Origin of the sequence: Patulibacter defluvii, from assembly GCF_034096925.1 — a bacterium.
In the GTDB taxonomy this organism is placed as follows: Bacteria; Actinomycetota; Thermoleophilia; order Solirubrobacterales; family Solirubrobacteraceae; genus Patulibacter; species Patulibacter defluvii.
In genome coordinates this window covers 1-53,014 of record NZ_JAWZSQ010000019.1, presented here as the reverse complement: position 1 = coordinate 53,014, position 53,014 = coordinate 1, and the positions used below count along the sequence as shown (strand labels likewise).

General features: G+C 74.8%; 66 protein-coding genes and 1 riboswitch (1 of these 67 cut by a window edge). Of the genes, 31 read left to right on the top strand and 35 right to left on the bottom strand.

Annotated elements, in window-relative coordinates; all coding sequences use genetic code 11:
• The 5 genes from SH587_RS17820 to SH587_RS17800 all read left to right on the top strand — a co-directional run.
• A protein-coding gene (locus SH587_RS17820) for an acyl-CoA dehydrogenase family protein (protein WP_320671996.1) crosses the window boundary here: on the top strand, positions 1-127 show its end. 1,535 nt of this gene lie to the left of the window's left edge; only the last 127 of its 1,662 coding nucleotides appear in the window; its start codon lies off the left edge, out of view; the stop codon is at positions 125-127.
• Between the two features lie 82 nt (positions 128-209).
• Positions 210-1,118 carry a crotonase/enoyl-CoA hydratase family protein gene (locus SH587_RS17815; protein ID WP_320671995.1) on the top strand — a complete coding sequence of 303 codons (909 nt, stop codon included), beginning with the start codon at positions 210-212 and terminating at the stop codon, positions 1,116-1,118.
• 3 nt (positions 1,119-1,121) lie between these two features.
• Positions 1,122-1,754, top strand: coding sequence for a TetR/AcrR family transcriptional regulator (locus tag SH587_RS17810; protein WP_320671994.1), 633 nt, complete (start codon positions 1,122-1,124; stop codon positions 1,752-1,754).
• Positions 1,751-2,524, top strand: a complete 774-nt coding sequence (locus SH587_RS17805) for a crotonase/enoyl-CoA hydratase family protein (RefSeq protein ID WP_320671993.1) — start codon at positions 1,751-1,753, stop codon at positions 2,522-2,524. Before SH587_RS17810 ends, SH587_RS17805 begins: the two co-directional genes overlap by 4 nt.
• A 7-nt stretch (positions 2,525-2,531) precedes the next feature.
• Entirely contained in the window at positions 2,532-3,272 is a 741-nt protein-coding gene (locus SH587_RS17800) for a matrixin family metalloprotease (RefSeq protein ID WP_320671992.1), read from the top strand.
• 8 nt (positions 3,273-3,280) lie between these two features.
• Here the strand turns inward: SH587_RS17800 and SH587_RS17795 are convergent, their stop codons facing one another.
• The gene (locus SH587_RS17795; protein WP_320671991.1) at positions 3,281-3,760 is read right to left on the bottom strand and encodes a DUF6174 domain-containing protein; all 480 of its coding nucleotides are present in this window, start codon (positions 3,758-3,760) and stop codon (positions 3,281-3,283) included.
• Positions 3,761-3,851: 91 nt separating this feature from the next.
• Between SH587_RS17795 and SH587_RS17790 the strand changes: the two genes are divergently transcribed.
• From SH587_RS17790 to SH587_RS17765, 6 genes are all read left to right on the top strand, one after another.
• Positions 3,852-5,429: an adenylate/guanylate cyclase domain-containing protein gene (locus SH587_RS17790; protein WP_320671990.1), complete on the top strand. Its 1,578-nt coding sequence runs from the start codon at positions 3,852-3,854 to the stop codon at positions 5,427-5,429.
• An 87-nt stretch (positions 5,430-5,516) separates the two neighbouring features.
• Positions 5,517-6,539 (top strand): TIGR03617 family F420-dependent LLM class oxidoreductase, encoded by a 1,023-nt coding sequence (locus SH587_RS17785; RefSeq protein WP_320671989.1) that lies wholly within the window; start codon positions 5,517-5,519, stop codon positions 6,537-6,539.
• A 30-nt stretch (positions 6,540-6,569) separates the two neighbouring features.
• A complete protein-coding gene (locus SH587_RS17780) occupies positions 6,570-7,178 on the top strand; it encodes a cadmium resistance transporter (RefSeq protein ID WP_320671988.1) in 609 nt (202 codons plus the stop codon).
• 60 nt (positions 7,179-7,238) lie between these two features.
• A complete protein-coding gene (locus SH587_RS17775) occupies positions 7,239-7,991 on the top strand; it encodes a FadR/GntR family transcriptional regulator (RefSeq protein WP_320671987.1) in 753 nt (250 codons plus the stop codon).
• Between the two features lie 34 nt (positions 7,992-8,025).
• Positions 8,026-8,778, top strand: a complete 753-nt coding sequence (locus SH587_RS17770; protein ID WP_320671986.1) for a cache domain-containing protein — start codon at positions 8,026-8,028, stop codon at positions 8,776-8,778.
• The gene (locus tag SH587_RS17765) at positions 8,775-9,827 is read left to right on the top strand and encodes a DUF6670 family protein (RefSeq protein ID WP_320671985.1); all 1,053 of its coding nucleotides are present in this window, start codon (positions 8,775-8,777) and stop codon (positions 9,825-9,827) included. The genes SH587_RS17770 and SH587_RS17765 overlap by 4 nt, the downstream gene beginning before the upstream one ends.
• A gap of 8 nt (positions 9,828-9,835) precedes the next feature.
• On the opposite strand, the gene SH587_RS17760 is transcribed toward SH587_RS17765, so the two are convergent.
• On the bottom strand, positions 9,836-10,444 hold the full coding sequence (locus SH587_RS17760; protein ID WP_320671984.1) for a TetR/AcrR family transcriptional regulator: 609 nt from the start codon (positions 10,442-10,444) through the stop codon (positions 9,836-9,838).
• A 57-nt stretch (positions 10,445-10,501) separates the two neighbouring features.
• Between SH587_RS17760 and SH587_RS17755 the strand changes: the two genes are divergently transcribed.
• On the top strand, positions 10,502-11,197 hold the full coding sequence (locus SH587_RS17755; protein ID WP_320671983.1) for an enoyl-CoA hydratase-related protein: 696 nt from the start codon (positions 10,502-10,504) through the stop codon (positions 11,195-11,197).
• Between the two features lie 55 nt (positions 11,198-11,252).
• Here SH587_RS17755 and SH587_RS17750 read toward each other — a convergent pair whose 3' ends face one another.
• The 4 genes from SH587_RS17750 to SH587_RS17735 all read right to left on the bottom strand — a co-directional run bounded on the left by SH587_RS17750 (position 11,253) and on the right by SH587_RS17735 (position 15,339).
• Complete coding sequence (locus tag SH587_RS17750; protein ID WP_320671982.1) at positions 11,253-12,113, bottom strand: VldE C-terminal domain-containing protein; 861 nt, start codon at positions 12,111-12,113, stop codon at positions 11,253-11,255.
• A gap of 103 nt (positions 12,114-12,216) precedes the next feature.
• Entirely contained in the window at positions 12,217-13,506 is a 1,290-nt protein-coding gene (glyA, locus tag SH587_RS17745) for a serine hydroxymethyltransferase (RefSeq protein ID WP_320671981.1), read from the bottom strand.
• Complete coding sequence (locus SH587_RS17740) at positions 13,503-14,042, bottom strand: hypothetical protein (RefSeq protein ID WP_320671980.1); 540 nt, start codon at positions 14,040-14,042, stop codon at positions 13,503-13,505. The genes glyA and SH587_RS17740 overlap by 4 nt, the downstream gene beginning before the upstream one ends.
• The gene (locus tag SH587_RS17735) at positions 14,026-15,339 is read right to left on the bottom strand and encodes an L-serine ammonia-lyase (protein WP_320671979.1); all 1,314 of its coding nucleotides are present in this window, start codon (positions 15,337-15,339) and stop codon (positions 14,026-14,028) included. Before SH587_RS17735 ends, SH587_RS17740 begins: the two co-directional genes overlap by 17 nt.
• 61 nt (positions 15,340-15,400) lie before the next feature.
• Here SH587_RS17735 and SH587_RS17730 point away from each other — a divergent pair, with 61 nt between their 5' ends.
• Positions 15,401-16,105, top strand: coding sequence for a FadR/GntR family transcriptional regulator (locus SH587_RS17730; RefSeq protein ID WP_320671978.1), 705 nt, complete (start codon positions 15,401-15,403; stop codon positions 16,103-16,105).
• 18 nt (positions 16,106-16,123) lie between these two features.
• Here SH587_RS17730 and SH587_RS17725 read toward each other — a convergent pair whose 3' ends face one another.
• Entirely contained in the window at positions 16,124-17,029 is a 906-nt protein-coding gene (locus tag SH587_RS17725; protein WP_320671977.1) for an alpha/beta fold hydrolase, read from the bottom strand.
• 70 nt (positions 17,030-17,099) lie between these two features.
• A complete protein-coding gene (locus SH587_RS17720) occupies positions 17,100-18,323 on the bottom strand; it encodes an SGNH/GDSL hydrolase family protein (protein ID WP_320671976.1) in 1,224 nt (407 codons plus the stop codon).
• A gap of 86 nt (positions 18,324-18,409) precedes the next feature.
• Between SH587_RS17720 and SH587_RS17715 the strand changes: the two genes are divergently transcribed.
• From SH587_RS17715 to SH587_RS17705, 3 genes are read left to right on the top strand one after another with little or no spacing between them, the layout of a single operon-like run.
• Positions 18,410-19,045 carry a TetR/AcrR family transcriptional regulator gene (locus tag SH587_RS17715; RefSeq protein ID WP_320671975.1) on the top strand — a complete coding sequence of 212 codons (636 nt, stop codon included), beginning with the start codon at positions 18,410-18,412 and terminating at the stop codon, positions 19,043-19,045.
• A 47-nt stretch (positions 19,046-19,092) separates the two neighbouring features.
• The gene (locus tag SH587_RS17710) at positions 19,093-19,536 is read left to right on the top strand and encodes a helix-turn-helix transcriptional regulator (protein WP_320671974.1); all 444 of its coding nucleotides are present in this window, start codon (positions 19,093-19,095) and stop codon (positions 19,534-19,536) included.
• Positions 19,537-19,545: 9 nt separating this feature from the next.
• Positions 19,546-19,956 (top strand): VOC family protein, encoded by a 411-nt coding sequence (locus SH587_RS17705; RefSeq protein ID WP_320671973.1) that lies wholly within the window; start codon positions 19,546-19,548, stop codon positions 19,954-19,956.
• Positions 19,957-19,962: 6 nt separating this feature from the next.
• Here the strand turns inward: SH587_RS17705 and SH587_RS17700 are convergent, their stop codons facing one another.
• The 4 genes from SH587_RS17700 to SH587_RS17685 are packed head-to-tail and all read right to left on the bottom strand — an operon-like array spanning position 19,963 to position 22,193.
• Entirely contained in the window at positions 19,963-20,622 is a 660-nt protein-coding gene (locus tag SH587_RS17700) for an alpha-ketoglutarate-dependent dioxygenase AlkB family protein (protein WP_320671972.1), read from the bottom strand.
• A 14-nt stretch (positions 20,623-20,636) separates the two neighbouring features.
• Positions 20,637-20,894, bottom strand: coding sequence for an Ada metal-binding domain-containing protein (locus SH587_RS17695; protein ID WP_320671971.1), 258 nt, complete (start codon positions 20,892-20,894; stop codon positions 20,637-20,639).
• Complete coding sequence (locus SH587_RS17690) at positions 20,894-21,448, bottom strand: methylated-DNA--[protein]-cysteine S-methyltransferase (RefSeq protein WP_320671970.1); 555 nt, start codon at positions 21,446-21,448, stop codon at positions 20,894-20,896. The genes SH587_RS17695 and SH587_RS17690 overlap by 1 nt, the downstream gene beginning before the upstream one ends.
• A gap of 13 nt (positions 21,449-21,461) precedes the next feature.
• A complete protein-coding gene (locus SH587_RS17685; RefSeq protein WP_320671969.1) occupies positions 21,462-22,193 on the bottom strand; it encodes a 2OG-Fe(II) oxygenase in 732 nt (243 codons plus the stop codon).
• 87 nt (positions 22,194-22,280) lie between these two features.
• Here SH587_RS17685 and SH587_RS17680 point away from each other — a divergent pair, with 87 nt between their 5' ends.
• Positions 22,281-22,967 (top strand): DNA alkylation repair protein, encoded by a 687-nt coding sequence (locus SH587_RS17680; RefSeq protein WP_320671968.1) that lies wholly within the window; start codon positions 22,281-22,283, stop codon positions 22,965-22,967.
• A gap of 8 nt (positions 22,968-22,975) precedes the next feature.
• On the opposite strand, the gene SH587_RS17675 is transcribed toward SH587_RS17680, so the two are convergent.
• Together SH587_RS17675 and SH587_RS17670 are read right to left on the bottom strand one after the other, a co-directional pair.
• Entirely contained in the window at positions 22,976-23,233 is a 258-nt protein-coding gene (locus SH587_RS17675) for a hypothetical protein (RefSeq protein ID WP_320671967.1), read from the bottom strand.
• A 13-nt stretch (positions 23,234-23,246) separates the two neighbouring features.
• Positions 23,247-23,492: a hypothetical protein gene (locus tag SH587_RS17670; protein ID WP_320671966.1), complete on the bottom strand. Its 246-nt coding sequence runs from the start codon at positions 23,490-23,492 to the stop codon at positions 23,247-23,249.
• 237 nt (positions 23,493-23,729) lie between these two features.
• On the opposite strand from SH587_RS17670, the gene SH587_RS17665 reads away from it, so the two are divergent.
• Positions 23,730-24,971, top strand: a complete 1,242-nt coding sequence (locus tag SH587_RS17665; RefSeq protein WP_320671965.1) for a S1 family peptidase — start codon at positions 23,730-23,732, stop codon at positions 24,969-24,971.
• A 23-nt stretch (positions 24,972-24,994) separates the two neighbouring features.
• On the opposite strand, the gene SH587_RS17660 is transcribed toward SH587_RS17665, so the two are convergent.
• The 6 genes from SH587_RS17660 to SH587_RS17635 all read right to left on the bottom strand — a co-directional run bounded on the left by SH587_RS17660 (position 24,995) and on the right by SH587_RS17635 (position 30,398).
• The gene (locus tag SH587_RS17660; RefSeq protein ID WP_320671964.1) at positions 24,995-25,756 is read right to left on the bottom strand and encodes a hypothetical protein; all 762 of its coding nucleotides are present in this window, start codon (positions 25,754-25,756) and stop codon (positions 24,995-24,997) included.
• Positions 25,756-26,385, bottom strand: coding sequence for an RNA polymerase sigma factor (locus SH587_RS17655; protein WP_320671963.1), 630 nt, complete (start codon positions 26,383-26,385; stop codon positions 25,756-25,758). The genes SH587_RS17660 and SH587_RS17655 overlap by 1 nt, the downstream gene beginning before the upstream one ends.
• A 129-nt stretch (positions 26,386-26,514) precedes the next feature.
• Positions 26,515-27,090 carry a matrixin family metalloprotease gene (locus SH587_RS17650; protein ID WP_320671962.1) on the bottom strand — a complete coding sequence of 192 codons (576 nt, stop codon included), beginning with the start codon at positions 27,088-27,090 and terminating at the stop codon, positions 26,515-26,517.
• Positions 27,087-27,884, bottom strand: coding sequence for a hypothetical protein (locus SH587_RS17645; protein WP_320671961.1), 798 nt, complete (start codon positions 27,882-27,884; stop codon positions 27,087-27,089). The genes SH587_RS17650 and SH587_RS17645 overlap by 4 nt, the downstream gene beginning before the upstream one ends.
• Before the next feature lie 147 nt (positions 27,885-28,031).
• A complete protein-coding gene (locus SH587_RS17640; RefSeq protein ID WP_320671960.1) occupies positions 28,032-29,210 on the bottom strand; it encodes a BaiN/RdsA family NAD(P)/FAD-dependent oxidoreductase in 1,179 nt (392 codons plus the stop codon).
• A gap of 24 nt (positions 29,211-29,234) precedes the next feature.
• A complete protein-coding gene (locus tag SH587_RS17635; RefSeq protein ID WP_320671959.1) occupies positions 29,235-30,398 on the bottom strand; it encodes a PucR family transcriptional regulator in 1,164 nt (387 codons plus the stop codon).
• A gap of 115 nt (positions 30,399-30,513) precedes the next feature.
• Here SH587_RS17635 and SH587_RS17630 point away from each other — a divergent pair, with 115 nt between their 5' ends.
• Positions 30,514-31,266: an HD domain-containing protein gene (locus SH587_RS17630; protein WP_320671958.1), complete on the top strand. Its 753-nt coding sequence runs from the start codon at positions 30,514-30,516 to the stop codon at positions 31,264-31,266.
• Positions 31,263-32,648: a flavin monoamine oxidase family protein gene (locus tag SH587_RS17625; protein ID WP_320671957.1), complete on the top strand. Its 1,386-nt coding sequence runs from the start codon at positions 31,263-31,265 to the stop codon at positions 32,646-32,648. The genes SH587_RS17630 and SH587_RS17625 overlap by 4 nt, the downstream gene beginning before the upstream one ends.
• Here the strand turns inward: SH587_RS17625 and SH587_RS17620 are convergent.
• Positions 32,623-33,219: a hypothetical protein gene (locus SH587_RS17620; RefSeq protein WP_320671956.1), complete on the bottom strand. Its 597-nt coding sequence runs from the start codon at positions 33,217-33,219 to the stop codon at positions 32,623-32,625. The genes SH587_RS17625 and SH587_RS17620 overlap by 26 nt on opposite strands.
• A gap of 230 nt (positions 33,220-33,449) precedes the next feature.
• On the opposite strand from SH587_RS17620, the gene SH587_RS17615 reads away from it, so the two are divergent.
• Positions 33,450-34,043 carry a hypothetical protein gene (locus SH587_RS17615; protein ID WP_320671955.1) on the top strand — a complete coding sequence of 198 codons (594 nt, stop codon included), beginning with the start codon at positions 33,450-33,452 and terminating at the stop codon, positions 34,041-34,043.
• Here SH587_RS17615 and SH587_RS17610 read toward each other — a convergent pair.
• The 6 genes from SH587_RS17610 to SH587_RS17585 form a co-directional block, all read right to left on the bottom strand.
• Positions 34,024-34,815, bottom strand: coding sequence for a hypothetical protein (locus tag SH587_RS17610; RefSeq protein ID WP_320671954.1), 792 nt, complete (start codon positions 34,813-34,815; stop codon positions 34,024-34,026). The genes SH587_RS17615 and SH587_RS17610 overlap by 20 nt on opposite strands.
• Before the next feature lie 60 nt (positions 34,816-34,875).
• Positions 34,876-35,313: a 6,7-dimethyl-8-ribityllumazine synthase gene (locus SH587_RS17605; protein WP_320671953.1), complete on the bottom strand. Its 438-nt coding sequence runs from the start codon at positions 35,311-35,313 to the stop codon at positions 34,876-34,878.
• Positions 35,314-35,366: 53 nt separating this feature from the next.
• A riboswitch (FMN riboswitch) is annotated at positions 35,367-35,535 on the bottom strand.
• Between the two features lie 39 nt (positions 35,536-35,574).
• Positions 35,575-36,354 carry a sulfite exporter TauE/SafE family protein gene (locus SH587_RS17600; RefSeq protein WP_320671952.1) on the bottom strand — a complete coding sequence of 260 codons (780 nt, stop codon included), beginning with the start codon at positions 36,352-36,354 and terminating at the stop codon, positions 35,575-35,577.
• A gap of 118 nt (positions 36,355-36,472) precedes the next feature.
• Positions 36,473-36,916, bottom strand: a complete 444-nt coding sequence (locus SH587_RS17595) for an SRPBCC family protein (RefSeq protein WP_320671951.1) — start codon at positions 36,914-36,916, stop codon at positions 36,473-36,475.
• The gene (locus SH587_RS17590; RefSeq protein ID WP_320671950.1) at positions 36,909-37,280 is read right to left on the bottom strand and encodes an ArsR/SmtB family transcription factor; all 372 of its coding nucleotides are present in this window, start codon (positions 37,278-37,280) and stop codon (positions 36,909-36,911) included. Before SH587_RS17590 ends, SH587_RS17595 begins: the two co-directional genes overlap by 8 nt.
• A complete protein-coding gene (locus tag SH587_RS17585) occupies positions 37,277-37,741 on the bottom strand; it encodes an SRPBCC domain-containing protein (protein ID WP_320671949.1) in 465 nt (154 codons plus the stop codon). Before SH587_RS17585 ends, SH587_RS17590 begins: the two co-directional genes overlap by 4 nt.
• A gap of 148 nt (positions 37,742-37,889) precedes the next feature.
• Here SH587_RS17585 and SH587_RS17580 point away from each other — a divergent pair, with 148 nt between their 5' ends.
• Together SH587_RS17580 and SH587_RS17575 are read left to right on the top strand one after the other, a co-directional pair.
• Complete coding sequence (locus tag SH587_RS17580; RefSeq protein ID WP_320671948.1) at positions 37,890-38,345, top strand: pyridoxamine 5'-phosphate oxidase family protein; 456 nt, start codon at positions 37,890-37,892, stop codon at positions 38,343-38,345.
• Between the two features lie 44 nt (positions 38,346-38,389).
• Complete coding sequence (locus SH587_RS17575; RefSeq protein WP_320671947.1) at positions 38,390-40,765, top strand: ATP-binding cassette domain-containing protein; 2,376 nt, start codon at positions 38,390-38,392, stop codon at positions 40,763-40,765.
• On the opposite strand, the gene SH587_RS17570 is transcribed toward SH587_RS17575, so the two are convergent.
• Complete coding sequence (locus tag SH587_RS17570) at positions 40,750-41,373, bottom strand: class I SAM-dependent methyltransferase (RefSeq protein ID WP_320671946.1); 624 nt, start codon at positions 41,371-41,373, stop codon at positions 40,750-40,752. The genes SH587_RS17575 and SH587_RS17570 overlap by 16 nt on opposite strands.
• A 34-nt stretch (positions 41,374-41,407) precedes the next feature.
• Between SH587_RS17570 and SH587_RS17565 the strand changes: the two genes are divergently transcribed.
• Together SH587_RS17565 and SH587_RS17560 are read left to right on the top strand one after the other, a co-directional pair.
• Positions 41,408-41,746, top strand: a complete 339-nt coding sequence (locus SH587_RS17565) for an ArsR/SmtB family transcription factor (RefSeq protein WP_320671945.1) — start codon at positions 41,408-41,410, stop codon at positions 41,744-41,746.
• A complete protein-coding gene (locus tag SH587_RS17560; RefSeq protein WP_320671944.1) occupies positions 41,743-42,498 on the top strand; it encodes a cation diffusion facilitator family transporter in 756 nt (251 codons plus the stop codon). Before SH587_RS17565 ends, SH587_RS17560 begins: the two co-directional genes overlap by 4 nt.
• 49 nt (positions 42,499-42,547) lie before the next feature.
• Here the strand turns inward: SH587_RS17560 and SH587_RS17555 are convergent, their stop codons facing one another.
• Positions 42,548-42,877: a YnfA family protein gene (locus SH587_RS17555; protein WP_320671943.1), complete on the bottom strand. Its 330-nt coding sequence runs from the start codon at positions 42,875-42,877 to the stop codon at positions 42,548-42,550.
• A gap of 13 nt (positions 42,878-42,890) precedes the next feature.
• Between SH587_RS17555 and SH587_RS17550 the strand changes: the two genes are divergently transcribed.
• A complete protein-coding gene (locus tag SH587_RS17550; protein WP_320671942.1) occupies positions 42,891-43,262 on the top strand; it encodes a VOC family protein in 372 nt (123 codons plus the stop codon).
• Between the two features lie 126 nt (positions 43,263-43,388).
• On the opposite strand, the gene SH587_RS17545 is transcribed toward SH587_RS17550, so the two are convergent.
• A complete protein-coding gene (locus SH587_RS17545; RefSeq protein WP_320671941.1) occupies positions 43,389-43,964 on the bottom strand; it encodes a dihydrofolate reductase family protein in 576 nt (191 codons plus the stop codon).
• 59 nt (positions 43,965-44,023) lie between these two features.
• Positions 44,024-45,328 carry an MFS transporter gene (locus tag SH587_RS17540; protein WP_320671940.1) on the bottom strand — a complete coding sequence of 435 codons (1,305 nt, stop codon included), beginning with the start codon at positions 45,326-45,328 and terminating at the stop codon, positions 44,024-44,026.
• A gap of 95 nt (positions 45,329-45,423) precedes the next feature.
• Between SH587_RS17540 and SH587_RS17535 the strand changes: the two genes are divergently transcribed.
• Complete coding sequence (locus SH587_RS17535) at positions 45,424-46,350, top strand: LysR family transcriptional regulator (RefSeq protein ID WP_320671939.1); 927 nt, start codon at positions 45,424-45,426, stop codon at positions 46,348-46,350.
• Between the two features lie 9 nt (positions 46,351-46,359).
• Here SH587_RS17535 and SH587_RS17530 read toward each other — a convergent pair whose 3' ends face one another.
• Positions 46,360-46,833, bottom strand: coding sequence for a GNAT family N-acetyltransferase (locus SH587_RS17530; protein WP_320671938.1), 474 nt, complete (start codon positions 46,831-46,833; stop codon positions 46,360-46,362).
• A complete protein-coding gene (locus SH587_RS17525; protein ID WP_320671937.1) occupies positions 46,830-47,855 on the bottom strand; it encodes a 1-aminocyclopropane-1-carboxylate deaminase/D-cysteine desulfhydrase in 1,026 nt (341 codons plus the stop codon). The genes SH587_RS17530 and SH587_RS17525 overlap by 4 nt, the downstream gene beginning before the upstream one ends.
• 102 nt (positions 47,856-47,957) lie before the next feature.
• On the opposite strand from SH587_RS17525, the gene SH587_RS17520 reads away from it, so the two are divergent.
• Entirely contained in the window at positions 47,958-48,434 is a 477-nt protein-coding gene (locus SH587_RS17520; RefSeq protein WP_320671936.1) for an SRPBCC family protein, read from the top strand.
• Here SH587_RS17520 and SH587_RS17515 read toward each other — a convergent pair.
• Positions 48,419-49,318 carry a LysR family transcriptional regulator gene (locus tag SH587_RS17515; protein ID WP_320671935.1) on the bottom strand — a complete coding sequence of 300 codons (900 nt, stop codon included), beginning with the start codon at positions 49,316-49,318 and terminating at the stop codon, positions 48,419-48,421. The two genes, SH587_RS17520 and SH587_RS17515, sit on opposite strands and share 16 nt — an antisense overlap.
• Positions 49,319-49,399: 81 nt before the next feature.
• On the opposite strand from SH587_RS17515, the gene SH587_RS17510 reads away from it, so the two are divergent.
• From SH587_RS17510 to SH587_RS17500, 3 genes are all read left to right on the top strand, one after another.
• Positions 49,400-49,735 carry a GNAT family N-acetyltransferase gene (locus SH587_RS17510; protein WP_320671934.1) on the top strand — a complete coding sequence of 112 codons (336 nt, stop codon included), beginning with the start codon at positions 49,400-49,402 and terminating at the stop codon, positions 49,733-49,735.
• The gene (locus tag SH587_RS17505) at positions 49,732-50,262 is read left to right on the top strand and encodes a GNAT family N-acetyltransferase (RefSeq protein WP_320671933.1); all 531 of its coding nucleotides are present in this window, start codon (positions 49,732-49,734) and stop codon (positions 50,260-50,262) included. The genes SH587_RS17510 and SH587_RS17505 overlap by 4 nt, the downstream gene beginning before the upstream one ends.
• Positions 50,263-50,341: 79 nt before the next feature.
• A complete protein-coding gene (locus SH587_RS17500; RefSeq protein ID WP_320671932.1) occupies positions 50,342-51,721 on the top strand; it encodes a class II 3-deoxy-7-phosphoheptulonate synthase in 1,380 nt (459 codons plus the stop codon).
• On the opposite strand, the gene SH587_RS17495 is transcribed toward SH587_RS17500, so the two are convergent.
• Positions 51,718-53,014: pyridoxal phosphate-dependent decarboxylase family protein (locus SH587_RS17495; RefSeq protein ID WP_320671931.1), on the bottom strand; the 1,297-nt coding region annotated here is incomplete at its 5' end. The two genes, SH587_RS17500 and SH587_RS17495, sit on opposite strands and share 4 nt — an antisense overlap.

Here is a 53,014-nt window from a genome sequence, read left to right as displayed (position 1 = left end):
CTCGACCGCGGCCGTCGCCGACGCGTTCTGCGCCGCCCGGCTCGGCGGCGAGGCCGGCCGCGCCTACGGCACGCTGCCGCTCGGGGTCGACGCCCGCGCGATCATCGACCGGGCGCTGCCGGCATGAGCGCCCCCCACACCGGCCGAGCGCGCGCTCTTTGCGACCGCAGCGGTCACATGCGGCGCGCCGCCGGCGGAGGGGCGGCGGCATGAGCCCCGTCACCTACGCGGTCGCCGACCGGATCGCCCGGATCACGCTCAACCGGCCCGAGCGCGGCAACGCGATAGTCCCGCAGCTGATCGGCGAGCTGGTCCGCTGCGTCGAGCGCGCCGACCTCGACCCCGACGTCCACGTGATCCTGCTGTCGGGCAACGGCAAGGGGTTCTGCGGCGGCTACGACCTGCTGGCCAGCGCCGAGGGGATGGGCGAGGGCGTCTACGGCGACGAGTCGGTGCCGGAGAACTCGCCGATCCACCCGGCGACGATGGCCCTCAACCACCTGCCCAGCGAGACCTGGGACCCGATGGTCGACTACGCGATGATGTCGCGCAACGTCCGCGGGTTCATGTCGCTGTTCCACGCCGACAAGCCGGTGGTCTGCAAGGTCCACGGCTTCTGCGTCGCCGGCGGCACCGACATGGCGCTCTGCTCCGACCTGCTGGTGATCGCCGAGGACGCCAAGATCGGCTACCCGCCGGCCCGCGTCTGGGGCTCGCCGACGACCTCGCTGTGGGCGGCCCGGCTCGGCCCGCAGCGGGCCAAGCGGCTGCTCTTCACCGGTGACTCGCTGTCCGGCGCCGAGGCGCTGGAGTGGGGGCTGGCGATCGAGGCGCCGACCGCGGACCAACTCGACGAGCGGACCGAGATCCTGGTCGAGCGGATCGCGCGGGTGCCCGTCAACCAGCTGATGATGATGAAGCTGCTGATCAACCAGGAGCTGTTCAGCCAGGGCCTCCACACCACCCAGCTGCTGGGGACGGTCTTCGACGGCATCACCCGCCACACCAAGGAGGGCTACGGCTTCCAGCGACGGGCGATGGAGGCCGGCTTCCGGCAGGCGGTCCGTGAGCGCGACGAGCCGTTCGGCGACCACGGCCCGTCGACCTTCAAGGGCTGAGCGGTGGAGGCCGGACCGCTGCTCGCCGCCGCCGGCGGCACCCGCGCGCGGCTGCTGGAGGCGGCCCACGACGTGACCGCCGAGAGCGGCTACGGGGCCGCCTCGGTGACCGCGATCGCCGCCCGCGCCGGGGTCGCGACCGGCACGCTCTACCGCCACTTCCCCTCCAAGGGTCACCTCTTCGTCGACCTCTTCCGGCGGGTCTGCGGGGGCGAGATCGCGGCCATGCAGCAGGCCGCCGACCGCCCCGGCGCGACCGCCGGCGAGCGGATCGAGGAGGTGCTGGCGACCTTCGCCGCCCGCGCGCTGCAGAACCCGCGGCTGGCCTGGGCGCTGCTGGCCGAGCCGCTCGACCCGCTGGTCGAGGCCGAGCGGCTGGCCTACCGCCGCACCTACCGGACGCTGCTGGCCCAGCTGCTGCGGCAGGCGATCGACGGCGGCGAGATCCCCGACCAGGACGTCGAGTTCACCGCCGCCGCGGTCGTCGGCGGGGTCGGCGAGGCGCTGGTCGGCCCGCTCTCGCCGCTCTCCGGAGACGCGCCGCCGGTCGCCGACCTGCTGGCGTCGCTGCGCCGCTTCGTCCGCGGCGCGATCGGCGCGCCGCCCCGCCCCGAGTCCGACCAGGAGCACCGATGAGCAACGTCCGCAGCGAGCGCGCGGGAGCGGTCACGACCGTGATCCTGTCGCGTCCCGAGGTCCGCAACGCGGTCGACGGCGAGACGGCCGCGGCGCTGGCCGACGCCTTCCGCGCCTTCGACGCCGACGACGAGGCCGCGGTCGCGGTGCTCTGGGGCGAGGGCGGCAGCTTCTGCGCCGGCGCCGACCTGAAGGCGGTCGGCAGCGAGCGTGGCAACCGGATGACCGCCGACGGCGACGGCCCGATGGGCCCCAGCCGGATGCGGCTCTCCAAGCCCGTGATCGCCGCGATCGAGGGCCACGCCGTCGCCGGCGGGCTCGAGCTGGCGGTCTGGTGCGACCTGCGGGTGGCCGCCTCCGACGCCGTGCTGGGGGTCTTCTGCCGCCGCTGGGGCGTGCCGCTGATCGACGGCGGAACGGTCCGGCTGCCGCGGCTGATCGGCACCAGCCGGGCGATGGACCTGGTCCTCACCGGCCGCCCGGTCGACGCCGCCGAGGCGCAGGCGATCGGGCTGGTGAACCGCGTCGTCGCGCCCGGCGAGGCGCGCGCCGCGGCCGAGGCGCTGGCCGCCGAGCTGGCCCGTCTGCCGCAGGTCTGCCTGCGCCAGGACCGGCTCTCGCTGCTGGAGCAGGAGGCGCTCGACGAGCCGCAGGCGCTGGTCAACGAGTTCGCCCACGGGCTGACCTCGCTGGCCGGCGGGGCGCTCGACGGGGCGGCCCGCTTCGCCGCCGGCGCCGGGCGCCACGGGTCGTTCGACGACCTGGGATGATCGCGCGGTGGCCCGTGCGATCCCCGTCGTCGTCCTGCTGACCACGGCGATCGCGCTGCCGGCCACCGCGGCCCACGCGGCCCCGCTGGCGGCCGGCCACTGGGACCACACGCAGCTGACCTACGCGGTCGCGCCGGCACTGGCCAACCAGGAGCCGGAGATCCGCCGGGCGCTGAAGGCGATCTCCGCCGTCTCGGCCCTCCGCTTCAGCCGCGTGCCGCAGCTGGAGCGGGCCGACATCGTGCTCTCGGCCTGGAACCCGCGGCCGCTCGACGCGCTGCCGAGCGGCGTCGGCGGCCAGACCGACGTCGTCACCGTCGGCACGACCGAGGACGCGCGCGAGCGGACGATCCACAAGGCCGCGGTCAACCTCTTCGCGCTCCGCAGCCGCCAGACGGTGCGCCGCTTCCGGCCGCTGGTCGAGCGAACGATCGTCCACGAGCTGCTGCACGCCGTCGGGCTGCTGCACCGGTCGCGCACCGGCGCCTGCTCGACGATGGCCGCCGTCTCGACCGAGGTCGCGCCGACCAGCTGCGCCGAGCCGCCCCGCGGCCGCTGGCGCTGCCGGCTGGTCGAGCCGGCCGACCGCGACGCGCTGCGGACGCTCTACGGCGGCCCGCGGCGGTCGGTCGCCCGTCGCATCCACTGCCCGACGCCGGCGCGGTTCCTGGCCCCGACCGGCTCCCGCACCCGGCCGCCGGCGCGGCTGGAGCCGTACCCGCTGCCGCTGCCGCCGATCGCCCGCTGAGCCTGAGCTCAGCGCCCGCGCAGCCGCCGGAAGCGGTCGACGCCGACGCCGCGCTCCTCGTCGACGATCGCCCGCGAGCGGTCGACGAAGAAGTCGCGCGGGACCCCGTGGGCGCCGTAGCGGACGTCGAGCTGCGAGACCTTCGCGTCGATCGCCTCCTGCAGCCGCGCGAACAGCCGCGGAACGGTGGCGAACGGCCGCAGGTGCTCGACGACCCGGCCGACCGGCTTGCCGCGGCGGACGGTGATCGTACGCGCGCTGGTGTACTGCGGCGGGCAGAAGCACTGCTGCCGGACCCGCATCCGGTAGTGGCGCACGCCGTAGGCCTTCCACTGGGCGCGGGCGGCGTCGAGCGCCCGCTGGGCGCTGCCGTCGGTGATCGACGGGTCGGGCTGGTCGGGCAGCGGGACGCCCTGGGCGGCGGCCGGTCCGGCGACGGCGAGCGCCGCCACGACGGCGGCCAGCGGCAGGGCGCGACGAGCGGACATCGGCCGATCCTCGCACCTCCGGGGACCCCCACGCGGCAGCTCCCCCGCGGCGGGGACGTGACGGGTCCCCACCGACGCGCGAGACTGAACCATGCTCGACCGCCTGGCGCGGCACTTCTACGAGCGGCTCGGGGTCCGCTACCGGCTGCTCTTCCTGGCCACCCAGGGCCCGGCCGCGATGGCCGTCGCCCTGGCCACGGTCGCCCTGATCGGCTCGTACTACACGCCGCCGCTCGACGAGCTGGCGCTGGTGGCGGCGATCGGCGTGCTCTTCACCGGGCTCGCGGTGCTGCTGGCCGCGCTCCGCTCGCAGGGCTACCTGGTGCAGGTGATCGCCTGGCGCCAGGAGCCCGATCCGTCGTCGGCCCAGACGATCGCCGCCTGGGACGCCGCGACCAACTTCCCGATGCGCGCGTTCCGCCGCAACGCGCTGACGATCAACGTGGTCGCGATCGTGCCGAGCACCGTGGCGGTGGTGGCGGTGCTCGGGCTGCCGTGGTGGGCGACGCCGGTGATCGCCGTCGCCTGCCTGGCGCCGGCCACCTACGCGACGATCCTCAACTACGCGATCGCCGAGATGCTGATGCGGCCGGCGATCGAGCAGATCGCCCGCGCGCTGCCGAACGACTTCCCGTTCGCGCGCCACGGGCTGCCGGTCCGCAAGCGGTTCCTGCTCTCGCTGCCGGCCCTGACCGGCGTCACCGGGATGGTGGTCGGGGCGCTGGTCACCGACCGCGGCGGGACCGGGGTGCTGGCGCTGACCGTCGCCACCTCGCTCGGGGTCGGGCTGGTGCTGTCGCTCGAGGTCGCGGCGCTGCTCTCGCGCGCGATCAGCGATCCGATCGGCCGCGTGCGGCTGGCGATGGCGCGGGTCCGCGGCGGCGACTACGCCTTCCGGCTGCCGCCCGAGAGCAGCGACGAGCTGGGCCAGCTCTTCCACGACTTCAACCAGATGGCGGCCGGGCTGGAGGAGCGCGAGCAGCTGCGGGAGGCGTTCGGCACCTACCTCGACAAGGACATCGTCCGCTTCATCCTCTCCGACCGCTACCCGCGGGAGGGGGTCGAGATCGACGTCTCGATCCTCTTCTGCGACGTCCGCGACTTCACCGCCTTCGCCGAGCGGTCGGCGGCGCCGGCGGTGGTCGCGGCGCTCAACGAGCTATTCGAGACGGTGGTCCCGATCGTCAGCCGTCACGGCGGCCACGTCGACAAGTTCCTCGGCGACGGGATGCTGGCCGTCTTCGGCGCGCCGGAGTTCTTCCCCGACCACGCCGACCGGGCGGTCGCGGCCGCCTGCGAGATCGTGCGGACCGTCAACGGGGCCGGCGGCGCGCTGCGGCTGGGCGCCGGGGTCAACTCGGGGCGGGTGGTGGCCGGATCGATCGGCGGGGCCGGGCGGCTGAACTTCAGCGTCATCGGCGACGCGGTCAACGTCGCGGCGCGGGTCGAGTCGGCGACCCGCCAGACCGGCGACGACGTGCTGGTGACCGCCGCCACCCGCGACGCGCTCCAGCGGCCGCTGCGGCTGACCTCGCGCGGGACGGTCGCGCTGAAGGGCAAGTCGCGGCCGGTCGAGGTGCTGACCCCGCTGCCGCCCGGCCCCGCCGGCGAGGGCCGGATCGCCGGCTCGGGGGCGCGCGAGCCGGACGGGCTGCCCGTCGAGTCCTGATCGATCCCCGCGCCGCGGCCCGACCTGCGAGGATCGTCCGCGAAGAAACAGACCACGTGGCTCGTGGAATCGGAGAGGGAGTCGAGGATGCAGGTGGATGCGGGCGGCTACGCCGCGACGGTCGATCAAGCGGGCGCCGCGGCGGTCGCGGCCGAGCGCGACGGCTTCGACGGCTGGTGGGCGGCCGAGACCCAGATCGACCCGTTCCTGGCGGCGACCGTCGCCGCCGAGCGGACCGAGCGGATCCAGATCGGGACCGGGATCGCGGTCGCCTTCGCCCGCAACCCGATGACGGTCGCGCTCCAGGCCAACGACGTCCAGGCGCTCTCGGGCGGGCGCTTCCTGCTCGGCCTCGGCTCGCAGATCAAGCCCCACATCACCAAGCGCTACTCGATGGAGTGGTCGCGCCCGGCGGCCCGGATGCGTGAGTTCGTGCTGGCCGTGCGGGCGATCTGGCGCGCCTGGGAGACGGGGGAGAAGCTCGACTTCCGCGGCGACTTCTACACCCACACCCTGATGGCCCCGTTCTTCGACCCGGGCCCCAACCCGCACGGCAACCCGCCGGTCTTCCTGGCCGCGGTCGGGCCGCTGATGACCGAGGCGGCGGGCGAGGTCGCCGACGGGATGCTCTGCCACGCCTTCTCGACCGAGCGTTACGTGTGCGAGGTGACCCTGCCGGCGATCGAGCGCGGCCGGGCGAAGGCGGGCAAGCCGCTGGAGGGCTTCCAGCTGACCGCCCCGGCCTTCGTCGTCGCCCGCGACAGCGACGAGGAGCTGGAGCAGGGGATCGCCTTCGTCCGCCAGCAGATCGCCTTCTACGGCTCGACCCCCGCCTACCGGCCGGTGCTCGAGCTGCACGGCTGGGGCGCGCTCCAGGACGACCTCAACGCCAAGACCCGCCGCGGCGAGTGGGACAGCATGGCCGAGCTGATCGACGACGAGGTGCTGCACGCCTTCGCCGTGATCGGATCGCCCGAGGAGGCGGTCGCCGAGCTGCGGCGCCGCTACGGCGACCTCACCACCCGGATCACGCTGAACGTGCCGGAGCAGCGCGACGAGGCCCGCTGGCAGCGGCTCTTCGACCAGCTGCGCAGCGGGGCGGCCGCCTGAGCGCGCGGGCCGCGCCCTAGGCTGCCGCGGGTGGACGACGCCCTCGGCCGGATCCTGACCGCCGGCGGCGTCTTCGCCGGCAGCAACGTCGACGACCTGGTCGTGCTGACGCTGCTGGTCGTCGCCGCCCGCGCCGGCGGCCGGCCGCTGACGCCGATCTGGCTCGGCCAGTACCTGGGGATCGGGACGCTGGTGGCGGTCGCCGGGCTGGCGGCGGCGGGGCTGACGATCGTCCCCGACCGCTGGGTCGGGCTGCTGGGGCTGGTGCCGCTGGCGCTCGGCGTGCGCGGGCTGTGGGCGGCGGCGCGGGCCCGCGCCGACGACCAGCCGCCGGCGCCGCTGGCCGCCAGCGGCGTGCTGGCGGTGGCCGGGGTGACGATCGCCAACGGGGCCGACAACCTCTCGCTCTACGCCCCGCTCTTCCGCTCGATCGGGCTCGGGCCGAGCCTGGTCACCGTCGCCGTCTTCGCCGTCCTGACCGCGGTCTGGTGCGCGGCCGGGGCCTGGCTCGGCGGCCACCGGCCGCTGGTGGCGGTGATCGCGCGCTGGAGCCACTGGCTGGTGCCCGCCGTGCTGGCCGTGGTCGGCGCGGTGATCGTGGTCGAGTCCGGGGTCCTGGGCCGGATCGCCGGCGGCTGACGGGCGGCTCGTTCGACACCCTGTCCGCCGGGGGTGCGGCGGGCACGGTAGCGTGGCCGGGTGGCCGAGAGCACCTCTGCCGTCCGCCCTCGCTCAGCGGTCTTCGAGCCGGTCGCCCACCACGGGCAGGCCGGCCTGGTGGCGCGCCGGATCGCCGACGCGATCGCCCTCGGCCTGCTCGCGGACGGCGAGCGGCTGCCGAGCGAGCAGCAGCTCTCCGGGGCGCTGGCCGTCTCGACCCCGACCCTCCGCGAGGCGCTGACGATCCTCCGCGAGCGCGAGCTGGTCCGGACCCAGCGCGGGCGCGGCGGCGGCAGCTTCGTGCGGGCACCGGCGGGGGTCGCGGTGGCGGTGCTGCGGGACCGGCTGCTGGGGACCGCGGTCGGCGACCTGCGCGACCTCTGCGACCACTACGCGGCGGTCGCCGGGATGGCGGCCAAGCTGGCCGGCGACCGCGCCGCCGACGACGACGTCGCCCAGGTCCACCGGGCGGTCGACGAGCTGGAGCAGGCCGCGAGCCTCGGCGACCGCTACCGGGCCGCCGCCCGCTGCCCGGTCGAGATCGCCGCCGCCGCCCAGTCGGCCCAGCTGACCCGCGCCGTCGTCGACCTCCAGACCGAGGTCGGCCCGCTGGTCGGCCTCACCTACCGCGACGACGACGCCCACGAGCGGGCGGTCGCCGGCCAGCGCGCGATCGCGACCGCGATCGCCGACGCCGACGGCGACGGTGCCCGCGAGGCGACCGAGGAGCACGTCGCCGACCTCTACCGCTACGCCCGCGAGCTCCACCGCGAGATGCGGTCCCGCCGATGAGCGCCCCGACGACCGAGGAGGCAGGATGCCCGGCATGAGCGACCAGCGCAGCGCCAGCGCCGTCGGCGAGACCGCCGCCGCGGCCGACACGATCGCCGCGCTGCTCGAGGACGTCTTCGCCGCGGTCGCGCCGCTCCAGCGGACGGTCGAGCGGGTGCTCGCGCCCGGCCCCGGCCGCGTCGCCAGCCACGAGCTGGGGATCGAGCGCGAGGTCGCCGAGCTGCTGTCCGACCCCGACCTGCTGGCCGCCAGCGCCGGCTTCGTCGCCGCCCCCGGCGTCCTGGCCGACCGCGACCGCTGGCTGGAGTGGTGGAAGGTCGACCCGCGCGACCGCTCGGCCCCGCCCGAGCGGGTCAACCCCGAGGCGGCGCCGGACGGCACCACCGCCTTCGACTACCGCGACGCGCCGTGGCTGGTGGTCCCGCGCGAGACCGGCGAGCGGCACGTCACCGGGCCCTACGTCGACTACTTCTGCCTCGCCGAGTACGCGCTGACGCTGACCCTGCCGGTCGCCGCCGGCGGGGTCTTCGCCGGCGTGGTCGGGGCCGACGTCTCGATCGCCGACGTCGAGCGGCGGCTGGCCGACCTGCTGGAGCCGCTGGCCACCCCGGCGGTGCTGGTCAACACCAGCGGCCGGGTGCTGGCCGCGGTCGGGCTCGACCTGATCACCGGCGACCTGCTGCGCGACGCCCCGCCGCCGTCGGCCTGGTCGGCCCCGGCCCCGGCGCCCTGGCGGGCGGTGGCCCGCTGCGGCACGTTGCCGCTGGCCGTGCTGGTCGGGGCATGAGGCCGCCCTCGCCGGCGGCGCTGGCGGCCCCGATCCTGCGGGCGGCCAGCGCGCCGGTCGCGCGGCTGGTCGGCGCCCACGCCCCGCACGAGGGGCGGCTGCCGGCGGCGCCGCGCTTCCGGCCCCACGCCCGATCAGCCCGCTACGCCTGGACCCACTACGGGCTGATGATCCCCGACCTGCCGGCCCCGCACCGGTTCTTCAGCTTCATGTCGCTGGTCGGGGCGACCGGGTCGCTGATCTTCGACACCGACGCCGCCCGCGTCGACCGTCCGCGGCGGACGGCGACGCTGGTCAACGCGACCGCCGCGACCGCGCCCGGCCACTTCCGCGCCTATTCGATCCCGCGCGAGTGCGCGTTCGCCGACGACGGCTCGCTGGTGCGGTTCGGCGACGACGCCGAGCTGACGGGGCTCCATCCGTCGTTCCGGCTCCGCGGCCTCCGCGACGACTTCCCCTACGACCTGCGGATCAGCTGCGGCGAGCAGGTGACGTTCTTCGTCCGCGGGCCGCTCTGGCAGCACTTCGGGATCCTCAGCCGCTACGAGGGCACGATCGGCGACGAGGCCGTCGCCGGCCACTGCAGCTTCGAGTACGGCGCCTGCGCCCTCAGCCCGCACATGGTCACCGGGCTGCCGCTGCCGCGGGCGCTGAAGCTGCCCGGCGACCGCTTCGTCTACAACATCCTCGCCCTCGGGCCGGGGCGGCAGCTGCTGCTGTCGAACGTCGGCCTGGCCGGGCAGCCGCTGGTCGAGGCGGCCTACCTGCGCGACGTCGACGGGACGACGCGGCGGACGGTCCGCGGCGTCCGCGCCACCGTGACCGCGGCGGCGTCCGCCACGACGACCCCGGACGGCCGCGAGGCCCGGCTGCCCGAGCGCCTGCGGTGGCGGGGGCCGGGGATCGAGATCGAGGCGGTGATCGACACCCCGATGGTCTTCGGCCTCGGCAGCGGCCACGTCGGCGGCTGCGCCTTCCGCGGCACCCTCGACGGCGACCCGATCGCCGGCCGCGGCTACCTCGAGCACATCGACCGCAGCGCCGGCTGAGGCGGTCCTCAGCGCTCGGGCGCGGGCGGGCCGGCGGCGAGGATCCCGCCGACGGCGGCGGCCAGCAGCGGCCGCGGGTCGATCGTCCGCGGGCGACGGTCGAGCAGCAGCGCCCCGGGCAGGTCGACCACGCAGGCGGCGACGACCTCGCGCGCGGCCCGGTCGCCGCGCTGCCAGAGGGCCAGCGCCAGCCGCCGGATCTCGCCGTCGAGCCGCCGCTGGAGCCCGTCCAGCTCGGCCGCGAGCGCCGGCGACAGGTCGTCGCCGATCAGGTCCTGGCGGCGGTGGCGCAGCAGCAGCCGGGCGGTCGTCGGACGCCGCTCGCGGAGCACGGCCAGCGTCTCGGCCGCGGCGATCACCGCCGCCACCGGACCGTCGGCGGCCAGCGCCGCGTCGACCGCGGTTTGCTGCTGGTCCAGGTAGCCGGTCGCCGCCCGCACCCACAGCCGGGCCAGCAGGTCGGAGCGGGAGCCGAAGGCGTGGTAGAGCGTGCCGCTCGGGGCGCCCGTCCGCTCGGCCAGGGCGCGGATCGTCAGCGCGCCGGCGCCCTCGTCGGCCAGCAGCCGCTCGGCCGCGTCGAGGATCGCCTCGGGGTCGTGGATGCGGGGGCGGGCCACGGCGTCGATCCTACTCAATCAGTCGTTCTAGAACACGTGCTCTGTTACTCTCGGACCATGACCGAGTCGCCGACCGTCGCCGCGCCCGCCCTCCGTCGCGAGGGGGACGTCTTCCTGCTCGACCTGGGGGAGGGCGAGAACCGCGTCAACCCCGACTTCCTGGCCGCGGTCGGGGCCGCGCTCGACGAGGTCGAGGCCGCGCCGGCCCCGCGCGCGCTGGTGACCGTGGCGCGCGGCAAGTACTGGTCGAACGGCCTCGACCTGGAGTGGCTGGGCCAGCACCACGAGCGGGTCCAGGAGGTCGTCGACGGGCTCCACGCGCTGCTGGCGCGGATCCTCGGGCTCGGCGTGCCGACGGCCGCCGCCGTCCAGGGCCACGCCTTCGCCGGTGGCGCGCTGCTGGCGATCGCCCACGACGAGCTGGTGATGCGGGCCGATCGGGGGTATCTGTGCGTGCCCGAGGTCGACCTGCGGCTGCCCTTCACCGACGGCATGACCGCGCTGCTCGCGGCCCGGCTGTCGCCGCGGACCGCCCACGAGGCGATGACCACCGGCCGCCGCTACGGCGGCGAGCAGGCGCTGGCGGCGGGCCTGGCGACGGCCGTCGCCAGCGAGGACGAGGTCGTGCCGCAGGCGGTCGCGCTGGCCGCCGAGCGGGCGGGCAAGGACCCGGCCACGCTGGCCACGATCAAGCAGCGGCTCTACCGCCACGCGCTGGCCGAGCTGACCAAGCCGCAGCCGCTCGCGGGCTGAGGCCCCGTCGTGGGCTCCCGGCCCGGCCGCCGCCCGGCCGGGAGCCCGCGGGGGATCAGCGGTAGAAGCTGGTCCGCTTCGCCGCGCCGGCCCGGTTGAGGCCGATGTGGACGTGGTCGGTGTGCGGGTTCGGACCGCCGTAGCGACGGAAGCCGGAGGCGTGGTAGGTGGCGGTCCAGATCCGGCGGTTCCAGATCACCTCCTGGATCCCCATCGCCCGGCCGAGCCGCCAGTCGTTGGACCGGATCCGGGCGATGAAGCGGTTGACCTGCTTCGCCTGGGCGGCGCTGGAGGCCGAGGCCATCCAATCGAGCGCGCGGCCCTCGGCGTGCAGGCTCAGCTGGCTCTTGTTGGCGCTGTTCGGGCGGCAGGAGTAGCCGCCGATCGAGCGGGTGTAGGAGTAGTTCTTCTTCAGCCAGGTCCGCAGCGTCTGGGCGCCGGGGGTGAAGGTGCCGGAGCAGCTGCTCGGCCCGCGCCAGGGGCCGGGGTTGTCGTACTTGAAGACGTCGGCCGCCGGGGCGGGGGTGGGGGTCGGCGTCGGCGTCGGGGTGGGCGTCGGCGCGGGACCGCCGCAGGGCGGGGCGACCCGGCCGTCGCTGCCGGTGTAGATGTAGGTGTCGCTGACGTAGTCGCCGGCGGCGAGCTTGTCCCACAGCCGCGAGGTGCCGAAGCGGCCCGTGACCTTGCTGCCCTGGACCTGGCAGACGATCCGGACCTTGGCGCCGTTGGCCAGCCGGCGGGTCTTCGGGGCGGTCGAGCTCGGCGCGCTGCGGGCGCTGAGGGTGTAGCCGGCGTTGACGGTCACGACGCCGGTGGCCGCGTCGGCGGCCGGGGCGAGCGCCAGGCCGGCGACGGCGACCGCGGCGGCCAGCGGCAGCGCGGAGCGGGATGGGGACGGGAGGGGGGTGACACGCATGAGCCGGTTTATCGCCGCTGGCGGGCCCGCCGTGGGGCCGTTCTCACGCAACCCTCACGCAGCGGCGTCCGGTCGTTCACAACCGGACGCCGCCGTCCGCCCGTCAGACGGCCGGCGCGAGGTCGGCGTAGAGGGGGAAGCGTTGGGCGATCGCGGTCACCTGGCCGGCGAGGTCGGCCTGCTGGGCGGCGAAGGCCTGCTCATCGGCGGCCAGCGCCCGGGCGATGATCGACCCGACCTGGCGGAAGTCCTCGACCCCCAAGCCACGGGTCGCCAGCGCCGGGGTCCCGACCCGCAGACCGCTGGTGACCATCGGCGGACGCGGGTCGAACGGGACCGCGTTGCGATTGACCGTGATCCCGACCTCGTGCAACCGATCCTCCGCCTGCTGCCCGTCCAACGCGGTCTCCCGCAGATCGACGAGGACGAGGTGGACGTCGGTGCCGCCGGTCAACACCGTGATCCCGTTGCCGGCCTGCAAAAGCTGCTCAGCGATCACCCGCGCCCCGTCGATCGTGCGCTGCTGCCGCTCACGGAACTCCTCAGAGGCCGCGATCTTCAACGCCACAGCCTTGGCCGCGATCACGTGCTCCAACGGGCCGCCCTGCTGGCCCGGGAAGACCGCGCTGTTGATCTTCTTCGCGTGCTCCTCCTTGCAGAGGATGATCCCCGACCGCGGCCCACCCAACGTCTTGTGCACCGTCGTGGACACGACATCGGCGTAGGGCACCGGGCTCGGGTGCAGGCCGGCGGCGACGAGGCCGGCGAAGTGGGCCATGTCGACGAACAACAACGCCCCCACCTCGTCCGCGATCTCCCGAAAGCGCGGGAAGTCCAACTGGCGCGGATAGGCCGACCAGCCGGCGACGATCAACTTCGGCTTCGTCTCACGGGCGATCCGCGCAACCTCGTCCATATCGATCCGCGAGCTCTCGCGATCGACCTCGTAGGCGACGATCTCGTACAGCCGCCCCGAGACGTTGAGCTTCATCCCGTGCGAGAGATGACCGCCGTGAGCGAGGGAGAGGCCCATGATCCGATCGCCGGGCTGCAGCAGCGCGTGGTAGACGGCGTTGTTGGCCTGCGCACCCGCATGCGGCTGGACGTTGGCGTGCTCGGCCCCGAACAGCGCCTTCGCGCGATCGATCGCCAACTGCTCGATCACATCGACATGCTCACAACCACCGTAGTAGCGACGCCCCGGGTACCCCTCGGCGTACTTGTTCGTCAGCACCGACCCCTGGCATTCGAGGACCGCACGCGGCACGAAGTTCTCCGACGCGATCATCTCCAACGTGTCCTGCTGACGCCGCAGCTCCAACCCCAACGCCTCCGCGACCTCGGGATCGACATCGACAACCGACGCGTTGAAGAAATTCGCAGGCAGGCTCACGGTCGGGTCCTCTCGTTCGGGTGGGGGACGCCGAGGCGGTCGGCGCAGCCGAGGGCGGTCGCGGCCAGGTCGACCAACGCGGCCCGCAGGTCGTCGGCGTCGGACGAGTGGCGGGCGGCGACCACGTCGCGGACCGCGGCGGCGACGTCGTCGAAGCCGGTCGCCCCGGCCCGCGCCGCCCGCAGGTGCGACAGGTGCAGCTTGATCTCGTCGCTCAGCTCCAGCTCCGGCTGCGGCCGCTGCTGGCCCTGGTGGCGCGGCACCAGGCCGGCGGCGGCGACCGCGTTCGAGAGCCGGCCGAAGTGGTTGCGGACCGACTTCGCGCTCGGCCAGTCGCCGGCGTCGTAGCGCTCGATCCGCCACTGCTGCCCGATCTGGCGGGCCCGGTACGGATCCCAGTCGGCCATCCCGGGCGGCTCGCCGTACTGGTCGTGCCAGCGGCGGATCGCGTCCAGGATCTCGTCGGCGGTCAGGCGCGTGCGGCGGCGGGGGACCCGCGGCGGCGCGATCTCGAGCGGTTCAGCAAGCGGGGACACTGACGGCCAACCCTCCTCGTGCGGTCTCCTTGTACTCCACGGCCATGTCGTGGCCGGTGCGGCGCATCGCGTCGATCGCCTGGTCGAGCGAGACCACGTGGCGCCCGTCGCCGCGCAGCGCCAGCCGCGCCGCGACGACCGCCTTGGTGGCGCCCATCGCGTTGCGTTCGATGCACGGCACCTGCACCAGCCCGCCGATCGGGTCGCAGGTCATGCCCAGGTGGTGCTCGAGGGCGATCTCGGCCGCGTTCGCCGTCTGGGCGGGTGACGCGCCCAGGGCCTCGGCCAGTGCGCCGGCGGCCATCGCCGACGCCGACCCGACCTCGCCCTGACAGCCGACCTCGGCGCCCGAGATCGAGGCGTTGCGCTTCAGCAGCGCCCCGATCGCCCCGGCGGTCAGCAGCATCCGGCGGGCGGTCGCGTCGTCGACCCGCTCGATCGTGCGGGCGTAGCGCAGGACCGCGGGGACCACGCCGGCGGCGCCGTTGGTCGGGGCGGTGACGATCCGGCCGCCGGCCGCGTTCTCCTCGTTGACGGCCATCGCCCACAGCGACAGCCACTCCATCGCCGACGGCGTCCCGCGGTCGTCGCGCAGCGCCCGGTACAGGCCCGGCGCCCGCCGCCGCACCCGCAGCCCGCCCGGCAGCTCGCCCTCGGCGTGCAGCCCGCGCTCGATGCTCGCGTCCATCACCGCCACCAGCTGCGCCAGCGCCTCGTCGATCGCCGCCGGGTCGCGGTCCGCGCCCTCGTTGACCGCGGCGACCGCCGCCACGCCGCCGTGCTCGCGGGCCGCGTCCAGCAGCTCGGCGGCCGAGCGGTAGTCGATCACCGGCGCCGGTCGCGGCGGCGGCGGGGCGCCGTCCTCGGTCACGAAGCCGCCGCCGACCGAGCGGAAGACCGCGTCGAGCAGCGGTGCGCCGTCGGGCCCGGTGGCGACGAAGCGGAGCGCGTTCGGATGGCCGGAGGGAAGGGGGCGGGGCTCCAGCCGCAGCCGGTAGCGGTCGCCCGCCAGCCAGCGGTCGCCGACGGCCACCTCGGGCGACTCGGCGATCGCCAGCACCGTCTCCGGCGCGACCGTCCCGGGGTCGTGGCCGGCGAGCCCGGCGCGGACCGCGCGGTCGACGCCGTGGCCGCGGCAGGTCAGCGCCAGCGAGGCGAACAGCGTCACCTCGAGCGTGCCCAGCTCGTGGCCGCGCAGCCGCTCGGCGACGGTCGCGGCGGCCCGCATCGGGCCGACGGTGTGGCTGCTGGAGGGACCGATCCCGGGCCGGAGGAGCTCGAAGGTGCTGGCGAGCACGGCGACGACCGTACTGGCTAGACCACTGGACCGCAACCCGACCGGCGGCTATCCTGCGGCGGTGACCGACCTGACGCCCGTCCGTCGCGCGCCGCTCTACGAGGAGATCGCCGAGCGCCTGCGCGACCTGATCGTCGTCCAGCGGCTGGAGCCGGGGGACCGGCTGCCGAGCGAGCGCGAGCTGGCCTCGCGGCTGGGGGTCAGCCGCACGTCGGTGCGGCAGGCGCTGGCCAGCCTCCGCAGCATCGGCCTGGTCGAGGTCCGCCACGGCGACGGGGCCTTCCTGCTGCGGCCGGCCGACGAGGTCGTGCCGACGCTGGCGCTCGAGGTGCTGCACGTCGAGGCCGACCACCCGATGGTCTGGGAGGCGCGCGAGGGGATCGAGGTGCTGGCCGCCCGCCTGGCCGCGACCCGCGCGACCCCGGCCGACCGCGCCGCGATGGAGCGCGCGATCGAGGCGATGGCGGCCGGGATCGCCGAGGGCGACGACGGCACCAGCTCCGACGCCGCGCTCCACCGGGCGATCGTCGACGCGGCCCACAACCCGCTGCTGGCGAAGCTGTTCGAGGCCCTGGGGGAGGCAGTCGACCGGACCAGCGCCGCCTCGCTCTCGATCGACGGCCGGCCGGCGGAGTCGCTGCGGGCCCACCGCGCGATCGTCGAGGCGATCGTCGACCGCGACCCCGAGCGGGCCGCGAGCGAGATGACCAGCCACCTGCGCCGCTCGGCGCGGCAGTTCACCAAGCCGACGCCGGACGGCGACTGAGGCCGGCCGGCCGCGCGATCAGACGGCCGCCGGCGTCGCCGACGGGTGGGCGGCGGCCAGCGCGACCAGCCGCTCGCGGACCAGCCGCGGCCGCTCGTCGACCACGAAGTGGCCGCAGCCGGGCACCTGCTCCAGCGCGTAGTCGTCGGCCTGGGCGGTCTCCGGGGCGGCCAGCGCGGGGTGGATCGCCAGGTCGGCCTCGCCGAACAGCATCCGGACCGGGATCGTCGCCCGCCGTCGCTCCGGCTGGCGGGCCAGTCGCGGCAGCTCGCGGAGCAGGAAGGTGCGGTAGGTGTCGCGGCCGCTGCGGGCTACGACCGGGTCGCGGAAGCGGTCGGCGAACCAGCGCACGTCCTCCTGGGCGACCGCGGCGTGGTCGCGGACCGCGGTGCCGAAGATCATCCGCTCGACGAACGGCGTCCGCCGCTGGAGCGGCACCCCGAGCGCGGCCATCGCCGGCTGGTACATCGCGAACCGCCACAGGTGGGGGAGCAGCGTCCGCGGCGTGTTCCAGGGGTGGGCGATGTTCAGCGCCAGGTAAGCCGAGAATCGCTCCGGCGCCCCGAGCGCCAGCAGGAAGCCGATCCAGCCGCCCCAGTCGTGACCGACCAGCAGCGCCCGCTCGACGGCCAGCGCGTCGAGCAGCGCCAGCAGGTCGTCGGCCACGTCCTGCTTGCCCCAGCGGTGCGGCGCCGGTCCCGACCAGCCGTAGCCGGGCAGGTCGGGCGCGATCAGCCGCAGCCCGGCCGGCGGGTCGGCCAGCAGCTCGCGGTAGGCGTAGTGGTGCTGCGGCCAGCCGTGCAGCAGCAGCACCGGCGCGCCCTCGCCCGCCTCGGTGACGTGGAAGCGGACCCCACGGGCCTCGACGAACGACCTCCGGACCCCGGCGATCGGCGGTGGCTCGGCGGGTGCGACAAGCGACATGGCGGGACCCTACCGCGCAAGCTACAGCGGTGAAGCTTCGCGTGACCGTCCGCACACAGCGGTATCCCGGTCAGCGGGCGAGGATCCGGAAGCGGACCGTCCGGCCGCTGCCGTCCGGCGCCCCGAGCGGCGCCGCCGTCAGCCGGTAGCGGCCTGCGGCCAGCCGCCGGCCGCCGACCCGGCCGCTCCAGCGGACGCTGCTGGCGCCGGCCGGCCGCCGGACGACGAAGCGGCCGACCGACCGCAGCCGCCCGCGCCGCCGGACCACGAACCGGACCGCGCCCGGCTGCGACAGCCACAGCCGCACCCGGGTGCCGTGGCCGGCCCGGAAGCGGGCCGGGGCCAGCGCCAGCCGCTCGACCCGCGCGACCGCCGGCCCGGTGGCCTGCGGCGCCGGCGCCTGCTGCCGACTCGGGGCGGCCCGGATCGCGTCGGCGACGATCCGTCCGAAGGCGGCCATCCCCAGCCGGCTCGGGTGGAAGGGGACCGGGCTGCCGAGGTCGTCGGTGATCAGCCCCTCCAGCCACCGCTGGCCGAGCGGCGCGCAGGCCGTGTGCTCGCGCGACTCCGGGGTCTGGAGGTCGACGTAGACCGCGCCGGCGGCGGCCGCCGAGCGCCGCAGGACGCCGTTCATCCGGTCGATCGCGGCTTGGATGTAGTCGCCGTCCTCGGGCAGCACCGGCTGGGCGGGGAAGCAGCCGCCGGGCACCAGGTAGCGGCCGTAGCCGACCACGAAGACCCGGGCGTGGGGCGCCCGCGCGCGGATCCGGCCCAGCGCGACGTCCAGCCGCGGCCCGAGCGCGTCGATCCGGGCCATCCGCTTGCCGTGCTCGCCGCTGGCCCGGAAGCGGGCGGCGCAGGAGCGGCCGGTCGGCGGCGGGAAGAAGTTGAGGCACTCGGTGACCATCCCGACCAGGCCGGTGTCGTTGGCCCCGATCGGCCCGAGGGTCACGAGCGTCGTGCGCGCGTCGAGCCCGTCGAGCTGGGGCGGGTTGCGACCCTCGAACTTGACCGACTGCGGCTCGCTCAGGTGGCGCAGCGCGGCGCCGTCGCAGGTGCGGTCGTCGAAGGCGGCGACGGCGAGCCGGGTGGCGACCCCGGTGGCGAAGTCGTCGAGCGAGCGGAAGCAGCCGATCGGATCGGCGCGGGGGACGCCGGCCAGCGGGCCGGCGGCGGCCGAGTCGCCCATCGCGACGTAGCGCTCGCCCGCGCCGCGGTCCCAGACCGGTCCGGCCACGGCCGGCGGCGCGGCGCCGGCGACTGCCCCCAACCCAGCCGCCAGCGCCGCGCTCATCGCTGCCGCGCGACCCCCTCGTCGACGCACCATCACGGCGTAACCTACGCGGTGTAGGTCCGCGCGGTCAAGTAGCCTTCGACGCGATGAGCGGCCCCGACGCCACCGGCTCGGTCGACGGCTTCAAGCGCGGCCGCGTGCCCCGCGAGCTGCGCGAGCGGCAACTGCTCGACCTGGCCGAGCGCCAGTTCATCGAGCGCGGCTACGTCGGGGTGTCGATCGAGGACGTGGCGCGGGCGGCCGGCGTCTCGCGGCCGATCGTCTACGAGCACTTCGGGTCGAAGGACGCGATGTACCTGCGCTGCATCGAGCGCGTGCGGCGCGAGTTCGACGAGGCGATCGTCGAGGCGGCCCGCAGCGCCGCCGACCTGCGGCAGGCGATCCGCCAGGGCGGCGACGCCTTCTTCGCGATCGTCGCCCGCGAGCCGGCGCGCTGGTCGCTGGTCTACGGCGGGCCGCCGCTGGTGGGGGAGATCGCCGACGAGCTGGCCGCGCTCCGGGCCCGCACCGTCGGGGCGATCGCCGACGCGCTCGCCGAGCAGGCCGCGGGCGTCGACGGCGCGCGGCTGGTGCCGGTCGCGCACCTGATCTCGGGCGCGGGCGAGCAGCTGGCGCGCTGGTGGCTGCGGACGCCGGACGTCCCGCGCGAGGCGGTGGTCGGGCTCTTCTGCGACTTCTGCGCCCACGGCGTCGGGGCGCTGTCCCCGGCCTCGCCCGCCTGAACGGCGCCCGCTGGCCGTCGTCGCGGCGACCTGGCACGATCGTTGCGGTGAGCGGCGGACGGCCCACGGCCCAGCACCTGAGCGACCTGGCGCGGCTGCGGCGGGTTCGCGACCGGATCGACCGCGACTACGCCCAGCCGCTCGACGTCGAGGCGCTGGCCCGCGACGCCCACATGTCGGCCGGGCACCTCAGCCGCCAGTTCCGCCAGGCCTACGGCGAGTCGCCCTACAGCTACCTGATGACCCGCCGGATCGAGCGGGCGATGGCGCTCTTGCGGCGCGGCGACCTGAGCGTGACCGAGGTCTGCTTCGAGGTCGGCTGCTCGTCGCTGGGCACCTTCAGCACCCGCTTCGCCGAGCTGGTCGGCGTGCCCCCGAGCGTCTACCGCCGCGAGCAGGCCGGGGCCACCGACGGGATGGCGCCGTGCGTGGCCAAGCAGGTCACGCGACCGATCAGGAATCGAGAAGCGCCGGTCGCGGACCGCGCCTAGCCTGAGCGCATGGACATCACGATCTTCCAGGCGATGCTGCCCCACGAGGACGCCGACGCGTCCCGGGCCTTCTATCGCGACACGCTCGGCTTCGAGGTCCGCCAGGAGGTCGAGTACGGCGGGATGCACTGGATCACCGTCGGCCCGCCCGACCAGCCCGGCACCTCGATCGTGCTCTACCCGCCGACCGCCACGCCCGGCCTGACCGACGACGAGCGGCAGGCGATCGCCGAGATGATGGCCAAGGGCACGTTCGCCAGCATCAACCTGGCCAGCAGCGACGTCGACGCCGCCTTCGAGCGGATCCAGGCCGGCGACGCCGACGTCGTCCAGGAGCCGACCGACCAGCCCTACGGCGTCCGCGACTTCGCCGTCCGCGACCCGGCGGGCAACCTGCTGCGGGTCCAGCAGCGGGCCTGAGCGGCGTCAGCCGAGCCCGGTCTCGCGCAGCGTCAGGTTGAGCCGGCCGCGGGCCAGCCCGACGGCCGGGTCGGCCGTCCCCGCCTGGATCCCGCGGACGACCCCGTGGTACGCCAGGCGAGCGGCCCCGCCGAAGACGAACAGGTCGCCGGAGCGCAGCTCGACGTCGACGTGGGGCGGGCCGCGGTGCTCGGCGTGGCCGAACCGGAACAGGCAGCTGTCGCCGATGCTGAGCGAGACGACCGGCGCCCGGCTGCGCTCGTCCTTGTCCTGGTGCAGGCCCATCTTCGCCTGCTCGTCGTAGAAGTTGATCAGCGCGGCGTCGGGCGCGTAGGCGGCGCCGGCGGCGGGGTCGTCGTAGGCCGCCGCGACCGCCGCCCGGCCGAGCTCGCCGAGCCAGTCGGGGAAGGGCGAGACCGGCGCCCCGCCCTGGTCGATCGCGGTCCGCGTGTAGCGGTAGGGCGTCCAGTGCCAGCCCAGGCAGACGGTCTGGACCGACATCGCGCCGCCGCTCGGCATCCGCGTGTGGCGGATCGGGGCCGGGCCGCGAGCCCACTCGCGGCAGGCCTCGACCAGCCGCCGCTGCTGGGCGACGCTCAGCCAGTCGGGGACGTGGACCGCGCCGGGGGCGATCTCGGTCGGCTCGCGGGGGAAGAGGGAGCGCACGGGTCGGGCGGGGGTCAGCGGCTGGCCTTCCAGGCGGCGTGCTGCCGCGGGCAGCAGACCGCGCAGGGACGGTAACCGGCGGCCCGGGCGGTGGCCTCGTCGGCGAAGAAGACGCGCTCGCCGACGTAGCCGCCGCGGGCGATCGCGCGCCGCGCCGAGGGGCAATCGAGCCGGCCGTAGAGGCGGCTGCGGCGGTGGCCGCCGAGCATGCCCGGACGGTCGCTGCGGTAGGCGCGGCCGTCCGGGCCGATCAGCGTGAACGGGCCGCCCATCAGACCAGGGCCAGCTGCTGCTGGACGCCGTTCGTCGCCCGCCCGCCGTCGTCGCGCAGCGCCCGCGGATCGCCGCCCGCGGCCTCGAAGCGGAGCAGCGCCCGCTTGCGGTCGAGCCCGCCGAGGTAGCCGCGCAGCCGGCCGTCGGCGCCGATCACCCGGTGGCAGGGGAGGAGGATCGGGGTCGGGGTGCGGGCGATCGCCCAGGCCACGCGCTGGGCGGGGGTGGGGGTGGGGTCGTCGCGGCGCAGCTCGGGCAGCGCGGCGGCGAGCGCGCCGTAGGTGGTCGTGGTGCCGTAGGGGATCGCGGCGACCAGCGCCCAGACCCGCCGCTGGAGCGGCGTGCCGGCGAGCGCCAGCGGGACGTCGATCGTCCGGGTCGCGCCGGCGAACCAGCGGTCGAGCGCGGCGCCGGTGGCGGTGAAGGCGGCGGGGTCCTCGTCGGCCGGGTCGAGCGGCGGGCGCTGCCGCGGGTAGTGCAGGTGGCCCAGGCCGCCGTCGTCGCCGACCAGGGTCAGCGGGCCGAGCGGGCTGTCGTAGGTGAACCAGGGCATGGTCGGGTGCTCCTCAGGGGGCGTCGTGGAAGATCACGCCGAGCGCGGTGCGGGTGCCGGCGGTGACGGTCGCGACGCCGTGGCGGAGGCCGACCCGGTGGTGACCGGTGCGGCCGCGGTTGGGGCGCTCGCGGGTGGGGAAGATCACGAACGCGCCGCGGGGCGGGCGCAGGACGTGGGCGCGGCTCTGGGCGCGCGGGCGCTGCTCGAGCAGGACGAACTCGCCGCCTTCGTAGTCGCGGTCGGGGTCGGAGAGGACGGTCAAGACCTGGAAGGGGAAGAAGACCTCGCCGTAGAGGTCCTGGTGGAGGGCGTTCCAGTCGCCGGCGTGGTAGCGGAGCATCAGCGGCGTCGGGCGCTGCTGGCCGGCGGCGCGGCAGCGCTCCAGCAGCTGCTCGTGGCGCTCGGGGAAGGTCGGGTTGTCGCCCGCGAGCAGGCCGGCCCAGCGGTTGGCGATCGGGGCCAGGTGGGCGTAGAAGGCGGTCCGGGCGGCGGCGATCGGGTCGGGCAGCGGGTGGGCGAAGTAGCGGTAGCGGCCGTCGCCGAAGCGGTGGCGGGCCATCTCGACGGTCGAGCGGAAGCGGTCGCTCTCGAACAGGTCGGCGAGCGCGGCGCACTCGTCCTCGGTCAACAGCTCGGGCGTGATCGCGAAGCCGCGCTCGTCGAGCTGGCGGGTCAGGTCGTCCCAGTCGAGGGCGTCGATCCGGGCCCCGACGGGGTGCGTGGTCGTGGCGGAGTCAGTCATCGGTGGTTGGGACGCCGCGGCCGTCCGGAACGTGAGGTCCGGTCGTCGTTATGACGACCTGGAGCAGCGATTCCGTAGGCTCGTGCCGTGACGACGACCGGGACGACGACGGTGGGCGAGGTGCGGGCCGAGCTGGCCGCGCTCGAGGACCCGCGGATCCGCCAGGTCAACGAGCGCCACGGCGACGACCACGGCGTCAACCTGACCAAGCTGCGGGCGCTGGCCAAGCGCCTGAAGACCCAGCACGACCTGGCGCGGGATCTGTGGCGGACCGGCGACAGCGCGGCGCGGCTGGTGGCGATCCTGATCTGCCGCCCGAAGGCGTTCGCCGCCGACGAGCTGGACGCGATGCTGCGCGAGGCGCGGATCCCCAAGGTCCACGACTGGCTGCTGAGCAACGTGGTCAAGAAGGGCCCGCACGCGGAGGAGCTGCGGCAGCGCTGGTTCGACGACGCCGATCCGGTGGTCGCCAGCGCCGGCTGGGCGCTGACGACCGAGCGGGTGGCGCGCGGACGGGCGGAGGGGCTCGATCTGCCCGGGCTGCTGGACCAGATCGGGGCCGAGATGCAGGCGGCGCCGGACCGGCTGCAGTGGGCGATGAACCACTGCCTGGCCCAGATCGGCATCTCGCACCCGGAGCAGCGGGCGCGGGCGATCGCGATCGGCGAGCGGCTGCGGGTGCTCGAGGACTACCCGACGCCGCCGGGCTGCACCTCGCCGTACGCGCCGGTCTGGATCGCCGAGATCGTGCGGCGGCAGGAGGGTTCGGGGTAGCGGGGTCGTCAGTCGGCGGCCGGACGGCGCCCGCGGCGTGGCTCGCGAGTGGTGACGGCGAGCGCCAGGGTCAGGACGAGGGCGGCGCTTTCGAGCGTCGTCGCGAGCAGCGCCGCGGTCAGGGCCAGCTGCGGTCCGGTGGCCTGCGCGGCCCACGCGGCCAGTCCGACGAGCGTCACCAGCAAGGCGACGCCGGCCGCCAGCGCGCAGGCGACGATCGTGAGCAGCAGCGTGAACTCGCCGCCGTCTGATCGTTGCTCGTGCACCGTCGGTCACCCGTCACCGCGTCGGCAGCAGCCGCACGAGCTGGCGGGTGGCCACGAGGTCGCGTCGCAGCGCCCGCAGCGTCGCGAGCCGGCCCGGAGCCGATCGCGACCGCGCGTGGACGACGTCGTTGGCCGCGATCGTCGTCCCGGCGCCGGTCTCGGCGAACGCCCGGACGACCTCGACGGGAAGCCCGTAGCGCCGAGCGTCGGAGGCGACGTCCCGGGTCGCCGGTCGTGAACTGCTGCCGTCGGTGGACATCGGACGCCCGACCCTAGGCGACAGAAACGCCAACGGCTATCCACCAAACGGATGATCGAGGGGGTGAGCCTGACGGTGCCTGCGGTCAGGTGCCCATCGTGCAGGCGCGCATCGAACGACGTCGCGGCGACTCCACAATTGCAAACGTCGCAGTTTATTTTGGGTATGCTGCGGGGCGTCGGGGCCGCTGCCGGGTCAGCGGCGACCCCGAATCGCACCACGATCAAGAGGAAGTCCATGGGACCGTTTCACTCGGTGACGCGGCGGGCGACGCTCGGGATGACAGCGGTGGCGCTGGCGGCCGGACCCGCGGTCACGTCGGCCGACGCGCAGGAGCCCGAGCCGATCACGACTATCGCGCCGTTCGAGATCGACTCGTACGTCAAGCAGGCGAACATCACGCCGGAGGAGGCCCGCTTGCGCCTGGAGGACCAGCGCAAGCTTCCGGCACTCACGGCGGCCGCGAAGCAGCGGCTCGGCGACCGCTACGGCGGCATCTACGTCGACAACGACGCCGACGACCGGATCACGATCGTCACCGCGCCCGGAGACACGGCCTCGGCGAAGCGCGCCGCGCAGGACGCCGCGGGGGAGGCGTTCGCGGACGCGAACCTCCGCCGGCCGGGCGCGGTCGTGGAGGGATCAACGGCGGAGCGTTCTCGCGAAGCGCTGCAGCAGCGGATCGATGAAGATCTGAAGGCGGTCAACCGCAGTGCGCCGGTGACCGTCGACGTTGAGCCTGACGTCAAGACCGGTCGCCTGCGCCTGCTCGTTCCGGTGAACGCGACGCCGGAACAACGAGCGTTCGCTGACGACGCGACGGAGCGTTACGGACTCGCGATCATCCGCGCCCCCAAGACTGCCGCGTTGCAGCGCACCGGGTGCAGCAGCGGCGCGTGGTGCGATCCGCCGCTGCGGGGCGGAATCCGGCTCATCTACGCCGGCGCGGGCAGGTGCAGCAGCGGGTTCGTGGTCCGCAGCCTGTCGGACAACAAGCGCTACCTCTCGACCGCCGGCCATTGCATCTACAGCAGCGGGTTCACGGGCACGTGGAGCACGCATTTCGCTGACGGCAGCAGCCACGACGTCGGCGCGCCGCACAACTGGGCCAACGACGTCGCGATCCTGAAGATCAACAACGTCGCGGGCTGGAGCCCAGGCCCCTACATCCGGATCCAGTCCAACCAGACTTACCGAATCTCGGCCAACGGGTTCAGCTCCGTCGGCATGCGCGTGTGCATGACCGCCGGGTTCACCGACTCCAACTGCGGCACCGTCACCGGCCACTACGCCACCCGCGACGGAACCCCGTCCACGTACCGCGCGAGCTACTGCAACGTGAACGGGGACAGCGGCGGCGCGGTCTTCGCGGACAACACCGCTTTTGGCAGCAATGTCGGGTTCTACCACGCCTGCGACTCGGTTTACCTCGCGTCGCCGGCGTTCGACCCGCTGTTGAACGTCGCGCCGCTGACCTAACGGCGTTCGGCGCCGGCCCAGTGTCATTTCCGGGCCGGCACCGCGACGTCGCGGTGCAGCTGGCTGGTCTTCGCGACCACGCGAATCGTCGTGCCGTGCTGCTCGCGCACGCGCTCGACGAACGCGACCTGCGCCGGCGTGGCCCGCAGCGGCGCCGACGGCAGAGCGACCGTCACGACGCTTCGCCGCACGTCCGGCTCGATGTCGATCGTCGTCTCCGCGTCGCGGTTGACCGCCGCTGCGCCTCGTTCCAGCTCGCGTTGGATCGCGAGCAGCTGACGCTCGGACCGCTCGACCTCGACAACATCCACGAACGCGGCGATCCCGAGGCGCTCCGCGTCCTGCCTGATCGTCGTGCGCGCGGGGGCGGACGCGCGAGCAGTGAGCCCGACCTTGATCCTCGTCCTCTCGATCCAGAGCCCTCCGAACGCGTCCGGGGCCGCACGCCGAGCAGCACTCGCGAGGTCGGGCGCGCGTCCCTGAGCGATGAGCGAGGATCGCGCGGCCGATTCGGAGATCCGAGCATCGCGGGCGAACGACTCGATCTCCTCCCGCGCCGGCCCGTCGCCGCCCAGGATCGACGCGGTCGCGATTCCACCCCCGAGCACCGCCGCGGACGCGGCCACCAGCGCGAGCGCCCGCCGCCGACGCGGACCCTTCCGCTTCGCCAACGAAGGAGAGGGCGCGTGCGGGCGCCACGCCGGGGGCGCGGCCGCAGGCGCGTCGGCATCGGCAAGCGTGCCGAGTCGACGCAGCGCGTCGAGATCCTGGTCGTCGCTGCTCATCATGCTCCGTCCTTCCCCGGTCGAACGCTCGGCGCGATCTCGCGGCGGGCGCGCGCGATCCGCGACTTGATGGTCTCGACGGGCACCCCGAGCGCCACCGCGATCTCGTCGTAGGACAACTCACCCCACGCCAACAGCAGCAGCGCCTCCCGCTCGCCGGCGCGCAGCCGCCGCAACGCCCGCACGAGGTCGGCGTCCACCGTGGTGTCGTGCTGGCCCTCGACGCGCCGCGGCTCCCGGCTCGCGAGCCGCTCGAGCGCTGCGAGGCGGCGCCGCTCGCGACGGCGCTGATCGGCGACGACGTTCGCCGCGATACCGAACAGCCACGGCAACGGCGACGCACCCCGCGGCTCGTAGCGGTCGAACGCCGCATACGCCCTCGCGAAAACCTCGGCCGTCGCTTCCTCGCCGCCGTCAGGACCCAAGCGTCGGTGCACGTAGCGCGCGATCCGCCTGCCGTGCTGCTCGTAGATCTCGTCAAAGGTCAGCGTGAGAACCCCGGTCGCTCGTCGCTGCGTTGCCGGCGCGATGCCCATCACCCCGTATATCGCCGCACGACGCAGACTGGTTCTCTCATCATCGCCGACGCGTCTCGACGAGCCGAAAGGATCGCGGGCGGTCCTCGTCATCACGGACGTTCTCTGCGCTCGATAATCAATATTATGGAAACCAAGCAGTGAGGGACGGGCCTGCCGATCGGTTCTCGCCTGCCGTGCCGCACCGCGGTGGTTGCGATCTGCTGGCGTTGCTTCGGCGCGCTAGTGGCCGGAGGCGTTCCATTCGGCGCGGTTCTGGTCGCGGTGCGAGATCGCGAGGTTCGAGCTGGCCATCAGCTCGAGGTTGTCGAGCATGCAATCCGTGGCGTTGTTGCTGTGCGCGAGGCCGGTGAAATGGCTGAGCTCGTGGCACGCCGTGCCTTTGGCCTGATTCTCGGTCATGGCGAACCGGGTGTTCATCTGCATCCGGCCCTGTCCACCGTGGTAGCGCCAGTTGTAGGCGCGGCCGACGAACGCCTCGGTGTAGTAGGCGTCGACGAGGACCACGTCGGCGCTGCTCGACGATCCGGCGGTCGGGAAGCGCAGCGACCCGTCGTAGATCTCGTGCAGATGGAGCTGTGCGCGGCGGGCGCCGTTCCACCACGCGCTGTTGCCGATCTGGTTCCAGAGCGCGATGTCGCGGTCGTGGTCTTGATGCTGGAAACGGGTGCAGCAGTCGTCTGGCGTGTTGTAGGCGATGTGGCCCTGCGCCGCGGGCTGCGCGGCGACCTGGAGCCCGACGACGATCGAGAGGCCGAGGAGGATCCGCCGGGTCAGGGCGCCGCGCGGATAGGTCATCGGCTGGGGTCCTTCGGGTCGAAGTTGAAGCGCTCGCGCGCCGCCGCTCGAGTGGCGAGCAACGGGTTCGGAGACGCCGTCACCGGTGCGGTGGCGAGCTTGCGATCGGCATCGATCTGCTTCGCGGTCGACGCGAGGTCGTCGATCGAGCCCGACGGGAGGACCGCGGTCCCGGGACGGCCCCCGGCAGGCCCCTCGAGGCGGTCGCCGTCGACCTCGGTGTAGCCACCGGCCCAGGCCGTGTTGTAGGCCCGATCGTCGCCGTCGACGACCTGGTCGCGCTCGGCGAGGAAGAACACGTATCGGCCCCCGGTCTCGAGCCCGAGCGGCGCGCCGTCCTCGGGTTCGAGGACGTAGAGCGTCGGCGCCGCGGGCAGGTCGCGTGCCCAGCCCCCGCGGGTGATCGTCCGCTCGACGTCGAGCGTCACCGCGACCGCCGGCAACGCCGGCGGTGCATCGCCCCCGGGCTGGCTCGGCAGGCCCTCGATGCGAGCACCGTCGCGCACGCTACGGACCGTCGCCACCGCCACGGCATCGCTTCCCGCCACCGCGTCAGCGAGCGTCTTGGGGTGCCAGACCGCCAGGCCACTCCCGTCCGGACCGACGATCCTGATCGTCGCCCCCACCGGGATCCGCGGCGCCAACGACACGGCGGTCGTGGGCGGGGCCGACGCGGCGGGCCTCTCCGCGCCACACCCAGCCGCGGCGCTCACCAACACCGCAGCCGCGATGGCCGTCGCGGCGCCCCGCAGTCGAGTAGTCACGACGCTCTCCTTCTCCAGGTCTTCCGGCACGCTCCCGCTGACGCCGGCGCGCCATCAGGGCCCTTTGGTCGTGCTACGAGGAGCAGGCGCTCCCGTCACACGCTCTTGGTCCCCCGACCCAGAACGACTATTGCATATATTGATGTCTCTTGATGGCGGCACGGCGAGCCCGCCCCCTCACACCACCTGCGCCGCCGCGTGGCCGGACGCCCAGGCCCACTGGAAGTTGAAGCCGCCCAGGTGGCCGGTGACGTCCAGGACCTCGCCGACGAAGTACAGGCCCGGGCTCCGCAGGGACTCCATGGTCTTGGACGAGATCTCGCGGGTGTCGACACCGCCCAGGGTGACCTCGGCGGTCCGGTAGCCCTCGGTACCTGCCGGCACGACCTGCCAGGCCGCCAGCCGGTCGGCGATCTGGTGCAGCTCGGCCGGCGTGTACTGGCGCATCGGCTTGGAGACGAACCAGCGATCGGCGAGCAGGGCGGCCATCTTCCTGGTGAAGACCTCGCCGAGCACCGTCCGCAGCTCGCGGTCGGGGCGCGCGGCCCGTTCGTCCTCGAGCCACTGGCGAGCATCGCGGTCGGGCAGCAGGTCGATCTCGACCGTGTCTCCGAGCTGCCAGAACGAGGAGATCTGGAGGATCGCCGGTCCGCTGAGGCCACGGTGGGTGAAGAGGATGTTCTCCGGGAAGCTCTGGCCGTTGCAGCGCACCACCGCGGCGACCGAGGTGCCCGTCAGCTCGACGCAGAGCGGCTTGAGCTGGTCGGTGATGATGAACGGCACCAGACCGGCGCGGGTCGGCAGCACCTCGTGGCCGAACTGGCGGGCGACGTCGTAGCCGAAGCCGGTCGCGCCGAGCGTCGGGATCGAGAGGCCGCCGGTGGCGATCACCAGCGAGGTGGTGGCCACCGGGCCGATGTCCGTGTCGAGCCGGTATCCGTCCGCCGTCCGCTCGATCCACTGGACGGCCGTGCGCACCCGCAGGTCGACGCCGACCCGCCGGCCCTCCTCGAGCAGCATGTTGAGGATGTCCTTCGACTTGTTGTCGCAGAACAGCTGGCCCAGCTTCTTCTCGTGGTACGGGATCCCGTGCTGGGCCACCATCGCGACGAAGTCCCACGGGGTGTAGCGGGCCAGCGCCGACTTGCAGAAGTGCTCGTTCCGCGAGGCGTAGTTGGCCGGCTCCGCGTACATGTTCGTGAAGTTGCAGCGGCCGCCGCCGGACATGAGGATCTTCTTGCCCGGCTTGTTCGAGCTCTCGATCACCAGCACCTCGCGGCCGCGGCCGGCCGCGGTCAGGGCGCACATCAGGCCGGCGGCCCCTGCGCCGATGATCACCACGTCGGTAGAGCGCACAACACCTCCTCGGGGTCGGCAAACCTACCCGGCGAGGTCCTGCAGCCGCAGCGCGAGCTGCAGCTCGACCGACCGCGACGCGACCGGGTGACCGAGCAGATCCTCGATGCCGCGGATCCGGTAGGCGACGGTCCGGTCGTTGACGCCGAGCATCGCCGCGGCCGCCGTCGCGTTGCACGACGTGCCCAGATAGGCCCGCAGCGTCTCGCGCAGCCGCCGCGAGCGCTCGTCGTCGTGCGTCAGCGGTCCCAGCTCGTCGGCGGCGAACTCCGCGGCGGCCTGCTCGTCGGTCAGCGCCAGGCTCTCGACCACCACATCGCCGTAGCGCGTCACCGGCGCGCGGGTCCGCATCGCCACCGCCTGCGCGCGCGAGGCCTGGCGGTGGGTCCGGCGGAAGCCGTCGATGCCGCGGCCCGGACGCCCGACCGCGATCCGCACGTCGCCGTGCCGCTGGTCGAGGATCGCCGTCCAGTCGGCCGGCCGCAGCTCCACCGCCTCGAGCCAGCCGGAGACCGCGTCGCTGCCGACGACCCCGATCAGCACCCGCCGCGACAGCCGCTCCCCCAGCTCCTGCAGCGCCAGCTCCGGGGCCGTCCCCCACGCCACCAGGCCGAGGTGCGCGCCGTGGACGTCATAACCCAGCTCGCCCGCGTCGTCGTCGGCGCCGGCCAGCACGTCGTGGACCAGCCGCGCCCGCCGCTGCTCGGCGCTGCGGAAGAGGACGGCCCGCTCCGCGCCGTAGGCTTCGCCGACCGCCAGCAGCACCCGGTCGATGTAGCGGAACAGGTAGGCGCTGCCGAGCCGCAGCGCGTCGCGGCGGGCCGCCGGCGACAGCCGCAGGTCCTCCAGCGCGACGACGATCCGCTCCCAGGCGACGGCGTGACCGATCCGGTAGGTCTGCGACAGCGGGCTCAGGTCGATGCCCAGGCGGGCCGCGAGCCGCGCCTCCTGCAGCGCCTCGGGCGGCGTCGCCGGCGACGTGCCCGAACCGGCCCGGACGCCGTCGATCGCGATCCGCAGGTTCGCGAAGCAGCTCCGCCGGCAGTAGGCGGCGAACTCGGGCCCGTGCAGCTCGGCCAGGCCGGGGACCTCGTCGCGCATCCGCTGGGTCATCTCGTCGACCATCGGCTCGAGCTCGCCTTCGAGCATCTGGGCGACGGTCTCGAGCGTGCTCTCGACGGTGGCCATCGGTCGAGCCTACGCCAGGCCGTTCGCGGCCGATTCCGGAGTTCCGGAAGCGCGCCGTCCCGCGGCTGCGGATCTCGCCGAGACGCGCCGCGCCCCGCCGCCCAGGATCCGCGGCATGCCCTCGACCACCCCCACGGCTCGCGCCCAGCTGGCCTTCGCCGCGGCCGCCGTCCGGGCCCAGCTGCGGCAGCTGCCGGCCGCCACTCGCGCCCACCTGCGGGCCCGCCACGGCGCCGATCCGGCCTCGGTCACGCTGGCCGACCCGCCCGACGGCGCGCTGGCCCGCACCGCCCTCGAGCTGGCCCGCGACAGCTCGGCCTCCTGGCTGCTCCACCACAGCCTCCGCTGCTGGCTGTGGGCCGACCTGCTCGCCACCACCACCCGCGAACGCGTCGGCTACGACCCAGAGCTGCTCTACGTCGCCTGCGTGCTCCACGACATCGGGCTCTCCGACGACCACCGCCCGACCGGCCACGCCGCCTGCTTCGCCGTCCACGGCGGCGAGGTCGCCCGGGCGACGGCGCTGGCCGCCGGCGCCGAGGCCGCGTTCGCCCAGCGGATCGCCGACGCGATCGCCGCGCACATGAACGTCCGGGTGCCGCTGGCCACGGGTCCGGAGGCCCACCTGCTGCACGCCGCGGCCCACCTCGACGTCGCCGGCACCCGCGCCGACCAGCTCGACGGCGCCCAGATCCTCGCCGTCCTGCGACGGCACCCGCGCGGCGACTTCGCGCTCCGCTTCGCCGACGCCATGCGCCGCGAGGCGGTCGAGCGACCGGGCTCGCGGGCCGCGGTGCTCTGGCGATCGGGGATGCGGATCGCGATCGCCGCCAATCCCCTCGACCGCTACCGAGACGAGACGCGATGACGACCCCCGCCCCCGAGCCTCCGACCGTCGACGCCGTGGTCGTCGGCGGCGGTCTCTCCGGCCTGACCTGCGCGCTGCGCCTGCAGCAGGCCAGCCGCTCCGTAGTCCTGCTCGAGGCCCGCGACCGCGTCGGCGGCCGGACCCTGAACGCGCCGATCGGCGATGGCCAGATCGTCGAGGTGGGCGGCCAGTGGGCCGGCCCGGCCCACCAGCACGTCGTCGCGCTGGCCGCCGAGGTCGGGATCCGCACCTTCCCCACCCACATCGAGGGCCGGCACCTGTACGCGATCGGCGACCGGGTCAGCGCCTACCGCGGCCACGTCCCCCGGAGGACCCCGATCGGGTTGGTCGACTACCGGCTGGCGCAGGCGCGGCTGGAACGGCTGGCCGCCACCATCGACCTCGCCGCGCCCCAGGACCACCCCCGCGCCGACGCCTGGGACCGCCAGACCGCGCAGACCTGGATCGACCGTCGGATGCGGACCCGCTCCGGCCGCGAGCTGATGCGGCTGGCCGTCAACGCCGTGCTCGCGGCCGAGCCGCGGGAGATGTCGCTGCTGCACTGGCTCTACTACCTGAAGGTCGGGCGCGGGCTGAACGCGCTGATCCGGACCCGCGGCGGCTACCAGCAGGACCGCTTCGTCGGCGGATCGCAGGAGATCGCCGAGCGGGTCGCCGCGCTGCTCGGCGACGCCGTCGTCCGCGCCTCCCCCGTGCGCCGGATCGAGCAGCGCCCGGACGGCGTGCTCGTGACCGGCGATCGCCGGACGGTGCGGGCGGGACGGGTCGTCGTCGCCGTGCCGCCGGCGGTGACCGGCGCGATCGAGTTCGAGCCCGACCTGCCCGGCGGCCGCTACCAGCTGGGCCACCGGATGCACCACGGCGCGGTCACGAAGGTCAACCTCGTCTACTCGCGGCCGTTCTGGCGCGACGCCGGGCTCTCGGGCCACGCCCTGCTGCCGGGCGGCCCGGTGAAGATGACCTTCGACAACTCGCCGCCCGGCGACGGCCGCGGGGTGCTGCTGGCGTTCCTGCTCGCCGACGACGCCCGCCGGCTGCAGGCGGTTCCCGCGGCGGAGCGCCAGGCGCGGGTGATCGAGCAGCTGACCCGCCTCTTCGGACCCGACGCCGGCCGCCCGGACCAGTACCACGAGCATTCGTGGACCGATGAGCGCTGGAGCCACGGCTGCTACTGCGGCTTCTTCCCGCCCGGCGGCTGGACCACCTTCGGCGCGATATTGCGGCAGCCGGCCGGCGCGATCCACTGGGCGGCGGCGGAGACCGCCACCGACGGGTTCGGCTCGATGGACGGCGCGGTCCTCGCGGGCGAGCGCGCCGCCCGCGAGGTCCTCTCCCCTACGCCGTCTTCGGCACGCAGGTGACGTAGGCCCGCAGCACGCGGGTCAGGCCGTTCTCGAGGTTGCGGCCGAGGACCCGCCAGCCGGTCGCGCCGTTGGGGTCGGGCACGGCCGGATCGGGCATCGAGCCGGAGATCAGCAGGTGCAGCGCGCTCGGCTGGTTGTTGTCCTGGAAGTTGGGGATGATCCAGGCCCCGCCGCCGCCGATCGCCTTCTCGTTCGGCCCGCACGAGGCGGTGACGTCGGCCGGGGTGCCGCCGGTCGAGCCGACGATCGGCGCGCTCTCCTTGAACACCATCCGGACCGTGTTGGCCAGGAACGCGGTCTGGTCGCGTCCGTTGAGCTTCTTGGCGTCGTCGGCCGCGGCGGCGGTGGCGGCGCGCTCGGCGCTGCGGGCGAGCGTGACCGGCCCCAGCTTCAGCTCGTCGATCTGGGCGCCGGTCAGCGAGTTGGGCTTGATCCGGTTGGCCGGGATGCTGCCGCGCTTGATCGACGAGCCCTTGACCGCGGCCTGCCCGGTGGCGGCGCCGAGCGTCAGGGACAGCGAGGCGGCGGCGGCGATCGCGGTGATCCGGTGGAGGTTGGTGCGAGACATCGGGGGGTCCTTTCGGGAGCCGGGCGGAGCGGTGTCGATCGGGCGTCCGCCCGGCCTCGCCGAACGCCCGCCGAGAGCGTCGCGCCCGGCGGATGAAGCGCAGATGAACCGCCGGCGCTGCCGCGTCCTTCATCGCCGCTTCATCCGTCGCCGACGACGCTGCCGGCGGACGCTCCAGCGCGGCCGGGAGGGCGTCCCGACGAGACCCCCCGGCCGCAGGAGGCCCCCTGATGTCGAATGTCCTCTCCCGGATCGGCCGCGGTTGGACCGCGCTGCTGATCGCCGTCGTCGCCCTGACCGTGGTCGCGGGCGGCGCCACCGCCGCCAGCCGCTACGTCATCACCAAGCCGTCGCAGATCAAGCCTGCCGTCCGCAAGGCGCTGGCCGGCAAGACCGGCCGCACCGGCGCCACCGGCCCCGCCGGTCCGATCGGTCCGTCGAATGCCTTCGTCGTCGAGAGCGACGCGATCGTCGCCGGCCCGATCAACGGCAGCCAGCGGATCCTGGCGATCCAGGACCTGCCGGCCGGCGACTACCTGATCACGGCCAAGGTCGACGTCACGCGATCGGCGCCGAACGGCATCCACGTCGCCTCCTGCGTGCTGAACGCCGGCGGCGAGACCGACGTCGCCAACGGCCTCGCGCCGGACGCGACGGGCGTCGGCGTCACGCTCGCGACCGAGGTCGCGCGCACCTTCACCGCGGCCGGCAGCGCCAGCGTCAGCTGCTCGATGACGGGCGCGAGCTGGAACGGCTCGCACGCCCGGATGACCGCCCTGAAGGTCGGGGCCGTGACCCCCGCCCCTAGCGCACCCGGACCGTGAACCGTCCCCCGAGCTGCTGGTCGCCGGCGTGGACGGTGACCCGGTAGCGCCCGGGCTTCAACCGCCGGGTCGAGACGCTGCCGCGGCCGTCCTTGCCGCTGAGCTTGGTGCTCAGCGTGCGCGAGGCGGGACCGCGGAAGCGGACCTTCGCCCGCCCGCTGACGTTGCAGCGCAGCTGCAGCTTGCGGCCGCGGCGGACGGTCGACGGGACCGCCCGGCAGGACGGCTGGCGGACGGCGACCGGCAGCTGGTACGAGGCGACGTCGTCGATCACGTAGCGCTGGTAGGCGCAGAGCAGCACCCGCCGGACGCCGCGGCGGACGCTGAACGGGGCCGAGTCGGTCCCCCAGTCGACGTCGAGCGACGCCGGGTCGCGCTGGATCTCCTGCTCGCCGCCCATCACCCAGCCGCTGGAGCCGGCGGTCGCGTTGACGGCGACGTTGATCGACTTCTGCAGCTGCGGGCCGTACCACGGCTCGCACTCGGCGTCGGCCTCGGCGTCCTGGACGTAGAGCCAGAGCCCGTAGCCCGAGAGGAAGGTGTCGTTGGCGTCCTTCCAGTGGGCGTGCCCGGAGAGCTTGACCCGGGCGATCGTGCCGGCGACGAGCGGCTCGTCGACGGTGATCTTCAGCGTGTTCCCCGGATAGGCCTCGGCGGTCAGGGCCCGCGGCTCGGTCGCGGCGGAGGCCGGTCCCGCGCCGGTCGCCGCCGTCGCCACGCCGATCCCCGCCAGGACGACCGTCCAGGCGCGCCGCACACGCATCGAACGCATGTCCGGCAGCCTATCCCCCGCCCCCGGGCCGCGTCGCGGTTCCGGGGACGGGGTGGCGGGTCAGACCGCGGGCAGGCGGACGGTCGCGTCGACCGCCGCGGCCAGCTCGCGGCCCTTGGTCTCGAAGTGGCGGCGGAAGTAGCCGGTGTGCTCGTCGTGCTCGTGGAAGTGGTGCGGGGTCAGCACGGCCGAGAAGACCGGCACGTCGGTCTCCAGCTGGATGCGCATCAGCCCGTCGACCACCGACGAGGCGACGAAGTCGTGGCGGTAGATGCCGCCGTCGACGACCAGCGCGACGGCGGCCACGCCGGCGTACCGCCCGGAGACGGCGCGACGGCGGACCTGGAGCGGGATCTCGAACGCGCCGGGCACCGCCACGACGTCGATCTCGAAGCCGCGCTGCTCCAACTCGGCGGCGGCGGTGGTGACGGCGACGTCGACGATGTCGGCGTGCCAGCGGGCCGCGACGATCGCGATCCGGGAAGCGGTGGGTGACATGGGGTTCTCCTTGCTCGTGTCACCCAGGGCGTGACGACGCGCACGGCGGCCCGTCGCGCTCTCTTCCGTCCGGACTGTGACCGTCGGCTCCGGAATCGCACCGGATCTGCTGACCCACCGCGACCCGACGGACCGCGATGGCGCTCGCGGGCTCGACCGCCCCGGATCCGCCGGGACGACCTCACCGCCGGTGGGGAGTTCCACCCCGCCCTGAGAACGTGGGCGAAGGGTATCGGGCGTTGGGCGAGGCCCGTGCCCCGCTCACCCGTGCAGCGCCAGGTAGGGCGCGAGCGCGAGCAGGACCAGGATCAGCCCCTGCTCCAGCCGCCGGGTCGGCAGCGTGCGGGCGATCTTCCAGCCGATCAGCACGCCGCCCAGCTCGGGCACGCCGACGAGCGCGGCCAGCGGCCAGTCGACGGCGCCCTGGACCACGTAGCCGATCGTCCCGACGCCGGCGATCACCACCGACTGGGCCTGGGCGGCGGCCAGCGCCGACAGCAGCGGGACGCCGATCGCGACCAGCAGCGGCACGGCCAGCATCGGCCCACCGAGGCCGAGCAGGCCGCTGACCACGGCGACCGCGAGCCCGATCGCCGCCAGCAGCGGCAGCGGGTGGCGCGGATGGTGCTCGACCGGCGCCGCCGAACGGCGATCGCGGCGGCGGCGGGACCAGACGAACCCGGCGACGAGCACGGCGAAGGCGCCGAGCAGGATCCCGAACAGCCGCCCGGAGACCTGCGCGTTGACGAGCACCCCGAGCGGCGTGGCGACGACCGCGGCCGCGGCCAGGATCAGCGCGCTGCGACGGGCCGGCGGCTGGCGCAGCTGCCCGGAGCGGCGGTAGGCGGCGGTCCCCAGGGCCCCGGTCGCCACGTGGGTGACGATCGCGGTCCCGGCGACCGTCGCCGGCGGCAGCCCGGTGAAGGCGACGAGGCCGATCGTGGCCAGCACCCCGCCCGGTCCGACGGCGGTGATCCCGATCCCGGCGGCGAGCCCGCAGAGGGCGAGCGCGATCAGTTCCGGCGCGCCGAGCGCGGCCATCGGCGGAGCCCTTTCGTCGCTGGCGACCAGTGCCTGCCCAGCGCCCCGAAAAGCGGCGCTGTGCAGGCAGAAGTCTACGGACTGGCGGTCGCCGGCGCGGTCTCCCGCCGGCCCCGGATCAGGGCCAGTTGCTGATCTGGACGTCGCGCGGGAAGGCGGCGCCGGTGCCGGTCTCGACCAGCTGCTTCATGCTCATCAGGTAGGTCGCCCACTTGGTGCTGCAGTGGGAGAGGAACTCGTTGGCGTCGCTCCAGCCCTCGTGCTTGAAGCGGACGATCGTGTACTCGTCCTCGCGGTCGAGGTCGAAGTGGACGTGGGTCCCGATCCACTCGTCGGGGCCGCGGGTCACCTCCCACTCGATCCGCTCGTTGGGGCGCTGGTCGAGGACCTTCATGTCGAACCCGCCGGCGTCGCCGAAGCGGAACCGGATCGTGCCGCCGGGCTCCGCCTGGCCCTGGGTGTCGCTGGTCCACCAGGCGGCGAGCCCGTCGATGGTGGCCAGCGCGTCGTAGACCTGCTCGCGGCTGGCCGTGGCCCCGATCCGGTGCTGGATGTCAGGCATGGTCTGCTCCTTCGTCGTGGTCGTCGTTGTCGGAGGTGGTGCGCTCGATCGCCTCGGCGATCGCCTTGATCCGCTGCAGCCGGGCGTCCCAGGCGGCGCCGACCGCGGACAGCTGGGCGACGGCCCGCGAGAGCTGGTCGTCGTCGACCCGGTAGCGCCGCTCGCGCCCGACCGCCGCCGCGTGGACGAGGCCGGCGCGGTCGAGCACGCCGAGGTGCTTGGCCACCGCCTGGCGGGTGACCGGCAGCCGGTCGCTGAGGCTGGTGGCGGTGCCGCCGCCGTCGCGCAGCAGCTGGTCGAGCATCCGCCGCCGGGTCGGGTCGCCGACCGCCGACCACAGCTCGTCGTCGATCGCGGCGCTCATGCCGTCGTCACCACCCGGGTCGCGCGCTCGGCGATCCGTGGCAGGAAGCGGTCCCAGCCGATCGCGTGCTGCTGGTAGGTCTCCTCCAGCAGGGCGATCTCCCAGTCGCGCTCGCGGTAGCCGGTCTCGGCGAACCGCAACCGGGTGCCGCCGTCGACCGGCTCGAGGTCGAAGGTGACGAGCAGCGAGTTGGCCGCCGACGCCGCCTCCCCCGCGGCCTGGGTCCAGCGGAAGGCGAACCGTCGCGGCGGGTCGACCTCGACGACCGTGATCGGCACCGTCGAGACCTCGCCCGACGCCGCGTCGGTCCAGGCCAGCGCCCCGGTCGACCCCGGCTCGGGCGTGATCGTCGTCTCGGCGCCCCACCAGCCGCGGATGTGCTCCGGCTGCGAGATCACCGCGAAGACCACCTCCGGCGACGCCGCGATCCGCAGCTCCCGTTCGATCGTTCCCCGGTCCATGTCGATGCCCGCTCCCTTATTCGCAACGTTTGGTTGCGCATCAAGGTAGCGGGTCGGGGCAGGGAGTGCAACCAAAAGTTGCGTGTTGGCGACCGGCGGTCAGGAATCGAGAAGCGCCGGCGGGCGGCCGTGGCTAGCGTGCGGTCCCATGACCGGCGCCCTCCCCCGCTCCCGCGCCCAGCGCCGCCGCGACAGCGAGCGACGGCTGGCCGACGACGTCGACCTGTGGCTGGCCAGCGCGTCGGCCGACGGCCAGCCGTACCTGGTGCCGCTGTCGTTCGACTGGGACGGCGAGACGCTGCTGCTGGCGACCCCCGCCGACAGCCCGACCGGCCGCAACCTGGCCGCCGCCGGCCGCGCCCGGCTGGGCCTCGGACCGACCCGCGACGTGACGATGATCGACGGCGACGTCGAGACGCTGCCGCTCGACGCGCTGCCGGCCGCCCGCGGCGACCGCTTCGCGGCCCGCACCGGCTTCGATCCCCGTACGCTGGCCACGCCGTACCGCTGGTTCCGCGTCACCCCGCGCCGGATCCAGGCCTGGCGCGAGGTGAACGAGCTGGCCGACCGCGAGCTGCTGCGCGACGGCCGCTGGCTGGCCTGACCCGACCCTTCCCCGCGTCCCGCCGAGACCGCACCGGAGACCCGATGAGCAAGGCCCCCGCCCCGCACGCCGCCGACAGCCACGACCTGATCCGCGTCCAGGGCGCACGCGAGAACAACCTCAAGGACGTCAGCGTCGAGCTGCCCAAGCGGCGGCTGACCGCCTTCACCGGGGTCTCCGGATCCGGCAAGAGCTCGCTCGTCTTCGGCACGGTCGCCGCCGAGTCGCAGCGGATGATCAACGAGACCTACAGCGCCTTCGTCCAGGGCTTCATGCCGTCGCTGGCCCGTCCCGACGTCGACCTGCTGGAGGGGCTGACGACGGCGATCGTCGTCGATCAGGAGCGGCTGGGCGCGAACCCGCGCTCGACCGTCGGCACCGTGACCGACGCCAACGCGATGCTGCGGATGCTGTTCAGCCGCCTCGGCGATCCCCACATCGGCTCGTCGCAGGCCTTCTCGTTCAACGTCCCGACCCGCACCGCCAGTGGGGCGATGTCGGTCGACAAGGGCCCCGGCGAGCGGGTCGTCGTCCGCAAGCGGGTCTACCTGGGCGGCATGTGCCCGCGCTGCGAGGGGATGGGCCGGATCTCGGACATCGACCTGACCGCGCTCTACGACGAGTCGAAGTCGCTCAACGAGGGCGCGCTGACCGTGCCCGGCTACAGCATGGACGGCTGGCAGGGCCGGCTCTTCCGCGGCTCGGGGCTCGACCTCGACAAGCCGATCGCGAAGTACACGAAGAAGGAGCGGGAGATCCTGCTCCACAGCGAGCCGATCAAGATCAAGGTCGAGGGGGTCAACCTCACCTACGAGGGCGTGATCCCCAAGATCCAGAAGTCGATGCTGTCGAAGGACCGCGAGGCGCTGCAGCCGCACGTCCGCAAGTTCGTCGACCGCGCGGTCGCCTTCACCACCTGCCCCGACTGCGACGGCACCCGCCTGAGCGAGTCGGCGCGCTCGTCGAAGGTCGGCGGGGCCAACATCGCCGAGCTCTGCGCGATGCAGATCAGCGACCTGGCCGAGTGGATCCGGGCGCTCGACGAGCCGTCGGCCGCGCCGCTGCTGGGTGGGCTCCAGCACCTGCTCGACTCGTTCACCGCGATCGGCCTCGGCTACCTGAGCCTCGACCGGCCGTCGGGCACGCTCTCCGGCGGCGAGGCCCAGCGGGTGAAGATGATCCGCCACCTGGGGTCGTCGCTGACCGATACCACCTACGTCTTCGACGAGCCGACGATCGGGCTCCACCCGCACGACATCGAGCGGATGAACGAGCTGCTGCTGCGGCTGCGCGACAAGGGCAACACGGTGCTGGTGGTCGAGCACAAGCCGGAGGCGATCGCGATCGCCGACCACGTCGTCGACCTCGGTCCCGGGGCCGGCGCGGCCGGCGGCGAGGTGGTCTTCGAGGGCACCGTCGACGGGTTGCGGGCCAGCGGCACCCTGACCGGGCGTCACCTCGACGACCGCGCGACGCTGAAGGACCAGGTCCGGACCGCGACCGAGCAGCTGGAGATCCGCGGCGCCAGCACCCACAACCTGCAGGACGTCGACGTCGACGTGCCGCTGGGGGTGCTGTGCGTGGTGACCGGGGTCGCCGGATCGGGCAAGAGCTCGCTGATCCATGGATCGGTCGCCGGCCGCGACGGCGTGGTGGCGGTCGACCAGGGCGCGATCAAGGGCTCGCGGCGCAGCAACCCCGCCACCTACACCGGGCTGCTGGAGCCGATCCGGAAGGCGTTCGCGAAGGCCAACGGGGTCAAGCCGGCGCTCTTCAGCGCCAACTCCGAGGGCGCCTGCCCGACCTGCAAGGGCGCCGGGGTGATCGTCACCGAGCTCGGCTTCATGGACACCGTCTCGACCCCCTGCGAGGACTGCGAGGGCAAGCGCTTCCAGGCCGAGGTGCTGGAGTACCGGTTCGGCGGCAAGGACATCGCCGAGGTGCTGGCGATGCCGGTCGACGAGGCGGTCGCGTTCTTCGCCGAGGGCGACGGCAAGCTGGCCGCGGCGCACAAGATCGTCCGCCGCCTGGCCGACGTCGGGCTCGGCTACGTCGGGCTCGGGCAGCCGCTGAACACGCTCTCCGGCGGCGAGCGGCAGCGGCTGAAGCTGGCCGTCCACATGGCCGAGAAGGGCGGGATCTACGTCCTCGACGAGCCGACCACCGGCCTCCACCTGGCCGACGTCGAGCAGCTGCTGGGCCTGCTCGACGGGCTGGTCGACGACGGCAAGTCGGTGATCGTGATCGAGCACCACCAGGCGGTGATGGCCCACGCCGACTGGATCATCGACCTCGGGCCCGGCGCCGGCCACGACGGCGGACGGGTGGTCTTCGAGGGCACCCCGGCCGACCTCGTCGGCGACTGGAAGAGGCACGGCTCGCTGACCGGCGAGCACCTGGCCGCCTACGTCGGCGGCTGAGGCAGATCGGCCACCAGCAGGTGGCTGGAGCCGTCGGCCGCCGAGTCGACCGCGACCCGCGCGAAGCCGGCCTCGCGCAGGGCCGCGGCCAGCTCGGCGGGCGGGCGGACGGTGAAGAGGGCGCGGTCGACCTGGTCCATCACCGGGCCGTCGCGGATCCCGATCACCAGCCGCCCGCCGGGCGCCAGCACCCGCCGCAGCTCGGCCAGCGCGGCGGGCAGGTCGGGCCAGAAGTAGACGGTGTTGACGGTCAGGATCCGGTCGACGGCGCCGTCGGCCAGCGGCAGCGGGTCGACCTGCCCCGTGCGCAGGTCGAGCCGGCCGCCGGCGACCGCGTCGGGGTGGCGCCGGCGGGCCGCGGCGACCATCTCCGGCGCGCGGTCGATCGCGACCACGTGGGCGGCCCGCGCCAGCAGCGTCGGCAGCGTGACGCCGCCGCCGAAGCCGAGGTCGAGCACCCGCGAGTCGGCCGCCAGCTCCAGCCGCTCGATCGCGCGCTGGTTGAGGCCGCGGTTGCCGCGGTTCATCAGCGCGGCCACGATCCGCCCGGCCGGGCCCGCGGGGTGCGCCAGCTGGCGGGATACGGCGGCGCGGACGAGCGAGAGCATGGCAATCACTCTAACGCACGTTAGACTGTTCGTCGTGGACCACTGCGATCTGCTCTGCCTCGACCTGGAGACCGCCGAGGGCCTGCGGCGGCGGCTCGACCCGGCGCGGACGGCCGCCCGCGCCGAGCGGCTGAAGCTGCTCGGCGACCCGACGCGGCTGCTGATCGCGGAGGCGCTGGCCGAGGCCGAGCTGTGCGGCTGCGACCTGGGCTGGATCACCGGCCAGAGCGACAAGACCGTCTCGCACCACCTCAAGCGGCTGCGCCAGGCGGGCCTGGTCGAGAGCCGCCGCGAAGGCCGGATCGTGTTCGCGTCGCTGACCCCGGCGGGGCGAGCGCTGCTGGCGGCGGTCGCCGAGGTGCCGCTGCCGTGAGCCGGCCGGTCGAGCTGCCGCTGACGTTCGTCACGGCCCCGGTCGCCGGTCCGGTCGCGGTCGACTCGGGCTGGCTGCGAGCGGCCCGGCGAGCCCGGCAGCTGTCGTGGTTCTCGCTGCTGTGGATGGGAATGGAGGGCGTGGTCGGGCTGCTGGCCGGCGCCCAGGCGGACTCGCTCTCGCTGCTGGTCTGGGGCGCGTCGTCGTTCGTCGAGGGGCTGGCGTCGGTGACGATCATCTGGCGCTTCAGCGGCCGGCGGACCTTCTCCCCCACCAGCGAGCGGACGGCCCAGCGGTGGGTGGCCGGCAGCTTCCTGCTGCTGGTGCCGTACTTCCTCTACGAGGCGTTCGCCAAGCTGCTGGGCGGCGGACCGGCGCACGCCAGCACGGTCGGGATCGCGGTCACCGCGACCGCCGTCGTGCTGATGCCGCTGCTCGGCCGGGCGAAGCTGCGGCTGGCGGTGCGGCTGGACTCGGACGCGACGGCCGGCGAGGGCGTCCAGAACCTGCTCTGCGCCGCCCAGGCCGCGGCGGCGCTGGTGGCGCTGATCGGCGCCGGGGCCGGGCTGGCGTTCGTCGACCCGATCGCGGCGGTGGTGATCTCGGCGATCGCGGTCCGGGAGTGCGTCGGGCTCTGGCGCGGGACGCCCGACGGCTGCTGCGCCGCGACGTCCGCGGAGCGTGGGGCGAACGTCGCACCCCGCGACGGCGCCACTGCCCCATGCGACGTTCACCGTCACGGGCGGGGCTGAACGTCGCACCCCCGGACGGCGGCGCCGCGCCGTGCGACGTTCGCCCCCTCTAGGTCCGTGGCGCGTACATGATCAGGCCGACGCCGGCCAAGCAGACCAGGGCCCCGGCGACGTCCCAGCGGTCGGGCCGGTAGCCGTCCGCGACCATCCCCCAGACCAGCGATCCGGCCACGAAGACCCCGCCGTAGGCGGCCAGGATCCGGCCGAACTCGGCGTCGGGCTGGAGGGTCGCGACGAAGCCGTAGAGCCCGAGCGCGATCACGCCCGCGCCGACCCAGATCAGGCCGCGGTGCTCGCGCACGCCCTGCCAGACGAGCCAGGCACCGCCGATCTCGAGCAGCGCGGCGAGGACGAAGAGGGCGATCGAGCGGCCGGTCACCGTCGGGATCGTAGTGCCGGCTGGTGGCGCCGCCGCGGCTAGGATCGGTCCGTGGAGATCGACCTCTTCGCCTGCGTCGACGTGCGCGACTTCGCGGCCCTGGTACGAGCGGCTGCTCGGTCGCGAGCCGGCCTTCCTCGCCCACGCGACCGAGGCGGTCTGGGAGCTGGCCGAGCACCGCTACCTGGCGGTCGCCGAGGAGCCGGAGCACGCCGGCCACGGGCGGCCGACGGTCTTCGTCGGCGACCTCGACGGGCTGCTGGCCGGGATCGCCGAGCGCGGCCTGGAGCCGAGCACCACCGAGACCTACGCCAACGGCGTTCGGAAGGCGATCTTCCGCGACCCCGACGGCAACCAGATCGGCTTCGGCGGCGGCCCGGGCTAGCGGGGCGGGGCGGGCCGGGGCGGGGCGAACGTCGCACGGCGGCCGTCCGTCCGCCGGCGTGTCACGTTGACCCCTGCCGGTGACGGCGAACGTCGCACGGCTGGCGCCCCGCGCCCGCGGGCCGGGCTAGCGCACCACGTCGTAGATCAGCTTCTGGATCCCGTTCGGATAGGACTCGCTCTCGACCAGGTTCAGCATCTGCTTGTCCTTGTCGCTGTCGCTGAACAGCCGCTTGCCGGCCCCGAGCAGGGTCGGGAAGACGAGCAGGTGGTAGCGGTCGATCAGGGCGGCGTCGGCGAGGTTGCGGTTGAGCGTCGCGCTGCCGTGGATCGAGATCGGCCCGCCCTCGGTCCGCTTCAGCGCCGCGACGTCGTCGAGCGAGCGGAGGATCGTGATCTCGCCCCAGTTCTCGACCAGGTCGTCCTCCTGGAGGGTGGTCGAGACCACGTACTTCGGCATCGCGTTGTAGCGCGGGAACTCCTCGGTCATCGTCGGCCAGACCGGAGCGAACGCCTCGTAGCTGACGCGGCCGATCAGCATCGCGCCGGCCTCCTCCTGCTCACGGCCCTTCAGCTCGTAGGCCTCGGGCCGGAACTCGATGTCCTGGAAGGTCCAGCCGGCGTTGCGGTAGCCCGGCTCCCCGCCGGGCGCCTCGACGACGCCGTCGAGGGACATGAACGAGGTGGCGATCAGGGGGCGCATGGCGGTGGTGCTCCGGGTCGGTGAGGTGGGAAGTCGCGCTTCCCGCGCGCCGCACCCTGTCACAGCGGGCGGGTCGTGCGGAAGCGCTTCGCGGACCAAGACCGCGGGCGGCGGCGGAACTCATCGGTCCCGCGCAGCAGCAGCGGCGTCAGCCACAGCAGCAGGCCCGCCGCCGCGATCGCCGCCCGCAGGCCGACCAGCCCGGCCAGCAGGCCCCAGAGGGCGGTCAGGACGGCGACCGTCGCGTTGCTGGTGGTCGACCAGGCGGCGAGCACGCGGGCCACGCGGCCGTCGTCGACCGCGGCCAGGCGGTGGGCGGCCAGGACCGAGCTGAAGAGGCCGGCGCAGGTGACCAGGCCCAGCTGGACGGCGAGCACCAGCAGCAGGCCGCCCGGCCCGGGGACGACCGCGGCCAGGCCGACCGACCAGAAGGCCCGCCAGGTGCCCGTGCGCCGCAGCACCGTCGCCGTGCCCCAGCGCGCGACCAGCCACGGCGCGAGCCGCGACCCGACCAGCCCGCCGACGCAGGGCGCGCCGAAGGCCAGCGCGTACTGCCAGGGGGCGAACCCGAGCCGCCCCAGCATCAGCACCGCCACCAGCGGCTGAACGGCCAGGATCAGGCCGTTGACGAGGACCGTGTTCAGCAGCAGCGCCCGCAGCGGTGGCCGCCGCAGCAGGAACCGCCAGCCCTCGACCAGCTCGGCCGGCCGCGGGCGCCCGGTCGCGCCGCTCGCGGCGGTCGTCGGCGGGGCCGGCTCTCCGCCCGGGATCGCCCGCAGCGCCGCCGCCGAGAGCAGGTGGCTGACCGCGTTGGCCAGGATCGTCGCCGCCGGCCCCAGCAGCGCGATCGCCGCCCCGCCGAGCGGCGGCCCGACCATCGTCGCCGTCCAGCTCGTCGCCTCCAGCCGGCCGGTCGCGCGGACCAGTTGCGGGGCCGGCACCAGCGCCTTCAGGCAGGCGCCGCTCGCCGCCCGGAAGGCGATGTCGCTCGCCCCCACCACGACCGCCACCGCCACCAGCTGGACCATCGTCAGCCGCCCGAGGGCGACGGCCAGCGGCACCGTCGCCAGGGCCGCGAACCGCAGCAGGTCCATCGCCACCATCACCCGCCGCTTCGGTCGCCGCTCGACCCACGGTCCCAGCGGCACCGCCACCACCGCCGCGACCGCCAGGCCCGCCGCCGCCAGCCCCGAGACCGCCGCCGGGCCCGCGTCGAGCACCAGCACCGCGATCAGGGCGAAGGCGTCGAAGGCCAGCCAGGTGCCGATCGTGCTGACCGCGAAGGCCGCCCACAGCCAGCCGAACGCCGGCCCCAGCGGCGGGGCGGCCGCGCCGCTGCTCCTGCTGTCGATCCACAACCGCACGTTGAACGGTCGCCATCGAATCGCCCCAGCACCGGCGATCCAAGCAACGATCGGCGTCGGCGCACAACGTCTGGTTGTGCACCTAGGCTGCTTCAGTGGACCTGGAGGCCGTCCGGACCGTCGTCGCCGTCGCCGAGAGCGGCCAGTTCCAGCGCGCCGCCGCGGCGCTCTCGCTGACCCAGCAGGCGGTCTCGAAGCGGATCCTCGGGCTCGAGCGCGAGCTCGGCGTGACCCTCTTCCGGCGGACCCCGCAGGGGGCCGTGCCGACGATCGACGGCCAGGCCTTCCTGCCCCACGCCCGCGAGCTGCTGCGGGCCGCCGACCGCGCGCTCGCCGCGGTCCGTCCCGACCGCCGGCCGCTGCGGGTCGACGTCGTCGGGCGGCGGGCCGGCGCCGGGGTGCTGCTGCACGACTTCCACCGCGCGCGGCCGGAGCTGGCGCTCGACGTGGTCGCCCTGATCGCGATCGACGAGGCGCTGACCGCCGTCCGCGACGGCACGATCGACGCCAGCTTCCGGGCCGTGATCGACCCCGCGGCGCTGCCCGCCGACCTGGCGGCGAGCGCCGCCCTCGACGAGCCGCTGGAGCTGCTGACCGGCCCCCGCCACGCGCTCGCCGACGCCGAGGCCGTGACCCCGCACGACCTCCGCGGCCACCGGATCTGGATCCCCGGGATCGTGCCCGGCAGCGAGTGGGGCGCCTACTACGACGCGCTCGGCCAGGCGTTCGGGCTGACGATCGACGGCCTCGGCCCGAACTTCGGCACCGAGCCGCTGCTCGACGCCCTCGCCGACGCGCCCGAGCTGGCGACCCTCGTCGGCCCGCGCTCGCGGCTGCTGTGGCCGGCCGGCCACGACCTGCGCCGGATCCCCGTCCGCAACCCGATGCCGGTCTACCCGCACGCGCTGGTGCGGCGGCGCGACAACCGCCACCCCGGCCTCGACGCGCTGCGCCGCTTCCTGGACGGCGCCCGCGAGCCGCCCCCGGCCGGCGGCGTCTGGCGGCCGGCGGGCTGGGCCTGACGACCGCCGCTACAGCTCGCGCTCGTAGACGAACATCAGCGGGCCGTCCGGCCCGCCCTCGCGACAGCGGAACCCGAGCCGCTCGTAGAGCCGGCGGGCCGCGACGTCGTCCTCGCTGGTGCCGAGGTCGACGTGGTCGGCCCCGCGCGCCCGCGCCCGTTCGAGCGCCGCCTCCATCAGCGCCTGGCCGCGGCCGCCGCCTCGCCGCTCCGGCACCACGTACAGCTCGGCGACGTAGCACTCCTGGGCCGGGCTCCAGATCGACGAGCGGAAGCGGAGCACCACCAGCCCCTCGGGATCGCCGCCGGGGCCGTCGAGCAGCAGCACGTCGGTCGTCCCCTCCGCCAGCAGCTCGCGGATCCGCGCCGCCAGGGTCGGCGGGTCGGGGGTCGGCTCGTCGTACTCGCGGTTGAAGGCGTGGAGCAGCCGGCCGACGGCGTCGGCGTCCCGCTCGTCGGCCAGCCGAACCCCGAACCCGGTCATCGGACGGCGTCCGGTCGCGGCCCGTTGGTGTCGAGGAAGAGCACCGGACCCTCCCCCAGCCGGCCGCTCGCGCGCATGTCGAGCAGCGCCGCCAGCGCCTTGCCGGTGTAGACCGGGTCGAGCGCCAGCCCCTCGCGCTCGCCGGCCAACCGCACCGCCCGGTCGCCCTCCGCGGTCGCGTGGCCGTAGCCGTCCCCCAGCCACTCGCGGACCAGCAGCAGGCCGTCGTCGGCGACCGGGTCGGGGTCGGGGTCGAGGTCGGCCCCGCGGCGGCGCAGCAGCGTCGCCGTCCGCCGGGCCAGGCCCAGCACCGCCCGCTCGTCGAGCCGCAGCTGGTCGTTGACCACCACCCCGACCACTCGCGTCCGCAGGCCGGCGGCGCGCAGCCCGACCACCAGCCCGGCCGCCGTCCCGCCCGATCCGACCGCCGTCACCAGGTGGGCCGGTTCCGGCAGCGCGCCGGCCGCCACCTGCGCCGCCAGCTCGAAGGCGGCGTCGACGTAGCCGAGCGCCCCGACCGGCGACGAGCCGCCCGGCGGCAGCAGGTACGGCGGCCGTCCGCCGCCGGCGTGGCGGGCCAGCAGCGCCGGCAGCCGCAGCAGCACGCCGCGCTTGTCGCGCACGCGGTGGAGCGTCGCCCCCGACCGCTCCAGTCGTCCCAGCTGGGCCCGCACGTGGTCGTCGATCGGCTGGTCGACCAGCACCAGCGCGGTCCGCAGGCCCTGATCGCGAGCGTAGAGCGCCGTCGCCAGCCCCCAGTTCGTGCCCAGCCCGCCGAAGGTCAGGATCGTCCGCCGGCCGCGGCGGCGGGCGTCGGGCAGCAGCCACTCCAGCTTGCGGACCTTGTTGCCGCCCCAGCCGCCGTCGCCGAACGCGCCGTCGTCCTTCAGCCACAGCTCCGGCCCCGGACCGTCCTCCAGCGCCGTCAGCCGCCGGACCGGCGACGGCCGCTCGCCGAGCGCGACGTGCGGCAGGCCGCCGCGGAGGGCGGGGAACCGGGCGTGCAGGTGGGGCTCGGTCATCGCGCCAGTCTCGCGCACCGCCGGCGGGCTCGTTGCGGACCGCCGCCGAGCCCGCGATGATGCCGCCCTGACACGACGTCAAGCGACCAAGGACCCGCCCCGATGGCCTACACCCTCGCCCCGACCGACGAGACGTTCCTCGCCTCGGCCCCCAAGCGCTTCCAGGAGACCTTCGCGATCGCGCGCCCGGCGAGCGAGGTCTGGAACGACCTGACGAAGGACGGCACGCTCGACTGGTGCCGCGCGCTCAGCGGCCTGACCTGGACCTCGCCGCGGCCGTTCGGGGTCGGGACCACCCGCCAGGTGAAGGTCCTCCGCGGGCTGCTGGCGCTCGACGAGCGCTACGTCGTCTGGGAGGAGGGCCGCCGCAAGGCGTTCGTCGGCGTGCGGGCGAACCTGCCGCTGATCAAGCGGATCGCCGAGGACTACGTGGTCGAGCCGGACGGCGAGGGCGCCTGCCGCTTCACCTGGACCGTCGCCGTCGAGCCGACCGCGGTCGGCCGTCCCGGCGGACCGCTCAACGCCGCGATCTTCGCCTCGCTCTTCAAGGACACCCGCCGCCACTACGGCGTCGGCTGAGGCTCGGGCGCCGCCCGCCGCACGTGCTCGACGAAGGCCCGCGCCGCCGGTGACAGGTGGCGGCGCTCGGGCCAGAGCAGGCAGACCGGCAGCCGCAGCGGCGGGTCGATGCTGGCCGCCACCACCGGCGGGCCGTCGCGCTCGGCCAGCGAGCGCGGCAGGATCGCCGTCCCGAAGCCGACGGCGGCCAGGCAGCGGAGGAAGAACGGATCGCCGCTCTCGAGCGTGATCCGCAGCGGGGCGCCGGCGGTCGCCTCCTCCAACGCCCGGCGGACGGCCGAGTCGGCGCGCGGGGTGATCAGCGGCCGGTCGGCCAGCTCGGCCAGCGGCACCGCGCGGTCGGGGTCGCGGTCGGGGTCGCCGCCGCCGGGCGGGAAGACGGCCACCAGCTCCTCCTCGCTCAGCGGGGCGCTGGTGATCCCGTCGGGCAGCGGGCCGGCGACCAGCGCGAAGGCGGCGTCGACCTCGCCCTCGGCCAGGTGCCGCAGCATGTCGCCGGCGGTGCCCTCGCGGACCACCATGTCGATCCCGGGATGGGCGCCGCTGAAGCCGGTCAGCAGCCGCGGGACGTCGAGCTCGCCGGCCGGCAGCATCGCCCCGATCGTCAGCCGGCCGCGGATCAGGCCCTGGAGGGCGTCGATCTCCGCCCGGCCGGCCTCGACCTCGTCGAGCACGCGGCGGGCGCGGGCGGCCAGCGCCGCCCCCGCCTCGGTCGGCACCACGCTGCGGCTGGTGCGGGCGAAGAGCGGGGCGCCCAGCTCGGCCTCCAGCCGCCGGATCTGGTGCGAGAGCGCCGACTGGGCGACGTGCAGCTCCTCCGCCGCGCGGGTGAAGTGGCGGTGGCGGGCGACCGCCTCCAGGTAGCGCAGCTGGCGCAGCTCCACGGTCGACCGATCGTAGTTCGAGATCGATCCGGTGACAACTAGATCTTGCTTCGATCGAAGTCGCGGCCCATCATCGACTCCATGCTCCGCCTCCGCCGCACGCCGTCCGCCGCGCCGCCGATCGGCCAGCCGGTCGTGCTGCGGCGCGACCGTCCCGGCGACGTCGACGCCCTCCAGCGGCTGGCCGAGCGCGACGCCCGCTGGCCGCCGCCCGGGCCGCTGCTGGTCGCCGAGCGCGAGGGCCGGATCGAGGCCGCGCTCTCGCTGACCAGCGGCGAGGCGATCGCCGACCCCTTCCAGCCGACCGGCCCGCTGGTCGAGCTGCTGCGCTGCCACGCCGCGGGCCAGCGCCGTGCGCGGCCCGTCGCCCCGGCCGCCCCCGCCGCCTGCGGCCGACCGGGCCTGGGGACCACGTGAGCCCCGCCGTCCACGTCCGCCGCCAGCCGCGGCCCGGCGACCTCGACGCGATCGTCGCCCACCACGAGCGGGCCTACGTCGCCGAGCACGGCGTCGACCGGGTCTTCGTCGAGCGGGTGGCCGAGGCGGTCGAGCGGGCCCGCGCCGACGGCTTCCCGCGGGCGACCGAGGGCCTCTGGATCGTCGAGCGCGACGGCCGCCACGCCGGCAGCGTCGCCGTCACCGACGAGGGCGACGGGCTGGCGATGCTGCGCTGGGTGCTGCTCGACCCGGCCGTCCGCGGCGACGGGCTCGGCCGGCGTCTGATCGGCGAGGCGGTCGCCGCCGGCCGCGCGGCCGGCCAGCGGCGGATCGCGCTCGAGACCTTCGGCGCCCTGACCACCGCCGGAGCGATCTACCGCGGGCTCGGCTTCGCCGTCGTGCGGTCGACCACCGGCCCCCGCTGGGGCCTGCCGTCGGTCACCTACCAGCGCTACGAGCTGGACCTGGCCGCGGCCCCCGTCGCCGCCGGCCACGGGCCCGGCTGAGCGCCGCCCGCGACCGCCGGAACCGGACGATCGGCCGTCGGCACGGTGCATCGAGGCGGCGACCCATAGGCTGTCGCTCGTGAACTGGACGATCGACATCCCGGCGGACTCGCTGCCCGATCTGCCACCGCTGCCGCCGGCGCTGCGGACCGCGCTCGACGAGGCCCTCGCGCGGCCCGCGCTGCAGCAACCCGCCTGGCCCGATCCCGGGTACACGGAGAAGGTCCGGCGGCTGCTGGAGGCGGTCCCGCCGGTGACCGTCACCGCCGAGGTCGACCGGCTCCAGGAGCGGCTCGGCGCCGTCGCCCGCGGCGAGGCGTTCCTGCTCCAGGGCGGCGACTGCGCCGAGACCTTCGTCGACAACACCGAGGCCCACCTGCGCGGCACGATCCGGACGCTGCTGCAGATGGCGGTCGTCCTGACCTACGGCACCTCGATGCCGGTCGTCAAGCTGGCCCGGATCGCCGGCCAGTACGCCAAGCCGCGCAGCTCCGACGTCGACGCGCTCGGGCTGCCCTCGTACCGCGGCGACATGGTCAACGCGCTCGAGCCGACCGCCGACGGCCGCCGTCCCGACCCGGTCCGGATGCTGCGGGCCTACGCCAACGCCTCGGCGGCGATGAACCTGACCCGCGCGATCACCGGCGCCGGCTACTCGGACCTGCACCACGTGCACGAGTGGAACATGGACTTCGTGGCCCAGTCGCGGGCCGGCGTCCGCTACGAGCGGGTGGCGCAGGAGATCGACCGCAGCCTCCGTTTCATGGACGCCTGCGGGGTCGACGACAGCTCGCTCAAGAGCACCGAGCTGTACGCCAGCCACGAGCTGCTGGTGCTCGACTACGAGCGGGCGCTGCTGCGGCTGGAGGGCGACCGGCTCTACAACCTCTCCGCCCACCAGCAGTGGATCGGCGAGCGGACCCGCCAGATCGACGGCGCCCACGTCGCCTTCGCCGCCCTCACCGCCAACCCAACCGGCGTCAAGCTGGGGCCGAAGACCAGCCCCGACGACGCCGTCGCGCTGCTGCGGGCGCTCGACCCGAACAAGGTCGACGGCCGCGTCTGCCTCGTCGCGCGGATGGGCAACGACAAGGTCCGCGACGCGCTGCCGCCGATCGTCGAGGCGGTCCGCGACTCCGGCCACACGGTGGTCTGGCAGTGCGACCCGATGCACGGCAACACCGAGGAGTCGCCGACCGGCCACAAGACCCGCCACTTCGACCGCGTGGTCGACGAGGTCAAGGGCTTCTTCGAGGTCCACCGGGCGCTCGGTACCCACCCCGGCGGGATCCACGTCGAGCACACCGGCGAGGACGTCACCGAGTGCCTCGGCGGCGCCCAGGAGATCTCGCACGAGCAGCTCGGCTCGCGCTACGAGACCGCCTGCGACCCGCGGCTCAACACCCAGCAGTCGCTCGAGCTGTCGTTCCTGGCCGCCGAGATGCTGCAGGCGAACTAGTCGCGGGCGGCATCGGCCACCAGCGCCACCAGCGCCCGCACGTCGGCCTCGGTCGCGTGCGGGTTGAGCAGCGTCAGCTTCAGCCAGCGGCGGCCGGGACCGGCACCGGGGATCTCGGTCCGGCCGATCACCGCCCGGCCCTCGCGCAGCAGCCGCCGGCGGACCGTCGCGCAGCGCTCGTCGCGGGCGACCGGATCGGCGATCGCCGGCCGCAGCAGCACCGTCGAGAGGGTCGGAGGCGCCCGCACCTCCAGCCCCGCCTCGCTCGCGACCTCGGCGGCGACGGCGGCCAGCTCGTGGCAGCGCTCGACCAGCCGCCCGAGCCCGTCGCGGCCGAGCGCCCGCAGCGTCACCAGCAGCTTGAAGGCGTCCGGCCGGCGGGTGGTCCGCAGCGAGCGGCCGAGCCGGTCCTCGTAGCCGGCGGCGGTGTCGTCGAGCGCGTTCAGGTACGCCACCTGGCGGTCGAGCGGGGCCATCGCCGCGCGGTCGCGGACCAGCAGCACGCCGGCCGCGACCGGCTGCCAGCCGAGCTTGTGGGCGTCGAGCGAGAGCGAGTCGGCGGCGGCGATCCCGTCCAGCAGCGGCGCCAGCCGCGGCGAGAAGAGCGCCCCGCCGCCGTAGGCCGCGTCGACGTGCAGCCAGGCGCCGTGGGCGGCTGCGACCCGCGCGATCGCGGCCAGCGGGTCGATCGCGCCGAGGTCGGTGGTGCCGGCGGTCGCCACCACCGCCCAGGCGGCCTCGGGCTCGGCGGCCAGGAGCCGCTCCAGCCCGTCGACCGGCAGCCGGCCGTCGGCCCCGACCGCGACCGTCGCGACCGCGTCCTCGCCGATCCCCAGCACCTGCGCGGCCCGCTGGACCGAGAAGTGGGCCAGCTCCGAGCAGGCGATCCGCAGCGGCCGCGGGGCGGCGTGCTCGCGAGCCAGCAGCAGCGCGGTCAGCGTCGAGGCGGTGCCGCCGGTGGTCATCGTGCCGCCGGCGCGGTCGCGGTCGAAGCCGACCAGCGTCGCCAGCGCGGCGATCAGCTCGTCCTCGACGGCCAGCGAGGAGGGGCCCTGGTCCCACGAGTCGAGCGACGGGTTGAGGACCGACACCGCCAGATCGGCGGCGACCGCGACCGCCAGCGGCGGGCAGTGCAGGTGGGCGGCGCAGCGCGGATCGGCCGGGTCGCTGTGGCCGGCGGCCAGCAGCTCGGCCAGCTCGCCGAGCGCGCGCTCGGCACCGATCCCGGTCGCGGGCAGCGGCCCGTCGGCGCCCGACCAGGCGGCCAGTGCGGCGGCGGGCGCGCCCGGCGGC

Coding starts and splice junctions, on each gene's coding strand:
- SH587_RS17815 (WP_320671995.1), top strand. CDS start 210: ATGAGCCCCGTCACCTACGCGGTCGCCGACCGGATCGCCCGGATCACG.
- SH587_RS17805 (WP_320671993.1), top strand. CDS start 1,751: ATGAGCAACGTCCGCAGCGAGCGCGCGGGAGCGGTCACGACCGTGATC.
- SH587_RS17795 (WP_320671991.1), bottom strand. CDS start 3,760: ATGTCCGCTCGTCGCGCCCTGCCGCTGGCCGCCGTCGTGGCGGCGCTC.
- SH587_RS17790 (WP_320671990.1), top strand. CDS start 3,852: ATGCTCGACCGCCTGGCGCGGCACTTCTACGAGCGGCTCGGGGTCCGC.
- SH587_RS17785 (WP_320671989.1), top strand. CDS start 5,517: ATGCAGGTGGATGCGGGCGGCTACGCCGCGACGGTCGATCAAGCGGGC.
- SH587_RS17770 (WP_320671986.1), top strand. CDS start 8,026: ATGAGCGACCAGCGCAGCGCCAGCGCCGTCGGCGAGACCGCCGCCGCG.
- SH587_RS17765 (WP_320671985.1), top strand. CDS start 8,775: ATGAGGCCGCCCTCGCCGGCGGCGCTGGCGGCCCCGATCCTGCGGGCG.
- SH587_RS17755 (WP_320671983.1), top strand. CDS start 10,502: ATGACCGAGTCGCCGACCGTCGCCGCGCCCGCCCTCCGTCGCGAGGGG.
- SH587_RS17750 (WP_320671982.1), bottom strand. CDS start 12,113: ATGCGTGTCACCCCCCTCCCGTCCCCATCCCGCTCCGCGCTGCCGCTG.
- SH587_RS17725 (WP_320671977.1), bottom strand. CDS start 17,029: ATGTCGCTTGTCGCACCCGCCGAGCCACCGCCGATCGCCGGGGTCCGG.
- SH587_RS17720 (WP_320671976.1), bottom strand. CDS start 18,323: ATGAGCGCGGCGCTGGCGGCTGGGTTGGGGGCAGTCGCCGGCGCCGCG.
- SH587_RS17715 (WP_320671975.1), top strand. CDS start 18,410: ATGAGCGGCCCCGACGCCACCGGCTCGGTCGACGGCTTCAAGCGCGGC.
- SH587_RS17705 (WP_320671973.1), top strand. CDS start 19,546: ATGGACATCACGATCTTCCAGGCGATGCTGCCCCACGAGGACGCCGAC.
- SH587_RS17695 (WP_320671971.1), bottom strand. CDS start 20,894: ATGGGCGGCCCGTTCACGCTGATCGGCCCGGACGGCCGCGCCTACCGC.
- SH587_RS17690 (WP_320671970.1), bottom strand. CDS start 21,448: ATGCCCTGGTTCACCTACGACAGCCCGCTCGGCCCGCTGACCCTGGTC.
- SH587_RS17685 (WP_320671969.1), bottom strand. CDS start 22,193: ATGACTGACTCCGCCACGACCACGCACCCCGTCGGGGCCCGGATCGAC.
- SH587_RS17670 (WP_320671966.1), bottom strand. CDS start 23,492: ATGTCCACCGACGGCAGCAGTTCACGACCGGCGACCCGGGACGTCGCC.
- SH587_RS17665 (WP_320671965.1), top strand. CDS start 23,730: ATGGGACCGTTTCACTCGGTGACGCGGCGGGCGACGCTCGGGATGACA.
- SH587_RS17660 (WP_320671964.1), bottom strand. CDS start 25,756: ATGAGCAGCGACGACCAGGATCTCGACGCGCTGCGTCGACTCGGCACG.
- SH587_RS17655 (WP_320671963.1), bottom strand. CDS start 26,385: ATGACGAGGACCGCCCGCGATCCTTTCGGCTCGTCGAGACGCGTCGGC.
- SH587_RS17650 (WP_320671962.1), bottom strand. CDS start 27,090: ATGACCTATCCGCGCGGCGCCCTGACCCGGCGGATCCTCCTCGGCCTC.
- SH587_RS17635 (WP_320671959.1), bottom strand. CDS start 30,398: ATGGCCACCGTCGAGAGCACGCTCGAGACCGTCGCCCAGATGCTCGAA.
- SH587_RS17630 (WP_320671958.1), top strand. CDS start 30,514: ATGCCCTCGACCACCCCCACGGCTCGCGCCCAGCTGGCCTTCGCCGCG.
- SH587_RS17625 (WP_320671957.1), top strand. CDS start 31,263: ATGACGACCCCCGCCCCCGAGCCTCCGACCGTCGACGCCGTGGTCGTC.
- SH587_RS17620 (WP_320671956.1), bottom strand. CDS start 33,219: ATGTCTCGCACCAACCTCCACCGGATCACCGCGATCGCCGCCGCCGCC.
- SH587_RS17615 (WP_320671955.1), top strand. CDS start 33,450: ATGTCGAATGTCCTCTCCCGGATCGGCCGCGGTTGGACCGCGCTGCTG.
- SH587_RS17610 (WP_320671954.1), bottom strand. CDS start 34,815: ATGCGTTCGATGCGTGTGCGGCGCGCCTGGACGGTCGTCCTGGCGGGG.
- SH587_RS17605 (WP_320671953.1), bottom strand. CDS start 35,313: ATGTCACCCACCGCTTCCCGGATCGCGATCGTCGCGGCCCGCTGGCAC.
- SH587_RS17600 (WP_320671952.1), bottom strand. CDS start 36,354: ATGGCCGCGCTCGGCGCGCCGGAACTGATCGCGCTCGCCCTCTGCGGG.
- SH587_RS17595 (WP_320671951.1), bottom strand. CDS start 36,916: ATGCCTGACATCCAGCACCGGATCGGGGCCACGGCCAGCCGCGAGCAG.
- SH587_RS17590 (WP_320671950.1), bottom strand. CDS start 37,280: ATGAGCGCCGCGATCGACGACGAGCTGTGGTCGGCGGTCGGCGACCCG.
- SH587_RS17585 (WP_320671949.1), bottom strand. CDS start 37,741: ATGGACCGGGGAACGATCGAACGGGAGCTGCGGATCGCGGCGTCGCCG.
- SH587_RS17580 (WP_320671948.1), top strand. CDS start 37,890: ATGACCGGCGCCCTCCCCCGCTCCCGCGCCCAGCGCCGCCGCGACAGC.
- SH587_RS17575 (WP_320671947.1), top strand. CDS start 38,390: ATGAGCAAGGCCCCCGCCCCGCACGCCGCCGACAGCCACGACCTGATC.
- SH587_RS17570 (WP_320671946.1), bottom strand. CDS start 41,373: ATGCTCTCGCTCGTCCGCGCCGCCGTATCCCGCCAGCTGGCGCACCCC.
- SH587_RS17545 (WP_320671941.1), bottom strand. CDS start 43,964: ATGCGCCCCCTGATCGCCACCTCGTTCATGTCCCTCGACGGCGTCGTC.
- SH587_RS17530 (WP_320671938.1), bottom strand. CDS start 46,833: ATGACCGGGTTCGGGGTTCGGCTGGCCGACGAGCGGGACGCCGACGCC.
- SH587_RS17525 (WP_320671937.1), bottom strand. CDS start 47,855: ATGACCGAGCCCCACCTGCACGCCCGGTTCCCCGCCCTCCGCGGCGGC.
- SH587_RS17520 (WP_320671936.1), top strand. CDS start 47,958: ATGGCCTACACCCTCGCCCCGACCGACGAGACGTTCCTCGCCTCGGCC.
- SH587_RS17510 (WP_320671934.1), top strand. CDS start 49,400: ATGCTCCGCCTCCGCCGCACGCCGTCCGCCGCGCCGCCGATCGGCCAG.